The organism is Sphaerisporangium sp. NPDC049457 (assembly GCF_055586705.1).
Genome location: NZ_JBVJHR010000016.1, coordinates 194,707 through 251,054 on the forward strand (window position 1 = coordinate 194,707; position 56,348 = coordinate 251,054).

The window sequence follows — 56,348 nt, forward strand, 5'->3', positions numbered from 1 at the left end:
GGTCTTCGTATCGGACGCGGATCACCGTGCCGCCGCGGCGCGCGAGCAGCTCGAACGCGAGGTTCTGCACCACCCAGTGGAGCGAGGTGCGCCACGGCCGCCACCGGGTCATGCGGGCGCCGTTCTCGGGCCGGTCGACGCGCCTGGCCCAGGAGTGGGCGACCGCGCGAGGGTCGCGGACGACGTGCACCACGCTGAGGTCGACGACCGGGGAGGTGCTCAGGCAGAACGCGAGCGAGGCGTGCTTGCTGGAGTCGACCACGACCGGTCGGGCGGCGATCTGCGCGGCCGCCTCGTAGACGCGGGTGTACGCCCGGGTGTAGCCGCTGAGGCCGACGCGGCCGGCGCGGCGGCGGCTCGCCAGGGCGGGGATGCGCCGGGTGCGGTCGACCCTGCGCCGCAGGGTCAGCACGCGGTCGGCCAGCCCCGGGGACCACCCCCCGAATGCCCGGACGCCGACCCTGCGCCAGAACGGACAGGCGGTGAACGGCTCGCCGCAGCCACAGGGCTCGTGCGAGCAGACCCCGCGTTCCCACAGATGAACAACCTCACCCAGCGGCACGACGCCGGGCATCTCGCCGAGCAGCCGCTCGAGCAGAGTGGTGCCACTGCGCCCCAGCCCACCTATGAAGACCACGCGAACAGCCACTGAGACGGACCCCCGGGGAACGGCCGATACATAACGTGCCGACGCTATCGCTGAGAGTAATCATCAGGTGCCGAAACAGTAAAGGATCTACCTGCCACCGTGCGAGCGCGGCCCTTGACAGGGCCGACCGGGACGAACTGTAATGATCGGCGTGTCGTTCCGGCGCCGGTCGCAAGGCCGGTGGGCGGGCGGCACCCGACCTATAGGGGATGATCTCGTGAGTTCTCACTCAACAGGCCGCGCCTGATCATCGCATCACCCCGCGCGTCGTCCCCTTTCCAGCGGCGACCGACGCCACCTCTTTCGTAAGCCGCCTCCGCCTCTGACCGACCTGTGACAAATCCGTCGGTTAGGCGCCAGGCACTGCGCGCGCGGTGACGTCATACCGCCCCACCTACGTACACGCACCAGCACGTACTGCCACGTATCGGCACGTACTGCCCGTAGCGGCATGTACTGCTTCGTACCGTTACGTCCAGCTACGGCCGGATGCATCCCGTACCGCGCCGGTTCCGCACCGCCGCGCCCCCGACCGCGATCGTTCACGTCCGCCGCGGCGCACCCGCGGACTTCACCAAGCCAGGAGCAGAGCCGACCATGCCCGACGAAAACAACGACAACGACAACTTCGACGACTTCGTCGACTTCAACCAGCAGGTCATCGAGGAGTTCCGCGCCAACCGCGGGGAGGTGGGCGGCCCCTTCCAAGGAGGGCGGCTCCTCCTGCTGACGACCACCGGGGCCAGGAGCGGGACCCGCCGCACCACCCCGGTCGCCTACCTCCCGGACGGCGACCGCAGGCTGATCATCGCCTCCGCCGGCGGGGCCCCGTCCCATCCGGCCTGGTACCACAATCTGCTCGCCCACCCGCGTGTCACCGTGGAGGACGGGATCTTCACCTACGAGGCGGACGCGACCGTCCTTGCGGGCGAGGAACGGGACCGTCTCTTCGCCCGCGCGGCCGAGGCGAATCCCGGCTGGGCGGACTACCAGGCCAGAACGTCGAGGGTGCTCCCGGTCATCGCCCTGTCCGCCCTCGGCCCGCCGCCCGCCACCGGCGCGCCCGGAGACTTCCTCAAGGCGGTCCACGACGCCCTGCGCCGTGAACTCACGCTCGTCCGCAAGGAGGTCGCCGCGTCGGGCCGAAGCCTCGGAGCACAGTTGCGGGTCAACTGCCTGAGCATGTGCCAGAACCTGCATCACCACCACACGCTCGAGGACACGTACATGCTCCCCACTCTGGGCGAACGGCACCCGGAAGTGTCCTCGACACTGACCCGGCTACGCGAGGAACACCGGACGATCAAGCGGCTGCTCGATGAGCTGCAGGAACTCATCGCGGGCGACGCCCCGGCCCAATCGCGCGACGCGGGCGGCCCGGACGCGGCGACCGTGCTCGCCGAGGTGGAACGGCTCACCACCGAGGTCGAGGCCCACCTGGACTACGAGGAGGAGCAGCTGATCCCGATCCTGAACGCCCGCACTCCCTGACCGCCCTTTGCCTTCGCCCTCCGCTCCTCCCTCGTGCCAGCCCCCGTCAAGCGCGGCGGCGGCTCGCCCGGCCAGGTGGACGTTTGTGAGACGCATCGGCCGCTTGTTCGCCTAGTCACCATTGAGCTGGGCGAACAGGCGTCCGGCGTCCGGCTGGACCCATTCGAGGCGGTTGCGGTCGGCAGGGTGCGGGCGCACCGGAACGATCACGAAGCGGACGGAGCCGGCGCCGCTCGACCGGACGCCCTGGAAGACGCCGAGGAAGGTGTCGAAGTCCAGGCCGTCGTCGGCGGTGAGGGACTTGCGCGCGACCTGGAAGAGAAGCAGCAGCTTGTCCGGTTCGTCGACGTGTGCCAGGACCTTGTCCAGCAGAGTGCGCATGAGGGCCTGCTGCCGGCTGATCCGCGCGATGTCGGAGCCGTCCGCCAGCGGGTAGCGGGTCCGCACGTACGCCAAGGCCTGCTCGCCGTCGAGCGTGTGCCGGCCGGCGGGCAGGTCCAGCTTGGACTTGGGATCCTTCACCGCGAAGGGCAGCGTGACCTCCACCCCGCCGAGCGCGTCCACCATGTCCTTGAAACCGGAGAAGCGGATCTCCACCGCGTGGTCCACGTGAACGCCGGTCGTGCTCTCAACGGTCTGCCACGCGCAGCGCAGGCCCCCGGTCCTGAAAGCCGAGTTGATCACGTCGGTGCGAGCGGGGACGGTATCCCCGTCCGGCGACAGGCACGCCGGGATTCGCACTATGGAGTCCCGCGGCAGGCTGATCACCTTGACCTTTTTGCGGTCCGCCGACACGTTCAGCAGGATCATGACGTCGCTCTGCACGCCTGGGGACAGACCCGGGGCCCTCTGCGGCGCCGGCCGCTCGTCGGACCCGACGACGAGCACGTTCAGCGCGCCGCCCTCCTTCGCCGGCCGGTGCCCGGCCGGCGCGATCACAGTGGAGCCGGCGGGCGTCGTACCGCGAAGCAGCACCGCCGGCACGACCAGCAGCGCGGCGGTGGCCGCGGCCGCCGCGACGAGCGCCGCCCATCCGGCCCGGCGCCGCGACCGGCCCGGCCCGGCGGAGCGCCGACGTCCGCCGGAAACCGAGGCGGCGGCGGTCGTCGCGTCGAGAAGGCGGCGGCGCTGGCGGTCCAGCGCCGCCGGAGCCTCGTGCTCCAGCCCGCGCCCGAAGTCGCGAAGCACCGTCAGGTCGTCCATCGCCCCCACTGTCGGTTCGTTCATCGCTCCTCCCGTCAGGTCGTCCATCGCTCCTCCTCCTGGTCGTGCATCGGGTTGGCGTCGCCGAGCGCGGCGCGCACCTTGCGCCTGGCCCGGTTGAGGCGCGAGCGGACGGTGCCGATCGGGATGCCGAGGGCCTGGGCGACCTCCTCGTACGACAGGTCGCCCCAGGCGATCAGGAGAAGGACGTCACGATCGCCCTTGGGCAGGCCGGCGAGCGCGGGGGCGAGCACCGACCGGTACGCCTTCGCGGTGACCTCGCCGGCGACCCGCTCCGCGTGACCCTCCACGACGGTCTCCACCGGGTTGCGCATCAGGGCGCGATAGCGTGCCGCCTCGACGCGATGGTGCCGGGACACCAACTTGGTGACGATGCCGAACAGCCAGGGGCGGGCATCGGCGTAGGCCAGGTCGTACCGGTGGCGGCGTCCGAAGGCGATCAGGAACGTCTCCCCCACCAGGTCCTCCGCGACCTCGGGACCGAGCCGGCGAGAGACGTACCGGTAGAGCATTGCCGCATAGCGGTCGAAAAGCGTCGCGAACGCCTCTGGCCGCTCTCTGGACTCGGCGATCAGGTCCGAGTCCAGAGTGGTTCCGGCGGCAGGGGGTGCGGTCATCGTCGGCACCATGGCATCGAGCCGGCCTTCCCGTGGGGGACTTGTCGCTGATGTCTCGCCACAAGTCCCCGAACGGGTTCACGCCGTCGCGCACCGGCCCGGCCGGAAGCGCACGGAACAGGGCCCCTGGCCCGACGCGAGGGGGATAGGGAGCTAGCCGATGCGGAGTGGGAGGGTGCGGGGTCCGCGGACCTGACCGGTGGACCAGGTGACGGCGTCCGGGTCGTGCAGGCTGAAGTCCGGGACGCGCTCAAGCCACACTTCGAGGGCGACCCGCAGTTCCATGCGCGCGAGGTGGGAGCCCACGCAGCGGTGGACGCCGAGGCCGAACGCGGCGTGCCGGTTGACCTCGCGGTCGATGACGACCTCGTCCGCCCGTTCGAACTGGGCCGGGTCGCGGTTGGCCGCCGGGAAGGACAGCAGGATCCAGTCGTCCGCCTTCATCTCGACGCCGCGCCAGCTCAGGTCCTCCTTCACCAGCCGAGCCATCGTCACCGGCGCGTAGGCCCGCAGGAACTCCTCCATCGCAGTGGGCAGCAGCGCCGGCTCGGCGACCAGGCGCTCGCGGTCGCCCGGGGTCTTCGCCAGATGCCACAGCGACGCGCCGATCGCGCTCCACGTCGTGTCGATGCCGGCGATGAGCAGCAGGGCCATGGTGCCCGCCACGTGCGATGGTTCGAGTTTGCGGCCGTACAACTCGGCGTTGATGAGGTAGGTCGTCAGGTCGTCACGCGGGTCGTCGAGGTGGTCGCGGATCTGCGCGAGCAGGTAGTCGAACAGCCTCCCCATGCCCGCCATGCGCTCCTCGGGCGGCAGGTTGACGCCTTCGAGCGCGCCCTCGATGAACGCGCGGAACCGCGGCGCGTCCTCGGGCGGAAAGCCGAGCATGTCGGCGATGACCCGCATCGGGATGTACTGGGCGTAGTCGTGGGCGGCGTCGACGACCTGCCGCCCCTCGAAGGCGTCGATGAGCGAGTGGCACAACGCCCTGGTCGCCTGCTCCCGCCTGGCGACCGCGCTCTTGGTGAACGCGGGGAGCAGCAGCTTGCGCGCGTCATGGTGGAACGGCGGGTCGGAGGAGATCGGCGGCACCCCGCCCACCGGCGCCACCTCGCGGGGTGGCCGGAAGTTGCTCATGATGATCGACCGCGACGAGAAGTGCTCGGTGTCGTGGGCGATGGCGGCGACGTCCTCGTACCGGGTGGGCAGCCAGCCGCCGCCGAACCGCTCGGTGTGCGCGATCGGGCAGCGCCGCCGCAGGTCGTCCTGGATCGGGTAGGGATCGGCGGCCCACTCGGGCTCCAGGTGGGAGAAGTCGGTCGCCCAGTCGGAGACCGGACCGGTGACGATCTCGTTGCGCGTGCCGAGGGGCTGGTCCGCCCGCGACTCGCGGAAGTCTCGTGCGAAGCGGTCGTCGACGGTCATGTCAGTCCTCCCGCACGATGTCGACGGCTCGTTCTGGACAGTTGGCCACGGCCAGCCGGGCCGCGTGCTCCTCGTCCGGCGGCACGACGCCGTCCCCGACGACGTGCCCGTAACCCTCGTCGTCCTCGGCGAACACCTCAGGGGCGAGGTCGTAGCAACGGCCGTGGCCGTGGCAGCGCGCGGGGTCTATCTGCACTCTCACTGCGGTGCTCCGCTCTGTGCGGTGGTGTCTTCGGGAGGGAGGAGGGCCGCCACGACCCGGGCGAGCAGCGCGTTCCACTCGTCGTCGTCGACCGCGTGCAGGTCGGGGGTGATGAGCGCGCTGCCCATCGCGAGCAGCAGGCAGAAGTGGGCGAGCGCGCCGGGCGCCAGCGCGGCGTCCATCTCACCGCCGGCCTGGGCGAGACGCACGAGGCTCACCAGCCAGTCGGAGCGCTCGCCGACGTAGTCGCGCATCGGCCGGGCGACGTCCTCGTCGCGGCGGGCCGCGACGAGCGCCTCGACGATGAGGTAGCCGCGCGCGTCACGCCGGCGGGGCAGGCTGCGGCCGATGACGACGAGCAGATCGGTGATCGACCGGCCGGGTTCCGCGGCCAGCAGGCCGGCGAGCAGCCTCGGCCCGTGAGCTCGGAGCGCGGCGACGAGCAGTTCGGCCTTGGAGCCGAAGTGCGCGTACAGCGCGCCGTTGCTGACCCCTGCCGCCGTGGCGATGTCGGCCACGCGCGTGCCGTCGTACCCACGCTCGGCGAACACGTCGGCCGCCGCCCCCAGTAGCCGCTCACGGGTCTCCGCAGCGGTGACCCCCGCGATCCGCCCCATGAAGAAAGTAAATGATCGTTCATTTCAAACGTCAAGGCCCCGGGACGAGCGGACGTGACTGTTGTCTGACGCCGCCTCAACTTGAGAGTTCGGCACGGTACTTGATAGTTGACCTGATAGTGAGAGCTCAAAATGACAGTTGGCCTCCCTCGGCGGCGTCTGGCACTGGTGGTTGAGCCGCAGCCGGGTGAATCGTTCGCCTCTTGGGCTGATCGGATGGCGGTACGCAACGGATGTCCGGTGTGGATGATCGCCGAGGCGTTGGGGCTGGATGTACGTGCGTCGAGCGATGTCCGTTCACTGGCGTACGGCGTTGTTGTGACGTCGGAGACCTGCAGGGCGATCGGGGCTGCCACAGGCGTGAGCGCCGAGGTCGTGCGCGGGATGCACCTGGAGGTGTTCAACGGCTCGGCTGTGGATCTGGCAGGTGTCCGCGTGGGGGATCACCCAATGGCTTCTCACGGTCGACGTTCTCGAGCGCTGGGCTGCGACCGGTGACCAGATGGGACATCACGACACGGCCGCTCAAGAACGCGAACTCCGAGAGCTGATCTTCTCGCGGCTTTCGAGCGCACGGCGTTCAGACACGCTGAGGTCGCCGCAACATGCTCACCAACAGGAGGAACCAAGGGATGAAGCAGGTGCCGCACCCCGACCGAGTGGTATTCGTTGACTGGCATGGCGTGCTCTCCTGCGACCCCTTCTGGGCATCCATCCGAGACAACCCCCGGCATCCGCTTCACTCACAACTGACGGAAAGCCTTGCCCTGATCTTCACCGGCGATGGGGCCCACGCCTGGATGAAGGGCCAGTTGTCCTCCACTCAGGTGATCGCAGGCATGGGCATCCAGCTGGACCACCGGTTCCGCGACGACTTCCTCCGGCGCCGGCTACTGGCCGACTGCGCCCGGATGCGGGTCAACGTTCCGTTATTCGAGATGCTCCGCGAGCTCAAGACGAATGCCTCGATCGTCGTGTCCACCGACAACGCGGACTGCTTCGCCGACACGTTCAGGCGGGTACGCAAGACCCAGCGCCCGGCAGGCCACCATCCGGCGGCAACGTTGGCCGACTGGGCCTTCGTCTGCGACGACATGATCTGTTCCAGCGACGTCGCAGTACTCAAGAGCGAAGGCATCGTCGAATTCTTCGGGCCCTGGCTGAGCCGGCACGGCATGTCCTTCCACGACGCGCTGCTCATTGATGACCGAGAGGACAACTGCGCTGCCTTCCGCCAGCAGGGAGGAACCGCACTGCGCTGGAGGATGGGCGCCGACGACATCACCGAGGCCGCAACCGTGCTCCGCCGATGGCTCGACGGGTCTGCCGCATCCGAACTTCCCTACGCTGCCGCTCGCGGTGAGGAGATCAGATAGAGACACCCGTCTGGAGGCTGCGCCAGCAACTTTCGGACAGATACTTCGCAGCCTGGAGCTATAGCCCTCAACCCACGCACGCATGATCTTCGGCTGGGTACTGTCAACTTCGATGACACGAATGCCGGTATTTCTACACCCGTCGAAATCGCAGTGCCCAGGTCAGCCACAGGCCCCACTGTCATGTTCAGTGGCTCCAGACAGTGACGTCGAACCTGCCGGTGGTTTCGCGGCCTTCCTATAGTTCTGATCATGGATGCTCTGTCAGAGCGCTACATCGAGGACGTCGCGTCCGCGATGGCCGCGGTGCTCGGTTCGCGCCTGGTGGGCGTCTACCTCCACGGCTCCGTGGTGCTCGGCGGCTTCGACGCGCGGCGCAGCGACATCGACGTCCTCGTGGTCTGTGAGCGGCCCATGACGGCGGACGAGCAGGCGGCCGCCGCGGAACGGCTGAGCGACGACCGCCTGCCGTGCCCCGCCCACGGGCTGGAACTGAGCGTCGTCACCCTCCCGGTCACCCTGCGCCCCGTGGCACAGCCGCCATTCGAGCTCCATGTCACCACAGCGCCCGCCAAGGTGGTCGATGGTCATGGGCACGGGGGAGACCCCGACCTGGTGTTGCACTTCGCCGTATGCCGCCAGGCCGGTCGCCTGGTCGGGCCCGGCCCTGCCCCGGCCGAGGTCTTCGCTCCGGTCGCCCACGAGTTGGTCACGGCCCAGTTGGCGTCCGAGTTGCACTGGGCCGTCGAGCAGGCGCCTGGTGAATACGCGGTGCTCAACGCATGTCGTGCCTGGCGGTTCGCGATGGACGGCACACTCGTGTCCAAGATCGACGGCGGCCAGTGGGCGCTGCACCGGGTGCCGACGACCGGCCGCGAGTTGGTCCGGTTGGCCCTCGATCGCCAGCGATGCCTACCCGCTGCCGCACCCGACCCGCGCGAGGTCAAGCAATTCGTACACCGGATTCTCGCCGTGATCACGGACGCATCGGCATGACGCGACCTTCGGCTCCGCTGATCTAAGTGACAGGTATCCAGGTCAACCCGTCGCCTCACTGTCATGCTCAGCGACGGCGGACGGTAGGGGGTGCGGTGCTCGTCGTCTGCTGAGCAGTAGCAATGCGCCGACCGCGATCAGCATTCCGACGGCGATGACCGGCACGAGGGCCGGGAGGCCGAACCCGCCGATCACCAGGCCGAACATCGGAGGTCCGAGCAGCGCTCCGAGGCTGCCCGCCTGGGAGATCACGCCGTTGCCGATGTCGGCGTGGTCCAGCCGTTCCAGCACCAGAGGGAGGGCGGCGATGGCGAGGGCGCCCAGGAGCCCGTTCAGCACGGAGATCAGCCCCGCGCCGGCGAGCGCGACCGCCGGCGAACCTGCGCCGCCGTAGATGAGCCAGGCGGCGGGGACGGCGAGGATTCCGGACAACGCCAGGACGCCGACCGGAGCGCCTCGGCGGAGCAGCACTCCCGTGGCCAGCCCGCCGGGCACGCCGAGCAGCGAGATGGCCGAGGTCATGACGCCCGCCGTCGCGGCCGAACGCCCGTACTGCTCGATCAGGAGCGTGGGCAGGAGCACGACCACCGGCATGGTCACCAGCACGAGCAGGCAGAAGGCCCCGGCCAGCGCCGCCGGCCGCTTCAGCGCCCTCGCCCCCGGGACGGACCCGGCCGCCGCCCGCCGTTCCGGCCCGCGCGGCAGGCACAGCCGGACGGCCGGCGCCATCACGAGCGTCAGGCCGGCGATCAGGCCGATCCAGCCGCGCCAGCCCAGCGCGGAGCCGATCGCGCCGCCGGCCAGCGTGCTCACCCCGATGCCCACCGGTACGAACGTCGCCCAGAGGGACAGGGCCACGCCGCGGTCCCGCTCGTGGGCGACACGGAGGATCAGCGCGGGACAGGCGACGGTGACCAGGACGTATCCGACCCCTTCGACGCCCCGGGCGGTCAGCAACCAGGGGAAGCCGCCCGCCGCCGCACTCGCCGCGCCCGCCGCCGCGACCAGTGCCAGGCCGGCGACCAGCGACCTCTCCACGCCGATGCGGCGGATGAGATATCCGACGGGCAGGCCGGCGACGGCCCCCACGCCGACGACCGCCGAGATCACCCAGCCCAGTCGCGGCAGCGACAGTCCCAGCTGAGCCGCCACCTCCGGCCCGACCGAGGCGAACTTGCCGAAGCTCATCGCCGCGACCACCCCGGCGAAGTAGACGACGCCGATCGTCGCCCACTGTGTGCGGTCCTGGTGCTCCTCGCTCCGCCTCGATGTGTCCGCCGTTGGCCAAGGGCTCATGAGTTCTCCTTCGCGTGACACCGCGACACCGCGGCACCGCGACGGCCCGGACGCACGGTGACGGCGACGCGCCGTCGCGCCTTCAGGTCGATCATCACCGCACCGGAGGTGCCGTTCAACCTTGCCCGCCGCCCACCGGCCACGAGGCTCGGGGCCCGCGGTACGGAAGGGTCTGGCCGTAGACGATGTAGGTGGTGGTGCCGCCCAGGCTGGCCGGCTCGTCCGCCCGGCGAAAAGGCTGTAGGCCCGGAGAAATCCCTTCAACTGGCACGATTACCTTGGATAGCCTGACCGAGTGGAAATAGGCGTTAACGTAACCAACTTCGGTCCCGGCACGGACCCCGACATGCTGCGGCAGTGGGCGCTGACGGTGGAGGGGCTCGGCTTCGACCTGCTCACGGTGTCCGATCACGTCGTGGTGACGCCGGACATCGCCGGGGCGTTTCCGGCGCCGTTCTACGAGCCCCTCACCACGCTGGCGTGGCTGGCCGGCATCACCCGCCGGATCAAGCTGGGCACCTCGGTTCTGCTGCTCCCCTATCGCCATCCCCTGCTCACCGCCCGCATGGCCGCGAACCTCGCCCGGCTCAGCGGCGGGCGACTGGTCCTCGGGGTGGGCGTGGGCTGGGCCCGGCAGGAGTTCGCCGCCCTCGGCGTGCCCTACGAACGGCGCGGCGCGCTGACGGACGAGTACCTGCGCACGATCCGCTCCGCCTGGGAGGACGAGCGGGACTACCAGGCGGGGCACGTCCCCATCTGGGTGGGCGGCAACAGCGACGCCGGCATACGCAGGGCCGTACGCCTCGGCGACGCGTGGCACCCGCTGCGCTTCACCATGCCGTGGCTGCGCGGGGCGATCGAGCGCATGCACGAGTTCGCCCGCGAGCAGGGGCGGCCGGTGCCCGGCCTGGCGCCCCGCATCACCCTGCGGCTCACCGACACGCCCGTCACCGGCCACGGACGGCTCGCCGGCGAGGGCACCGTCGAGCAGCTGATGGAGGACCTGCGGGAGCTGCGCGCGCTCGGCGCCGGCACCGTCGTCCTCTCCGCGTTCAACGGCGACCCGGACGAGACGCTGCGCCCCCAGGCCGCCTGGCAGGCCCTGGCGACCGTGGCCGCTCACTGGTCGCGGACCACGGCGCAGCGCCCGATCAGCACCTGACCCCCTGCGGCGCCCCAGCGGTACCGGCCCGAACCGCGCCGGGCCCGACCATCACGAGCACCGTACGAGCACGAGCACCGGCACACGCACCGGTACGAGCACATGCACCGGTACGAGCACCGGATGCGGACCGAAGGAGTAGCGGTGACGCACGAGGATGAGGCGCTGCTGCGCAGGGCCGTCCAACTGGCCGCGATGGCGCGCGAGAGCGGCAACCCGCCGTTCGGATCTCTGCTGGCCGGCCCGGACGGCGCCGTCCTGGCCGAGGAGCGCAACACCTCCATCAGCGACCGGGACATCACCGCCCACCCGGAACTGAAGCTGGCCCGCTGGGCGGCCCGCGAGCTCGACCCCGCCACCGCGGCCACCACCACCATGTACACCAGCTGCCAGCCGTGCGGCATGTGCGCCGGCGCCATCGCCCGTTCGGGCCTGGGCCGGGTCGTCTACGCCCTGTCCAGTGATCAGCTCGACACCCTCAAGCCGCCCGGCAGCGGCTTCACCGACGCCCCCGCCGAAGGCCCCGCCCTCTTCGAAGAGGCCCGCGTACCCGTCGAGGGCTACTACCACTGACCCGGGCCAGGACGGTGTCCGGACGGCCGCGCCCTTGACGGTCACGTGGGCGTGGTGGCGAAGATGCCGTTCATGGGTTCCTCAGAGGGGCATGCGGTGAAGCACCGGCACGATACGGAAGTCCACGGTGCTGTGGTCGATCGTCGCGTGGACCGGCGAGTCGGCCATTTCGGTCATGATTCCGCCGGCGCTCGCCCGGGCGTCTGCGGCGGAGTCCCACGCGACGATGTCGATGATGCCTCCGTCGCCGTCCTCGGCGATGCGCCGCCAGCGGAAGCCCGGCCGGCGCCTCAGGTACTCGTCGATGTCCTCGTTGACGGCGAGGAAGTCGGCGCCGGTGAGCCCGGCGGCGAGCCTGAACGTCGTGATCTCGAGTGCCTCGCTCATGTCGTTTCCTTGCTCTCCGGCAGGTGCCGGGGCCTAGGTGTGCGTCGCGGTGCGGTTCAGTTCATGGCGGTGGGCCGGACGATCAGCTCGTTGACGTCGACCTCGGCCGGTTGGGCGATGGCGTACGCGATGGCGGCGGCGACGGAGGACGCCGGAATGGCGAACCGCAGCGCGGCCGCGTGCACGGCTGCCCGCACCTCCTCGTCGGCGCCGTGCAGGGTGAGCTCCGACTCGGTGTAGCCGGGACTCACCAAGGTCACGCGGATGTCCCTGCTCTCCTGCCGCAGCCCCTCCGACAGCGCGCGGACGGCGTACTTGGTGGCGCAGTAGACGGCGGCCGTGGGGTCGACCCGGTAGGCGGCCGTCGAGCCGATGTTGACGATGTGGCCGGCGCCCCGGGCTCGCATCAGCGGCAGAACGGCCGCGATGCCGTGCAGGGTGCCGCGCAGGTTCACGTCGATCATCTGGTTCCACTCGTCGACGTGCCCTGCCTCCACCAGGGACAGCGGCATCACGCCCGCGTTGTTGACCATCACGTCGATGCGGCCGTGCCGTTCGTGGGCGGTCTCGGCGAAGGCCCGAACGCTCTCCAGGCTCGTCACGTCGAGTTCCCGGTGGTCGGCGGAGCCGCCGGCGGCGTGGATGTCGTCGGTCAGGGTCTTGAGGCGGTCGACGCGCCGCGCGCCGAGCACCACGTGATGACCGTCGGCGGCCAGCCGGCGGGCGGTGGCCTCGCCGATCCCGCTGCTCGCGCCGGTGATGAGAACGATCTTGCTGTCGGAAGCGGGCACGGTCGTGCTGCTCATGAGGACTCCTGGGAGGGGCTGATCTCGGGGCGGACGAGCCGCGACACCAAGACTGGGCCCAGAGCCCGGGATGGAGAAGGACGCGTCTTCCTGGGTGTGCCGCACCTAGGAAGACGCGCCCTTCCGCGCGCGACCACGCGCACACACGATCAGAACAGCGAGATACCCGAAAATTCAGGAAAGGAGGGGTCGTGGCCGAGGAGCACGGCTCACGACGTGGCGTGGACGGACGCCAGGTACGCGATGGCGTCGGCGCTGCGGCTGCCCGGCTCCGGCGTGCCGACGAGCAACTGCTGGCCGGGGGCGTCGCGGACGTCGAAGGTCTGGTAGTTCAGCTCGACTCGGCCGACTTCCGGGTGCACGAAGACCTTGAACATCCGCTTGAGCCCGCTCACCTTCTGGTCCTCCCACAACGCGCGGAACTCGGGCACGGTTTCCACGAACTCGTCCACGAGCGCCCGGATCTCCGGATCGTTCGGGTAGGCGGCCGCGTTGAGGCGGAGGGCGTAGACGACGTTCTCCGTCAAGGTGGGCCAGTCGGCGAACACGATCTTCGCCTGCGGGTGCCGGAACAGCACGCGGACCATGTTCGTCATGCCGTCGAACGGGGCCAGCAGCGCGTCCGCGATGGTGTTGGCGGCGAGGACGTCGAACGACGGGCCCAGCACATACGCCGCTGCCGCGGGGAAGGAGTCGAGCAGGTGCAGCAGCGCCGGGTGGACCAGGTCGCGCGAGCTGCCCGGTGACAGCCTCGGGTTCAGCCCTGCGAGCCGGAAGACGTGGCCGCGCGCGTCCGCGTCGAACCGGAGCGCCTGGCCGATAGCGTCCAGGACCTGCGGCGACGGGTTGCGTTCCCGGCCCTGCTCCAACCTGGCGTAGTAGTCGGCGCTCACTCCCGCCAGCACCGCGACCTCTTCACGCCTCAGCCCGGCCACCCGGCGATCGCCACCGCCGCGCAGCCCCACGTCGGCGGGGTCGATACGGGCGCGCTGCGCGCGGAGGAACTCACCAAGCGGAGTGCCGGATTTGTCGGACACGGCCATTAGCCTACGTCCCTGCCCCACAGCCGCCGACCGGCCGACCTGCTGCCGGTCAACCGACCAGGTGAGCCGTCACCCGCCGACCGACGCACCGGCCTCTTCGGCAACCTCGATCGACATGTAGAGGCGGGTGCCTTCGGGCCGGAAGCCGACGCGTTCGTAGACGCGGCGTGATCCGTCACCGGAGTACTCCAGCCACACCGACCGCGCCCCTCGGCCGAACATCGTCTCGGCCAGCGCGGCGGTGACCGCGGCCGCGATGCCACGGCCGCGGAAGGCGGGGCGGGTCCCCACACCCGCCAGCTCCGCCGTCCCCTCGGCCGGCGCGGAGCACATGGCCGCGCCGGCGCAGCCGCCCTCGGGCGCCGGGACGAACCGCACCGCGCCGCCGCCGTCCTCGGTACGGCGCAGCCGTGCCGCGCCCTCGGGGGACGATGCGAACACCCCGCTGAACGCCTCGGCCAGCGCCGCGTCGATCGCCGCGTAGTCCTCGTCCGTAGCGGGACTCAGCACGCGGAACGATCGCGCGGGTGCGGGCCCGGATGCGCGTTCACCGAGCACCTGAGGCATCGTCAGCGTGGCCGGGGTGCAGACCAGGTACTCGTGGACCTCCTCCACGGTGAAGCCCGCCTCGCGCAGCGCGGACTCCACGGCGGGCGCGGCGTCCGGCGCGAACTCCAGCCGCGGCTTGAGACCGCGCTCGCGGAACACGTCGACCAGGGCGGCGACGTCTCGCGCGGTGGGCCGAGCGCCGGGCAACGGGGTGGCGTAGTTGATGAAAGGACTGGTGGTGTCGGGGTCGACCCCCACGACGAAACCGCCGGTCTCGACGACCACGGGGCGGCGGCGGAGGTTGGCGACGGCGAAGCTCTGGACGTTGGTGTCCACGGTGATGATGACCTCACGTAGATGGCATGGTGAAGCGCGCTCCCGCGATCGAGAGCCGCGCATGCTCCTGTCAGACCCGGCCTCAGGCCGGGACCATCCCCGTACAAGGAGATGGAGCGGTGTCGGACACCGCACGTGGGGCCGCCGCGAAACGGGCGCGGCACCGAGGGTCTCCCCGCAGGGAACCCGATCAGCGCCGGCGGCGGCCACTAAGGCACGCCGAGACCATGGACTTCGTTCCTCACCGTGTACCTGCACAAGCCAACGTGTCCGACCTTCCCACGCCCCCTTGCCGCCGCGCAACCGAGATTCCGCACGCCGAGCACCACGTGACGACCGTTCGCCGTCCAACCGGCGGACGGCCGGCGGCCTCGCTCATTTCGCTGATCCCACCGACGACAAGAACGATCTTGTTATCGGAAGAGGAGTGCGCCGCACCTGGGAGAACGCGCCGGATCGGCGGGACGGTGCACGGCCAAGCCCGCGCCGCCGTACGTCGGGTAGCCGGCCTCCGCGAAAAAATCTGCGAACTGATCGGACGGCGACGTCGAGAACCCGTGACCGGCCCCGTCCCCGGGGTGAACGCGACCACAATGGGTCACATCAGCACCTAGGAGAATCACGATGGCCAAGTACTTGCTGCTGAAGCACTACCGCGGCGCTCCGGCGGCGGTCAACGACGTGCCCATGGACAAGTGGACGCCGGAGGAGATCACAGCGCACATCCAGTACATGCGCGACTTCGCGGCCCGGCTGGAGGAGACGGGCGAGTTCGTCGACGGTCAGGCGCTCTCCCCCGAGGGGACGTTCGTCCGGTACGACGGCGAGGGACGCCCGCCGGTCACCGACGGCCCGTTCGCCGAGACCAAGGACCTCATCGCCGGCTGGATGGTGATCGACGTCGACACCTACGAGCGCGCCATCGAGCTGGCCGGGGAACTGTCGGCCGCCCCCGGGGCGAACGGGCAGCCGATCCACGAGTGGCTCGAAGTGCGCCCGTTCCTGGCCGAGCCGCCCACCATCACGGAGTGACCTCCCAACTGTCGTCCGCCCCGGGGGCGGACGGGAAGCCGATCCACGAGTGACTCAAGGTGCGCCCGGTTCTGGCCGGGCCTCCCAGCGATCACGGAGTGACCTCTCAGATGAACGAGGCCCTGCTCAGAAGCCTCACGCCGAGCGTGCTCGGCATCCTCGTCCGCCGCGGAGCCGACTTCGCGGCGGCCGAGGACGCGGTCCAGGACGCGCTGGTCAAGGCGGTCAGCGTCTGGCCGGCCGACCCGCCGCGTGACCCTAAGGGCTGGCTGGTCACCGTGGCCTGGCACCGGTTCCTCGACGCGACCCGGGCGGACGCCGCCCGCCGCCGGCGTGAGGACCTCCTCGACGAGGAGCCGGCGCCCGGCCCGGCACCTGAGGTGGACGACACACTCCAGCTCTACTTCCTGTGCGCCCACCCGTCGCTGACGCCGTCGTCCGCGGTCGCGCTCACACTGCGCGCCGTCGGCGGGCTCACCACCCGCCAGATCGCCCAGGCCTACCTGGTGCCCGAGGCGACCATGGCGCAGCGCATCAGCCGCGCCAAGCGCACCGTCTCCGGCGTGCGGTTCGACCAGCCGGGCGATGTCGCGACCGTGCTGCGCGTCCTGTATCTGGTCTTCAACGAGGGCTACTCCGGCGATATCGACCTCGCCGCTGAGGCCATCCGGCTCACCCGGCAGCTCGCGGCCGCGATCGACCACCCAGAGGTGGCGGGGCTGCTCGCCCTCATGCTGCTCCACCACGCCAGGCGTACTACCCGGACCGCGCCCGACGGCGGCCTGGTGCCGCTCGCCCAGCAGGACCGCGGCCGGTGGGACACCCAGTCGATCGCCGAGGGCGTCGCGATCCTGCAGGCGGCCCTCGCCCGCGACCGGCTGGGCGAGTTCCAGGCCCAGGCCGCCATCGCGGCGCTCCACGCCGACGCGCCCACCGCCGACGAGACCGACTGGGTGCAGATCGTCGAGTGGTACGACGAGCTCGTGCGCCTGACCGACAGCCCGGTCGTCCGGCTGAACCGCGCGGTCGCCGTCGGGGAGGCGGACGGGCCCCGCGCCGGGCTCGCGGCGCTCGCGGCGGTGAACGACTCAGTGCCCCGCCACGCCGCGGTGGCGGCGTACCTGCACGAGCGCGACGGCGACCTCGCGACGGCGGCACGGCTCTACGCCGAGGCGGCCCACAAGGCCCCCAACCTCGCCGAACGCGACTACCTAACCCGCCAAGCCGCCCGCCTCAACACCCACCCCCACCCCTAACCCACCAACCCACCCACCTCAACACCCCGGCCCTCCTACGACCAAGCCGCGCGCCTCACGCTCACCCACACCTCGGATACACCAAGCCGCCCACCTCAACGCCCCAGTGCCACCACGACCAGGTCGCCTTGTGCAACGCCTGCAGGTGCACTGACGCGTCGCGCTCCAGCCACCCCATCGGCAGAGACGTTCCCACCGGCGCCGGGTCGGCGGGAGGATGTACGGCGAAGCCGGCGCCGCCGTACAACGAGCAACATGGTGAACCCGAGCGGGACGAGCGGGACCAGTTCCCCTCCACCACGCTGAAAACCCCACGCCGACCACCACCGCCATCGACAGTGACGTCTCAACCGGCGCCGGGTCGGCGGGACGGTGTGCGGTGAAGCCGGCGCCGCCGTACGTCGAGCAACGTGGTGGACCCCTGAGGAGTCAGCGTCCCTTCACCAGATCCAGAAAGGCATCCCACTGCTCTGGATCGATGACAATCGCGGCGAGAGTGCGGTCTTTACTGTCACGTACGCCATATCGGCCACTAGAGAGGTGAGCCACCTCGACGCAGTTGCTGCCGTCGTCACCGGAGAACGTGGATTTACGCCACTGCACGTACTCAGACTCCCCGATCACGGCATCCATCTCCGCACCATCTCCTTGATCATATTCAGTGACTCACAACGCGGCAGTGCGTCCACCCGAATAAGGTCATACCTGAGTGCCAGACCCTTCACCTCATCCGACCGGTCACTCACCCGGTCTTCTGTGCTTTGGGACTCGATGTAGGCCGCTGGAGGCGCTCCCTTCGGCATGTCGGCGATGACGAAGCCGCCCATCTACCCAACCACGCTGCACGCCCTGTAAGGAAGAACCTGTAGGGATATGTGAGGGTTCTCGGCTACATGCAGGAGGTGTTGGAACTGCTCCCACATCACCTCGGCACCAGTGACCGAACGATGCAGGACACCCTCGTCCAGGATGACCCAAAGCATTGGAGGCGAGGAGCGCTTGAGAATGCTCTGCCGGTCCATTCTTGCTCGGACTTGCTCCTCCGCCTCCTCGGTCGTGATACCCGGCTTACGGCTCAGGATGGCTGGGGCGTAGTCCTCGGTCTGGAGGAGGCCGGGGACCATCAGCGGTTCCCACATCCGCAGGGCCTCGGCCTCGCGTTCGTAGTCGAGCCAGGGGCGGAACCAGTGGGGTAGCTGGGCGGCGGCTCGGTTGAGACGGTCGAGGAAGCCGGTGAGCGTGGTGCCGAGGCCGAGGACCTCGTCCACCCGCTGCGCCAGGTCCATGGTGGGTGGCCGGTGACCGTTCTCGATCATGCTGAGCTGGCTGATCGACAGGTGTACGGCGTCACAGAGTTGCCGCTGGGTGAACCCCGTAGAAAGTCGGAATTTGCGCAGTTCTGTACCGAATTGAATGCGCGGAGATATGGACGGATCGGGTTCCAGGGGGATCGTCATCTCCGGACTCCTTTCCTGTCGCCGGCCAACGCGTCAAGGCCATCATGCTGGGGGTTCGCAAACCTCGGCCAGGGCGTTCACGCGATTGTGAACACAATGCGAACCGAGAATCGCCATTGAAGCTCCTCGCTATTTGCCACGGTGTGAGGGCGGCGTCAACGTCATGGCGCCGCCTCGGCCGGCCCGGCCGGGTAAAACAGGAATCCAGTCGGGATCGACCGGTGAAAGGCACGCCGATGGCGCTGCGAACACTGAAAGAGCTTCGCCTGCCGAGCACTCCAGAGTCGGCTTCGCGTGCCCGCGCGGCCGTACAGGAGTGCCTGGGGAAAGAGCACCCGGCCTACGAGCCCGTACGGCTGGCCGTCAGCGAACTGATCACCAATGCGGTCCGGCACGGCCGGCACGAGGTCGGGGGAAGCATGCGAGGCGCCGGCGGTCCCGGGGAGTCCCGGCCACCGGAGGGCGCGCTCAGCGATGCCGACTGCGACACCGCCGTCGAGGGAGAGGGGGAACGGACGAAGATCGAGTGCACTGAAGGGCCGCACACCGCGCCGTTGCTCCTTCGGCTGTCGGTGTACGGCGATGACGACCGAGTACGGGTCGAGGTCACGGACAGAGGCCTGACCGCCAGCACGCCCCGCATCCGCCCCGACCTGGCGGGCCTGCTCGCGAAGAGCACTCCAGCCGGCGCGACATCACTGATCGCGGAGACCTTCTCGGCGGCTCCGGCGCCGCTCGCGGACGAGAACCTTCCGGCGGACCCGGCGTTCCTGCTCGCCGAGGGCGGGCGCGGGCTGGCCATCGTCGACATGCTGTCTCAAGGACACTGGGGCTTCCATCGCAATCCGGACGGCCCCGGCCGCACCGTCTGGTGCGAGATCACCTTTGAGCGCGGCGAACAAGAGCACCGCCGGCTCCTTGCGGCAGGAACCGGCCGCAGCGGCGAAGAGGACATCTGAACGAATCCATGAACTGCTCGATTTTGGATCGTCGCCACTTTCCCAAGATTCGTCCCCATCGCACCACGGCCCTGACACTTCCGCCGCAATCGAAACCGGGCGTACGTCTCCCCGATGAGCTTCGTGTCGGTTCCGTGGTCGAGTGGGCGGCCGCTCCTCCCGTTCTGGGGCATTGATGGTCAGGGAGCCAAGCCGGTCAGTTCCGTCAGTTCGGCGGAGGCGGCCAGTTCGATGGTGCACCAGGTGGGCCGGTCGACCCGAGCGCACCAGGGGGACCAGGCAGACCTGGGCTTCATCGCGAGCCGTGCCGGGTTGGGCGCATCCACGGACTGCTCGCCGGCACCAACCATGTCCGAGTGTCGTGCGTCACCGGGGCTACCGAAGCCATTGGACGGTGCCGGGCGCTGAGCCTGATCATCCATGGTCGCCTCCGGTTCCGCGGGCCGTCACCTCTACGACGAGGAGGACCGCGCGAAATCGACAACGTCCGGACATCTTCGAAGACCGGTCTTGCGGATCGCCGGGTCACCGGCTGGGATCTGCGGATGGATCCGATGGGCGGCGACGGTCCGAGGCTCGACACGGTCTTCGTCAGGTGGACGTGGTGCCGGGCCGTCTTGCATCGGGGCTGGTGGATGGTCACCAGCGTCTACCTGGTCGCCGACGCACGGCTGTCGGCGTCCCAGCTGGTGGTTATCGGCGTCGCCCAAGGGGTGGTCGCGTTGCTGTTCGAGGTCCCGGCCGGTGTCGTCGCCGACGCGCTGAGCCGCAAGTGGTCGTTGGTCGTCTCTCACGTGCTCATGGGCGCCGCCATGCTGGCCACCGGCCTGGTCGGCGAGTTCCCTCTGCTCGTCGCCACGCAGATGTTGTGGGGCCTGTCCTGGACGTTCGCCAGCGGCGCGGACGTCGCGTGGATCAGCGACGAGCTCGCTGATCAGGAGCGTGTCTCCGCGGTGCTGCTGCGTTCGGAGCGGGCCCAGCTGACCGGGACCGTGGCCGGTCTGGTCGGCATCGGCGCGTTGGCGTGGCTCACACATCGCGGCACGGCGATGGTTCTCGCGGGAGCCGCCATGTCGGCGCTCGGTCTTTACGTCGTGGCCCGATTCCCCGAGCGGCGGTTCGTACCGGTCGTCGGAAAGCGGTGGCCGGCCTGGTGGACGATCCTCGTGCGCGGATCGGCCCTTGTGCGCGGAAACCGCGTGCTTCTCGCCGTCTTCGCGGCGACGTTCCTGATCAACGGCGTTGTAGACGCCTTCGGACGCCTGTACCCCCTGCGACTGGCCGACCTCGGGCTTCCCGTCGACCCCGTCGCCTGGCTCGGCGCTCTCGGCGTGCTGATGTGCCTCATGGGCGCGGCCGCCTTGCGAATCTTGCAGCCTCACATCGAAGGCGCGCACACCGTGCGACGCGGCTACGTCGTCGTCTGCGCGGTCGCGGCGGTCGGCGTCGTCACCCTGGCCGGCGCGTCTGAGGCGGCCGGCGGGAGCGTGGCCGTCGTGCTCGGCGCGGGCGCGTTGCCGCTGACCCGCAGTTTGAGCACCATCTGGGTCAACCGGCTGTCCCGCGGCGCCGTCAGGGCCACCGTGCACTCGTTGCTGGCCCAAGTGCAGCACCTGGGGAGCATCACCTGCGGGCTCGCCGTCGCGGTGATCGCCCAGTTCTCCGGGATGCCCCTCGCGCTGGTGACCTGCGGCACGCTCCTCGTGATCGCGATCGCCATCGTCCAGCGCTTCGGCGCCGCACGACCGGAAGGAACGCCCTGAGTTCGCCCGAGCGTCGGACGACCACTCGCTCGCGCCCTCGCGGCCACCACCGGGCTCATCACCGGTCCGACGGACGATCTGACGGGCGCCGGCGGCCCTGGGGGCTGATCGGTCTCCGCTGAGCGGCATGCTGGACGGATCGAAGGTCCGCCTGTTGTCCGATCCGGGCATGGCCGTTCGTCATAGGGGTGCGACCACATCGATCCAGGGAGCGTTGCGATGAAGTACATGATGTTCGTCTGCACCGATACCGAGCCTGACACCGACACCGAGAGCCTGCCCGACGTCGACAAGTGGGTGTCGGAGAACGATGCCGGCGGCCGGCGGCTGCGGGGCGCGGTGCTGGCCCCGGTGTCCTCGGCCACCACCGTCCGGGTCCGCAACGGCGAGGCGCTGATCACCGACGGGCCGTTCGCCGAGACCCAAGAGGTGATCGTCGGCTTCGACCTGCTCGAATGCGCGGACCTCGACGAGGCGATCGAGGTCGCCCGCGCTCACCCCATGGCCAGAACGGGACGGCTGGAGCTGCGGCCGTTCGCCGATTTCGAGCAGTGAAGCGGCATGGCGCCATGACGACGGACGCCGGGGCGGCGGACGCCGTCGCGGCGTCCGCCGATGCCTACCCTCGCATCGTCGGCGCCCTGATCCGCGTGACCGGTGACTGGACGCTGGCCGAGGACTGCGCCCAAGAGGCGCTGACGCTCGCCCTGCGGCGGTGGCCGGAGGAGGGCGTACCGGACAATCCGGGCGGCTGGCTGATGACGGTCGCCCGGAACCGCGCGATCGACACCTTGCGGCGCGCGTCGGTGGAGCGCCGCAAGATGCGCGACCTGGCGGTGCTCGCGTTGACCGCCGGGGACGCCGACTCGGAGACGGAGGAGGACATCGTGGACGATCGGCTGCGACTCGTCTTCACGTGCTGCCATCCGGCGCTGACGATGGAGGCGCGCGTCGCCCTGACACTGCGGACGATCTGCGCCGTGCCGACCGCCGACATCGCTCGCGTGTTCCTGGTCAGCGAATCCACCATGACCCGCCGCCTGACCAGGGCCAAAGCGAAGATCGCGGACGCGGGCATCCCGTACCGGGTACCCAGCGGACCGGCGCTCGCCGAGCGGCTGCCCGGTGTCCTGGCCGTGCTCTACTTGCTGTTCACCCGCGGCTACAACGCCGACGGCGAACCCGCCTTCGCCGAGGAGGCGATACGTCTGGCACGGCTGCTCAGAGAGCTCATGCCGCGACAACCCGAGGTGGCCGGACTGCTGGCTTTGTTCCTGTTCCATCACTCCCGGCGCGAAGCCCGCCGCGACGCCGGCGGCGGGCTGCTCACCCTCGACGAGCAGGACCGGTCCCGCTGGGACCACGCCGCGATCGCCGAAGGTCTCGGCATCCTGGCCGAGGTCCGGCAGGGCGGCCCCTACGCGCTCCAGGCGCGCATCGCCGCGTGCCACGCCACCGCGGCGTCCGGGCCGGCGACCGACTGGCTCACGATCGCCCGGTGCTACGACGAGCTCGTCCTGCTGCGGCCCGGGCCCGTGGTCGAGCTGAACCGCGCCGTGGCGCACGGATACGCGTACGGGCCCGCGACCGGGCTGGAACTGCTGGCCCGCGCACGCGCCGGCGGCGCGCTGGACGACTACCCGCTCGCCGTCGCCGCGGAAGCGGACCTGACCGCCCGCCTCGGCGACCACCACCGCGCCGCCGCCCTGTTCCGGCAGGCGGCCGCCGGCGCGCACAGCGAGCCGGAGCGGCGGACCCTGCTCGACCGCGCCACCGAGGAGGACGACGCCCATGACGCGAGCTCGATGGACTGCGCCACCCGCCGAGGTCCAGTGGGTCGTGAAACCGTCATCGCCGACGGCGTCCATCAAACTTGGACGTGACCAACGCGCCGGTCGCGCGCGCTGACCCCGAGCCGGGGGCGGCTCGGGGCGGACGCGTGGGTCAGCGGGCGTCGACGATCATGCCGGCGCCCACGGTGCCGTTGGTGGCCTCGTCGATCAGGATGAAGCCGCCGGTGAGGCGGTTGCGGGAGTAGTCGTCCACGAACAGCGGCTGGGTGACCCGCAGGGACACCCGGCCGATCTCGTTGAGGCCGAGCGAGCCCGCCGACTCGTCGCGGTGCAGGGTGTTCACGTCCAGCCGGTAGTGCAGATCGCGGACCAGCGCGCGGGCCGTGCGGGTGGTGTGCTTGATGATCAGCTTGGAGCGCGGGCCGAGCTTGAGGCCGTCGGACATCCAGCAGACCATCGCGTCGAGCTCCTGGGCGGTCTGCGGCTGGTTGTGCGGGCGGCAGATCAGGTCTCCGCGGGAGATATCGATGTCGTCCTCCAGGCGGAGGGTGACGGACATGGGCGGGAAGGCCTCCTCGACGGGGCCGTCGAAGGTGTCGATGGCCGCCACGCGCGTCGTCAGGCCGGAGGGCAGGTGCATGACCTCGTCGCCCGGCTTGAGGATGCCGCCCGCGACCTGGCCGGCGTAGCCGCGGTAGTCGTGGAACGCCGGGTCGGTGGCCCGCTGGGGACGGATGACGTACTGCACGGGAAACCGCACGTCGACCAGGTTGCGGTCGGAGGCGATGTGCAGGTTCTCCAGGTGGTGCAGCAGCGAGGTGCCCTGGTACCAGGGCATGTTCTCCGACCGGGTGACGACGTTGTCGCCGTGCAGGGCGGAGATCGGGATGAAGGTGAGGTCGGCGACGTTCAGCTTGGCCGCGAAGGCGGTGAACTCCTCGCGGATCTCCTCGAAGCGGTCCTTGCCGTAGTCGACCAGGTCCATCTTGTTGACGGCCAGCACCAGGTGGGGGACCCGGAGCAGCGTGGTGAGGAACGCGTGGCGGCGCGACTGCTCGACCACGCCCTTGCGGGCGTCGATCAGCACGATGGCCAGGTCGGCGGTGGAGGCGCCGGTGACCATGTTGCGGGTGTACTGGATGTGGCCGGGGGTGTCGGCGATGATGAACTTGCGCTTGGGCGTGGCGAAGTAGCGGTAGGCGACGTCGATGGTGATGCCCTGCTCGCGCTCGGCGCGCAGGCCGTCGGTGAGCAGCGACAGGTCGGTGTACTCGGTGCCGCGGTCACGGCTGGTGCGCTCGACGGCCTCCAGCTGGTCCTCGAAGATCGCCTTGGAGTCGAAGAGCAGACGCCCGATGAGCGTGGACTTGCCGTCGTCGACCGAACCCGCAGTGGCGAAACGCAGGATGTCCATCAGAACTGCTCTCCATCGATTGTGCGGCCGGACCGGCGGTGGGACGTGCGCGCGGACCGCGAGAGTGGCGGGCCTGGGACTGCGACAAGACGGGGCATCAGAAGTAGCCCTCCTTCTTGCGGTCCTCCATGGCGGCCTCCGAAGTGCGGTCGTCGGCGCGGGTCGCGCCCCGCTCGGTGATGCGGGTGGCGGCGATCTCGGCGATGATCTCTTCCACCGTGGCGGCGGTGGACTCGACGGCGCCGGTGCAGGTCATGTCGCCGACGGTGCGGTAGCGGACGACGGTGTCGTACGCCGGCTCGTCGTCGCCGCGGTTGACCACGTCGGCGTCGGCGAGCAGCATGCCGTCGCGCTCGAACACCTTGCGGGTGTGCGCGTAGTAGATCGACGGGATCTCGATGCCCTCGCGCCGGATGTAGTCCCAGATGTCCAGCTCGGTCCAGTTGGAGAGCGGGAAGACCCGGATGTGCTCGCCCTTGCGGATGCGGGCGTTGTACAGATTCCACAGCTCGGGGCGCTGGTTCTTCGGATCCCACTGGCCGAAGTCGTCGCGGAAGGAGAACACGCGCTCCTTCGCACGGGCCTTCTCTTCGTCGCGCCGGGCGCCGCCGAACACCGCGTCGAACTCGTGCTCCTCGATGGCGTCGAGCAGCGTGGTGGTCTGCAGCCGGTTGCGGCTGGCCCGCCTGCCGGTCTCCTCGGCAACCCGGCCGGCGTCGATCGACGCCTGGACGGAGGCGACCACCAGGCGGGCGTTCAGCTCGGCGACCCGCCGGTCGCGAAACTCGATCACCTCGGGGAAGTTGTGCCCGGTGTCGACGTGCATCAGCGGGAAGGGGATCGGCGCCGGCCAGAACGCCTTCTCGGCGATGCGTACCATGACGATGGAGTCTTTGCCGCCGGAAAACAGCAGGCACGGACGCTCGAACTCGGCCGCGACCTCGCGCATGATGTGAATGGCCTCGGCTTCGAGGACGTCGAGCTGCGATGTCGTGTAATCGCTCTGGAGCATCTGCTCTTCCTCCGGTGTGGGGCCCTAACGGTGCACGTCACGGATGCCGGCGAGCAACGTTGGCGCCAGATCCGGTAGGGAGACCAGGATATCCGGCAATGAAGGGTTCTCCTGGTTGTAGATCAACGGGGACCCGTCGATGCGGCTCGCGTGGGCTCCCGCGGCCAGCGCCACGGCCACCGGGGCCGCGGAATCCCACTCGTACTGCCCGCCGCCGTGGACGTACGCCTCGACCTCGCCGGTGATCACCGCCGCGATCTTGGCGCCGGCCGAGCCCATCGGCACGAGGTCGGCGCCGACGAGATGGGCGAGTTTCCTGACGAACTCGGGCGGACGGGTGCGGCTGACCGCGATGCGGATGCGGCCCTCGCGCGGGGCGGGAAGCGGGGGCGGGGAAGCGGTGGTCAGCGTGACCCCCTGCGCGGGCAGCGCGACGGCCCCTGCGACCAGCCCTCCAACGCCCGCGACCAACCCGCGCTGCCACAGGGCCACGTGGACGGCCCAGTCGGCGCGGCCCTGTTCGCCGAACTCGCGGGTGCCGTCGAGCGGGTCGATGATCCACACGCGCTCGGCGGTCTGGCGGCGCGGGTCGAGCCGCTCTTCGCGGGTGCCCTCTTCGGACAGGACGCTGTCGCTCGGCCGCAGCCGGGACAGCGACTCGATGAGAAGGTCATGGGACTCGTGGTCGCCCGCGTGGCGCAGCGCCACCGGGTCGTCGAACCCCTCGCGGGATCGCAGGGCCAGCAGCCTCTCGCCGGCCTCAGCCGCGAGGTCTCTGGCGAGCGCGTGGTCGTCGCGTATCGTCACGATGCCCTTCCTGGTGCGCACCCGGGTAATCCCTTACCTCGGGCTAGTAAGCGCCCGAGCCACGTGCCACGGCCGACCAGGTCTTCCACAGGATCTGTAGATCCAGGGTGAGAGACCAGTTTTCGACATAACGCAGGTCCAACCGTACCGATTCCTCCCAGGAAAGATCAGACCTGCCGTTGACTTGCCACAGGCCGGTCATGCCCGGGCGGACCACCAGCCGCCGGCGGACGTCGTCACCGTATGCGGCGACCTCCCGCGGGAGCGGCGGCCTCGGCCCGACAAGGGACATGTCTCCGAGCAGCACATTGAAGAGCTGGGGCAGCTCGTCAAGAGAGTAACGCCGTAACCAGGCCCCGAGCGGGGTGACCCGCGGATCGTCTCTGATCTTGAACAGCACGCCGTCGCCGTCGCTGACGAGGTGGACCTTGCGGCGCTCGGCGTCCGGGCTCATCGTGCGCAGCTTGAGAATGGTGAACTCCACGCCGTCTCTGCCCACCCGCGTCTGCCGGAACAGCGCCGGCCCGGGGCTCGTCGCGCGCACGGCGACGACGAGAGCGGCCAGGACGGGGGCCAGGACGGCGATGGCCAGGCCCGCGACCACCCGGTCGAAAAGATTCTTGAGCAACTGGCGGACCCCTGACAGCTCGGGATGCTCGACGTGCAGCAGCGGCAACCCCGCCACCGGCCTGATCGTGGTGCGCGGCCCGGCGACCTCCATGAGCGCGGGGGCGACGACGAGATCGGTGCGGGTCTTCTCCAGCCGCCAGGCCAGGCGGCGCAGGGCGGTGCCGTCAAGCTCGGGGCAGGCGAGCACGGCGACGGTGTCGGCCGCGACCTGGCCGACGACCAGCGGGACGTCCGAGAAGTCGCCGAGCACCGGGACGCCCTCGACGACGCCCGCGGCCTCCCCCCGCGGCAGGCACACGCCGACGACATGCATGCCGTGATAGGGCTCACGCCGGAACCGGCGCACCAGATCGGCGGTCGCGGCCCGGTGGCCGACGGCCACCACCCTGCGCATGCACAGGCCCCTGGAGCGCATGACGTGCAGGCGCAGCCGTATGGCGTACCTCGCGGAAAGGGTGAGCGCGGTCATGAGGGGCAGGTCGAGAACGACATACCCCCGGGCGAGGTCGGTCTTGGTGACGTACGACGCGATCGCCACCCCGGCGGTCAGGAAGAACCCGCACTGGGTGATGCGCCGGAACTCCTCTGAACCCACGCCCATGAGCCGCGCCTCGTAGGCCCGGTTGAGCGCCACGACGGCCACCCACAACACCGGCAGCACCAGGCTGAGCACCAGGTAAGGCGCGACATACGGGGTGACCTCGCCGAACCGGACCACGATCGCCACCGCGCCCGCGAGCAACCCGCACCCGAGATCGCCCGCCACGGCGCATATGCGGTAACTGCGCACCCAGCGCGGGAGGAAGGCGCCGTGCCCGCCGGCGCGCGGAATGATCGCGTCCGCGCGCGCCCCGGCGCGCGGGGTGATCGCATCGGCGCGCGCCCCGGGGCGTGAGACGGACGCGCCCGGCCTTCCGATGGCCGCCGCCGACCTTTCGCCGTCGCGCACGCATCCTCCTTGTGACCGATCGGACACTTTCCGTGAGGATGCTAGCGGCCACCTGCGACAGTCTTTGGAGAATCCGGAAACTCTCTTTACGCGTCCGGCACGCCCTCGGCGCGCCCACCGCCGCCCGCCACCGTCCGCCGCCCGCCAGCCCTCCCATCCGGGGACGCGGTTTCGGCCACTCCTCGCTTGCGCCGCGATCAGGAAGAAGTGAGCGCTTTTGCCGAACCGGCAACGTTTGTTGTCACATCGGCCATCCAACCCGCACCGTAGGCGCACAGTAGAGCGGAAGGAGACACGCGATGGAGAAGACCTACGACGTGGTGGTGGTCGGCGGCGGCGCGGCCGGGCTCAGCGGGGCCCTGGCGCTGTCGCGGGCGCGGCGGTCGGTGCTGGTGGTGGACGCCGGGGAGCCGCGCAACGCGCCGGCCGGGCACGTGCACAACTACTTGGGCCGGGAGGGCACGCCGCCCGCCGAGCTCCTGGCATCCGGGCGGGACGAGGTGACCGGGTACGGCGGTGAGATCGTCGCGGGGCGCGTCGAGTCCGCCGCGAAGCTGGACGACGGCTTCCAGGTGCGGCTGGACGACGGGCGCGAGGTGCGGGCACGGCGGCTGCTGGTCACGACCGGCCTCGTCGACGAGGTTCCCGACGTGCCGGGGGTGGCCGAGCGGTGGGGCCGCGACGTGCTGCACTGCCCCTACTGCCACGGGTGGGAGGCGCGCGACCTGCGCATCGGCGTCCTCGCGACCGGGCCGCTGTCCTTGGCCCAGGCCGAACTGTGGCGGCAGTGGAGCACCGAGGTGCTGTTCCTGCTGCACCACGCCCCGGCGCCGGACGCCGAGGCGGCCGAGCGGCTCGCGGCCCGCGGGATCACCGTCGTGGACGGCCCGGTCGCCGGGCTGGAGGTGGCGGACGACAGGCTCACCGGCGTGCGGCTGGCCTCGGGCGAGGTCGTCCCGCTCGACGCGGTGGTCGTCGCGACGCGGCTCACCGCCCGCTCGGAGGTGCTGGAATCGCTCGGGCTGAAGCCGGTGGAGGTGGAGATGCACGGCCACGTCATCGGCAGCCAGATCGCCACCGACCCGGCCGGCGCCACGGCCGTGCCGGGCGTGTGGGCGGCGGGCAACGTCGCCGACCCGCGCGCCCAGGTGATGACGGCCGCCGCCGCGGGGCTGACCGCCGGCGCGGCGATCAACGCCGATCTCGTCGCCGAGGACACCCGCGACGCCGTCGACGCCTACCGGCACCTGGTGAGGACGATGTTCGAGGAGGACGCCTGGGAGGAGCGGTACCGCGCCCGCCCCGCTCTCTGGAGCGGACGTCCGAACCCGCAACTCGTCGCCGACGCCGCCGAGCTGACCCCGGGCCGGGCGCTCGACGTCGGCAGCGGCGAGGGCGCCGACGCCGTCTGGCTCGCCGAACGGGGTTGGCGGGTGACGGCGGTCGACATCTCCACCGTCGCGCTGCGGCGGGCCGCCGACCACGCCGCCACCGCCAGCGCGCAGGTGGCCGGCCGCATCGAATGGACGCACGCGGACCTGCGCGACCACGTACCCGCCGAAGGCGCCTACGACCTGGTGTCGTCCCAGTTCATGCACCTTCCGAGCAGGGAGCGGCGGGAACTGTTCGCGCGGCTGGCCGCCGCGGTCGCCCCGGGCGGCACCCTGATGATCGTCGGGCACCACCCGGCCGACCTGCGGACCACGGCTCACCGGATGCACTTCCCGGACCTGATGTTCACCGCGGAGGAGGTCGCGTCCTCTCTCGACCCGGCCGAGTGGGAGGTCCTGGCGGCCGAGGCCCGGCCGCGCGCGGTGGAGGACCAGGAGGGACGCCCCACGACCGTCCACGACGCCGTACTCGTCGCCCGCCGCCGTCCGTGACCGCGCTGGCCGCGCGCGGTGGCGGCCTGAGGGGTACGCGGTCAGCGGGGAGGTTTGACGGGTTTGAGGTCGGAGGCGTGGAAGGTGTTCTGGGTGGCCTCCAGGCCCGATGTGATCAGGGACTCGGTGACGTCGGCGGCGCGGTCGACCAGCAGCGGCAGATCTTTGCGCTCGGCCGTGCCGAAGTCGCGGAGCACGAAGTCGGCGGGGTCCATGCGGCCGGGCGGGCGGCCGACACCGAAGCGCACCCGCAGGTAGTCCTTGGTGGCGAGCGACTTGGTGAGCGAGCGCAGGCCGTTGTGGCCGTTGTCGCCGCCGCCCAGCTTGACGCGCAGCGCCCCGTACGGAATGTCCAGTTCGTCGTGGACGACGATGATGTTCGCCGGGACGACCTTGTAGAAGTCGGCGAGGGCCTTGACCGGGCCGCCCGAAAGGTTCATGTACGAGCGCGGCTTGGCGAGCACGACCGACACGCCGGCGAGCCGACCCTCGATGATCTCGGCACGCGACTTGTGCGCCTTGAAACGGCCGCCGACCCGCGCGGCGAGCTCGTCCAGCACCATGAACCCGGCGTTGTGCCGGTTACCGGCGTACTCGGGACCGGGATTGCCCAGCCCGACGACCAACCAGCGGTCCACGACGACCTCTTCCGTCTTCCGTTCGTCTGACGGCCGGCACGACCGGCGACCGCCTGCCTGATCGGCCGGCGGGACCGGCGCCCGCGGCCCGGTGGGGTTCGGGCCCGCACACCGGACAGGGCAGCCGGGCGGCCGGTGAACGGCTGCCTGGCTGCCCTGCCGACGATACGGGACTGCCGACGATGTGCGGCGTTACTCGGCGGACGCGCTCTCGGCGGACGCGCCGGCGGCGGACTCCTCGGCGCCCTCTTCGGTCTCGGCCGTGGTCGGGACGCCGGTGACCTGGAGGATGACCGTCTCGGGGTCGGCGGCCAGCGTGGTGCCCTGCGGCAGCTTGAGGTCACCGGCGGTGATGACCGCGCCGACCTCGAGACCCTCGATGTCGACCTCGACACCGGTCGGGATGTGGGTGGCCTCGGTCTCGACCGCGATGGAGAGGAGCTGCTGGTCGAACAGGCCGCCGGGGGCGATCTCGCCGGTCGTGGTGACCGGGAGCTCGACGGTGACCTTCTCGCCGCTCTTCACCAGCAGCAGGTCGACGTGCTCGAGGAAGCCCTTGATCGGGTCGCGCTGGACGCCCTTGGGCAGCGCGAGCTCGTTCACGCCGTCACCCTCGAGGCGGATCAGGACGTTCGGCGTGCGCAGGGCGAGCAGCAGCTCGTGACCCGGCAGGATCAGGTGCTTGGTCTCGGTGCCGTGGCCGTACAGGACGACGGGGACCTTGTCGGCGCGGCGGATCTTGCGCGCGGCGCCCTTGCCGAACTCGGAACGCTGTTCGGCGGCGATGCGTACTTCGGACACGGCATGTCTCCTAGGGAAACGGGGAATCGGAAGGCGCTCACCCTCACCCGCCCTAGCGGAAGGCGTTACGAGCGCGGAACCTTTACTGAACCCTCAGAGCTTACCCGACCAGGCGAGTCGCCCGGCGGTCCGGCGACCACGGCCGGACGCGTCCGCGTCCGGGGAGACGGTGACGGCGGCGAAAGAGCGGCCAGGTACGGGATGTCGCCTCTGAGCAGGCGCGACGCCGGCCGTCCCCCCGCGAGGGAGGAACGCCGGCGTCAAACCTGGATCAGGCGTCGCCCTCGAAGAGGCTGGTCACTGAGCCGTCGCTGAAGACCTCGCTGATGGCGCGGGCGATCAGCGGGGCGATCGACAGGACGGTGAGCTTGTCGAACCGCTTCTCCTGCGGGATCGGAAGCGTGTTGGTGACGACGACCTCGGCGATGCGCGAGTTCTTCAGGCGGTCCACGGCGGGGTCGGAGAAGATCGCGTGGGTGGCGGCCACGATGATGTTCGTCGCGCCCTGCTCGTACAGCGCGTCGGCGGCCTTGCAGATCGAGCCGCCGGTGTCAATCATGTCGTCGATCAGCACGCAGGTGCGGCCGCGCACCTGGCCGACGACCTCGTGCACCTTCACCTGGTTGGCCACGTCGAGGTCGCGGCGCTTGTGGATGAACGCGACCGGCGTGCCGAGCTGGTCGGCCCAGCGCTCGGCGAGGCGGACGCGGCCGGTGTCGGGCGAGACGATCGTGGTGATCGCCGGGTCGAGCTTGCCGCTGAGATAGCGGTGGAGCACGGGCAGCGCGAACAGGTGGTCGACGGGGCCGTCGAAGAAGCCCTGGATCTGCGGGGTGTGCAGGTCGACCGACATCAGCCGGTCGGCGCCCGCGGTCTTGAACAGGTCGGCCATCAGGCGGGCGGTGATCGGCTCGCGGCCGCGCCCCTTCTTGTCCTGGCGCGAGTAGCCGAAGAACGGCAGCACCACGGTGATGCGCTTGGCCGACGCCCGCTTGAGGGCGTCCACCATGATGAGCTGCTCCATGATCCACTTGTTGATCGGCTCGGTGTGGCTCTGGATCACGAAGGCGTCGCTGCCGCGCACCGACTCCATGTAGCGGGCGTAGATCTCACCGTTGGCGAAGTCGTGCAGCCTCGTCGGCGTGATCTCGATGCCGAGGTGCTGCGCGACCTCCTCGGCCAGCTCGGGGTAGGCGCGTCCGGAGAAGAACATCAGGTGCTTCTCGCCTGTGGTCTTCTTGCCGGTCACGTAGCCCTCATCGGCCGCCTGCTCGCCGGACGGAGCCGTGAAGGGCTCGTCGCGCTTCTCGGCTGGCTCGCCGCGCTGGTTCATTTCGAAGCTCCCCGCTATTGTTCGCCGGCCGGTTCGGCCCGCTCGCTACCTTCGGCCCGCTGAGATGGTGTACCCAGCTCGCCGTTTCCCGCACGCCCGGACTGTGAGTCCCGGCCGCTCGTCTGGCCGCCGCGCCCGTCAGCCCCGTCAGACCCCTCAGGCCTGGTGTGGGCGTCCTGGCCGTTCGCCCGGCCGTCACGCCCCGCCGTCGCGCGGACGGCGGCCTCGGCGGAGGCGGTGCCCGGGCGCCTGCGCGCCACCCACCCCTCGATATTGCGCTGGTGGGCCCGGCCGACCGCCATCGCCCCCGGCGGAACGTCGGCGGTGATGACCGAACCGGCGGCGGTGTAGGCGCCGTCGTGGATGGTCACCGGGGCGACGAGCATGTTGTCGCCCCCCACCCGGACGTGGTCGCCGACCGTGGTGTGGTGCTTCTGGACGCCGTCGTAGTTGAGGAAGACGGTGGCGGCGCCGATGTTGCTGCCCTCGCCGATGGTGGCGTCGCCCACATAGGAGAGGTGGGGCACCTTGGACCCGGCGCCGACGCGGGCGTTCTTCAGCTCGACGTAGCTGCCGGCCTTGGCCTTGGGGCCGAGCACCGTGCCGGGCCGCAGGTAGGCGAACGGGCCGACCGTGGCGCCCGGGCCGATCTCCGCACCGTCGCAGACGGCGTTGCGCACTACCGCGCCCGCGCCGACGGACGTATCGGTGAGAGTGCTGCCGGGCCCGACCTCGGCGCCGGACGCGACGCTCGTGCCGCCGTGCAACTGGGTGGCGGGGTGGACCACGACGTCCGGCTCGATGGTGACGCCGACGTCGATCCAGGTGCTGGCCGGGTCGACGATCGTGACCCCGGCGCGCATGTGGGCGTGCAGGATGCGGGTGTTCAGCACGCCGCGGGCGGACGAGAGCTGGACGCGGTCGTTGACGCCTTCCACCTCGACGTGGTCGCCGGCGATGTACGCCCCGACGCGGTGGCCGTCCTCGCGCAGGATCGACAGCACGTCGGTGAGATACTCCTCGCCTTGGGCGTTGGCGCTGGAGACGCGTTTGACGGCGTCGGCCAGCAGCAGCCCGTCGAACGCGTAGACCCCGGAGTTCATCTCCTTGATCGCCCGCTGCTCCGGCGAGGCGTCCTTGTCTTCGACGATCGCCAGGACGGCGCCCCCGGCGTCGCGGACGATGCGGCCGTACCCGGCGGGGTCGGGCACCTCGGCCGTGAGCACCGTGACGGCGTTGCCCTCGGCCGCGTGGGTGGAGAGCAGCTCGGCGAGGGTCTCGGTGCGCAGCAGCGGCGTGTCGCCGTAGGTCACCAGGACCGTGCCATTGATGGTGCCGACCGCCTCAAGGACGGTGCGCACGGCGTGGCCGGTGCCGTTCTGCTCGGCCTGGACGACCGCGTGCGCGTCGGGGCCCGTGGCGGCCAGGTGCGCCTCGACCTGCTCGCGGGCGTGGCCGATCACGACGATCAAACGTTCGGGCGAAAGGCCCCTGGCGGCCTCCAGCATGTGATCGACCAGCGCGCGGCCGCACAGCTCATGGAGGACTTTGGGCTTGGCGGACTTCATCCGGGTGCCCTCGCCGGCTGCGAGGACGATGACGGCTGCCGGGCGCGGCACACTCACGGACTGAGGCTCCCTCGGCGTCGCGGCTGAGACATTGGCGAAGCGGGCTGGCGCGCGGCCACCGTTCAGGCACCGCCCGGCCACCCACCCGACACCGTGAGAATACCTGTCGTCTCCCCGGTGGGATCCAGCCCCCTCGCGGAAGAGTCACACAGCGGTCAGGACGCCGGTGAGAAGCGACACGGGACACGTGAGGGGAAAGTTCCGGCGCCTGGACTCGAACCAGGACAACCCTGCTCCAAAGGCAGGTGGGCTGCCAATTACCCTACGCCGGACCGATGCGAGAACTTCCCCAACCGCGGTGACAAGGATACCCACGAGGGACGCCATCCGCTCAACGCCTTATGCGTCTATGGCTGTGTCTATGGCTGTGTCTATGGCGCTCCCTCCGGTCGCGCGGTGCCCGGGCGCCTTTGAGCCGGCGTCCTTCCTCGTCGTTCACGAGCGCTCGTTCCTCGCACTCGCTCCCTCCTCGTCAGGACACCGGCGCGCCCGAGCACGATTCGGGGCCGGGCACGTTTTGGGTGGGGGTGTCGGGACAGGGGTGATGTAGGGAGCGGTCCGGGCCTTGGGAGGTCGGGCTGATCTTCTTGGAGGGCGGGCGCATCCCCCCTAGCAGATTGGGGCATGTATGCGCAAGGCGTGGACCCGCCACGGGTTCAATGCCGAAGCGTCACCTTCCCCACATTACGGCTTAGTGGTTCCTAACTTACGATGGCGTAAGTTACGGTTACGTAGCTAAGCCACACTTCGCTCGAACCACGTGAGGTAGCCCATGACCGTCGTCGAAGACCGCACGACCCCGCCGCCGCCGCGGCCGGATCTAGAGCCGGAACCCAAGAGCAACTTCGAGCGCGTTCTCCTGGTCGTCTTCGTGTCCGTCCCGTTCCTGGCGCTGGTGGCCGCCGTGCCCATGGCCTGGGGCAGCTTCCTCGGCTGGAGCGACGTCGCGATCACCACGTTCTTCTACGTGTTCACCGGGCTCGGCGTCACGGTGGGCCTTCACCGGTACTTCACGCACGGCTCCTTTAAGGCGAACCGCCCGCTGAAGATCGTCCTCGCCATCGCCGGCAGCATGTCGCTGGAGATGGGGGTCATCGACTGGGTGGCCACCCACCGCCGCCACCACAAGTACTCCGACAAGGAGGGCGACCCGCACTCGCCGTGGCGCTTCGGCAACGACTGGAAGGCGCTGACCAAGGGCCTGCTGTTCGCCCACGTGGGCTGGATGTTCTCCTCCGAGCGCACCAACCGCGAGCGCTTCGCCAAGGACCTGATCGCCGACAAGGACGTCTACCGCATCCACCAGCTGTTCCCGTGGCTGGTCTTCGCCTCGCTGGCGCTTCCCGCCGTCATCGGCGGCCTGGTGACCTGGTCGATCTCCGGCGCGCTGACCGCCTTCTTCTGGGGCAGCCTGGTCCGCATCTGCCTGCTCCACCACGTCACCTGGTCGATCAACTCGGTCTGCCACGTCTTCGGCGACGAGACCTTCGAGGTCCGCGACAAGTCCCGCAACGTGTGGTGGCTGGCCATCCCGTCCTTCGGCGAGTCCTGGCACAACCTGCACCACTCCGACCCGACGGCCGCCCGCCACGGCGCGCTCAAGGGGCAGGTCGACCCGAGCGCCCGCGTGATCCGCTGGTTCGAGCAGGCCGGCTGGGCGACGGACGTCCGGTGGCCCACCCCCGAGCGTCTGGCGGCGAAGCGGCTTGGCTGATCAAGCCCCCCTGTCGGGCCGCCCGGTGGCGGCCCGATCTCTCATTCCCACCCCTTCAACCCCGCGCGTCGCGCCGCTCGCCACCCCCCAGAAAAGCGTCGCGGCTCGTCGAAATGGTGCTTCGGCGGTTGCCCGGTCCGCCGCGCCAGCCATTATGGAAACCATGACCGAACCCCGCTCACGTGTTCGCATGACCGGCAAGGAGCGCCGGGAGCAACTCATCCGCGTCAGCCGAACCCTGTTCGCGGAGAAGGGGTTCGACGGCACGTCCATCGAAGAGATCGCCGCGAGCGCCAGGGTCTCCAAGCCGGTCGTCTATGAGCACTTCGGCGGCAAGGAAGGCATCTACGCCGTCGTCGTCGACCGCGAGATGCAGCGGCTGCTCAGCCTGGTCGCCGTCGCGCTCAACGCCGGCCACCCGCGGGTCCGCCTCGAACGCGCCGCGCTGGCGCTGCTGCAGTACGTCGAGGAGTCCAGCGAGGGCTTCCGCATCCTGGTGCGCGACTCGCACGCCGCCTCCGGCACCGGAACGTTCGCGAGCCTCATCAGCGACATCGCCAGCCAGGTCGAGGACGTCCTCGCCGACCAGTTCGCCGACCGCGGGTACGCCCCGACGCTCGCCCCGATGTACGCGCAGATGCTCGTCGGCATGGTCGCCCTGACCGGCCAGTGGTGGCTGGACGCGCGCAAGCCCGACCGTGAGGAGGTCGCCGCCCACCTGGTCAATCTCGCCTGGAACGGCCTCACCGGCCTGGAGCCGAACCCCGGCCTCACCGCCGTCTCCGCTCGCGGCCTGCCCGCGATGTCGGTTGTGTCGGCTGTGTCCCCTGTGGTGGAGCTGCGCGGCATCGCACGTCCCTCGGACAAAGAGCGCAAAGACCTGGAGAAGATCAGGGAGAGAGAGCTCAAGGAGCAGGAGAAGGCCCGCGCCCGCGAGCTGCGCGAGCAAGAGAGGTTCCTGCGCGAGCAGGAGAAGGCGCGGTCACGCGACCTGCGCGAGCAGGAGAGGCTGCGCCGCGAAGAGGAGAAGCTGCTGGCCCGCGAGCAGCGCGAGCGCGAGAAGCTGCGCGCCCAGGAGGCCAAGCTCGCCGAGCAGCAGGCCAAGCAGGCCGAGCGGGAGGCCGCCAGACGGGCCAAGCTCGCCGCCGAGCGGGCCGAACGCGCCCAGCGCGGCGAACAGGTCGAGCGGGTCGAACGCATCGAGGTCGAGCGGGTGCCGCTGGTGGGGCACGTCGCGCCGGCCGAGTTGCCGCAGGGGCGGGACACCAAGAGCACCGAGCCTCCGACCAGCGCGGACGCCGAGCATGGGGCGAAGTAAAACCGTCGTTGCCGAAAAGTTAACGTCGCGTTCAATCAAGTAGGGCATTTTGGACATATGTCCGCCGAGATCGTGCAGCCGACCCCTGAAGGACACGACGAGCCGCCGCCCGCCCATGAACGCTTCCTCAACCGCGAAGAGAGCTGGCTCCACTTCAACCAGCGCGTGCTGGAGCTGGCGGAGGACCCATCGGTGCCCCTGCTCGAACGGGTGCGCTTCCTGGCCATCTTCGCCAGCAACCTGGACGAGTTCTTCCGGGTACGCGTCGCCGGCCTGAAACGGCGGATGGCGACCGGCCTGCTGCTGCGCACCAAGAGCGGACTCAAGCCGCGCGAGGAGCTCACCCGCATCGCGGCGATCGCGGACGACCTCGCCCAGCGGCACGCCGCGGCCTACCACAAGCAGGTCTGCCCCCAGCTCGCCGACGTGGGCATCGACGTGGTGCGCTGGGACGATCTCGACCGGGACGAGCGCACGGTGCTGCGCAAGCTGTTCCGTGAGCGGATCCGCCCTGTGCTGACCCCGCTCGCCGTGGACCCCGCACACCCCTTCCCCTACATTTCCGGCCTCTCGCTCAACCTCGCCGTCACGGTGCGCAACCCCGGCAACGGGCAGACGGTGTTCGCCCGGGTCAAGGTCCCCTCCCAGCTCCCGCGCTTCGTGGCCGCGTCGCCGAACCGCTTCGTCCCGCTGGAAGACGTCATCGCCGCCCACCTCGGCCAGCTGTTCAAGGGCATGGAGATCCTGGAGCACCACGTCTTCCGGGTGACCCGCAACGAGGACCTCGACGTGGACGAGGACGTCACCGAGAACCTCATGCAGGCCCTGGAGAAGGAACTGCTGATGAGGCGCTTCGGGCCGCCCGTGCGGCTGGAGGTGGAGGACACCATCAGCCCGGCCGTGCTGGACCTGCTGGTGGACGAGCTGGACGTCGCCGACCACGAGATCTACCGGCTGCCCGGCCCGCTCGACCTGACCGGGCTGCACGCGATCGCCGACCTCGACCGCGGCGAGCTGAGCTTCCCGCCGTTCGTCCCCTCCGAGGCCGTGCACGCCGAGGACGACATCTTCTCGGTGCTGCGCGAGCGCGACATCCTGGTGCACCACCCGTACGACTCGTTCTCCACCAGCGTGCAGCGGTTCATCGAGCAGGCGGCGGCCGACCCGAACGTGCTGGCCATCAAGCAGACGCTCTACCGCACCAGCGGCGACTCCCCCATCGTGGACGCGCTGATCGACGCCGCCGAGGCCGGCAAGCAGGTCGTCGTCGTGGTCGAGATCAAGGCCAGGTTCGACGAGCACGCCAACATCAGCTGGGCGCGCAAGCTGGAGAAGGCCGGCTGCCACGTCGTCTACGGCGTGCTCGGCCTGAAGACCCACGCCAAGCTGGCGCTGGTCGTCCGGCAGGAGCCGTCGGGCGAGCTGCGCCAGTACTGCCACATCGGCACCGGCAACTACAACCCCAAGACCGCCCGGCAGTACGAGGACTTCGGCCTGCTCACGGCCGACCCGATGGTCGGCGAGGACCTCACCGACCTGTTCATCCACCTGACCGGCTACTCCTACCACTCGGCGTACCGGCGGCTGCTGGTGGCCCCGCACTCCCTGCGCTCCGGCCTGCTGGCCCGCATCGAACGCGAGATCGCCCACCACGCCGCCGGCCGCCCGGCGCGCATCCGGATCAAGACCAACTCGCTGGTGGACGAGCCGGTGATCGACGCGCTGTACGCGGCGTCCAAGGCCGGCGTGCCGGTCGACCTGGTCGTACGCGGCGTCTGCACCCTGCGTCCGGGCATTCCCGGCCTGTCGGAGAACATCCGGGTCAGGAGCATCCTGGGCCGTTTCCTGGAGCACTCGCGGATCTACGAGTTCGGCGCCGGGCGGCGGCCGGAGATCTGGATCGGCAGCGCCGACCTGATGCGCCGCAACATCGAGCGCCGCGTGGAGACGCTGGTGAAGGTCAACAGCGCCCAGCACCGGGCGTACCTGTCGGAGCTGCTCGACCTGTCCATGGCCGACACCACCAGCACCTGGTGGCTCACCGGCGACGGCACCTGGGTGCGGCACCACCTCGGGCAGAACGGCGAACCGCTGCTGGACGTGCAGTCGCACCTGGTCGGCACCCGGCGATGGAGGACCATCGATGACTGAGGGCCGCCAGCACGGCGACGGCATGATCAGAGCCGGCGGCGCCGTCGTCTGGCGGGGCGACCCCGGCGACCCCGAGGTGGCCCTGGTCCACCGGCCCAAGTACGACGACTGGTCCTTCCCCAAGGGCAAGCTGAGGCCCGGTGAGCACGTCGTCACCGGCGCCCTGCGGGAGGTCGCCGAGGAGACCGGGGTGACCGCCGTGCTCGGCCGCCGCCTGCCCGCCGTCCACTACATGAAGGGCGGACGGCTCAAGCGCGTGGACTACTGGACGGCCCGGGCGGTCGCCGAGATCGCGCACGATCCCACCGACGAGGTGGACCGGCTGGAGTGGCTTCCCGTACGGCGGGCCCGCGAACTGCTCAGCTACGACTGGGACGCCGGGCTGCTCAGGGCCCTCACCTCGGCGCCGCTGGACACCACGCCGCTGGTGCTGGTCAGGCACGCCTACGCGGGCTCCCGGCAGGCGTGGGACGGCGAGGACGACCTGCGTCCGCTCGACGAGGAGGGCGAACAGCAGGCCATCGTCATCTGCGACATCCTCTACGGCTACCGGCCGGCGTCGCTGGTCAGCTCGCCGAGCAGGCGGTGCGTGCAGACGCTGCTGCCGTACGCCGCGCGGCAGGCGGTGCCGATCCGGCCCGAGCGCGTGCTGAGCGAGACCGGGTTCGACCGCGCAGAGTCGCTGAAGGCGGCCCTGTCGCTGCTGGACGAGGGCGCCTCCTCGGCGCTGTGCAGCCACGGCAAGGTGCTGCCCGAGCTGATCACGGCGCTGTGCGAGCGCCGTTCCGACGGACGGCCTGAGGACTTCCACCTGCGCAAGGGCGCCATCGCCGTGCTGCACCACGCCCGAGGCCGCATCACCGCCATCGACCGTTATCTCACCTGAGCCGTCTCGCCTATCTCACTTGAGCCATCTCACCCGGGCCATCTCACCTGAGCCCCGGACGGCCGGCGGGTCAGCGCGCGGCCGAGACGACCTCGTCCCAGAGCTCGGGGAAGGCGGCGCGGGAGCGCTCGGCGGAGGCGCGCTCAAGGCCGAGGAGCACGCCGTAGGTGAAGGTGTCCTCGCCCGCCTCGCGGGCACGCGCGGCCTCCTCCAGCAGCAGGCCCTGGGCCACGATGCCGTCGAGGTAGAGCCCGAGCGCCTCCTGCACGGTCTTCGCCCGCTCGGCCAGGCCGGACGCCTGGTCGCCGAGCAGGGGCCTGAGCGCGTCGGCGGTGTACCTGGCCCGCTTGGCGGCCTTGCGGACGTCGTGCATGGCCGTCTCGCGCTGTGCGGCGTCCTCGATGGCCTGGGCCTTGTCGTACCTCCGCAGCACGCGGCGCCAGGACTTGCCGGCGACCTTGGCGAGCGTCGTCCCGGCCTTCTTGGCGGCGAGCGGGGTGAGCGGCGGCTTGGCGACCATCGTGTCCAGCCGGTCCAGCAGGGCGAAGTAGCGCTCGCCCTTCATCGCCTCGGTGGCCCGGGCGAGCGCCTCGCCCTCGCGGCGGTCCAGGTCCTCCCCGAGGCGGGCGCGGATCGGCCCGGCGACCAGGCCGGGGTCCAGCTCCTCCAGCGTCCGGGCGAACCGGTCGCGGATGACCTCCAGGTCGCGGGCCTCGCCGAGCACGCCGGCGATCCACCGCAGCTCGTCCTGTACGCCCGTGGTCTCGCCGATCACCGTGGCGAAGGACTGGAGCGCGCTGCGCAGGCGGCGGCAGGCCACCCGCATCTGGTGGACGGCGTCCTCCTCCGCCTGCCGCACCCGGGGGTCCTGGGCGATCAGCGCGGTGACCTGCGATCTCAGGTAGTCCACCACGACCGCGCCGGCCGTCCCGTCCTGCGGCTCGGTGAGGACCGGGAGGGAGATGCGGTCGCCCAGCAGGCGGGCCAGCTTGCTCTGCGTGCCCGCCGGGGTGGCGCCGGCCTTGCGCAACGCCTTGCCCACCCGCTTGAGCAAGGCCTCGTCGCCGCCGGTCAGCTCGGCCTCGGCCTCGCGCCAGCGCTCGACGTGCCTGTCCTCGCCGGACGCCGTCGCGAGCACCGTGCCCTTGACGTTGTCGTCGGCGACCTCCAGCAGCTGACGCCCGTCGGCGTCCCGGACGCTGGTGACCTTGCGCAACGTCTCCAGCTCGGCGACCGGGACGAGCGGCTCGCCCCGGGTCAGGGCGAGGACGAGGTCCGACAGCCGCGGGGGCACGACCTTCGCGCTGCGCGTCAGCGGGTGGGTGACCTCGTTGCGCACGCCTTTGGCCTTGGGCAGCTTCAGGTGCCATCCGGCGTCGTGGCCGCCGCGCCGCCGGCGCAGCGTGATGCCGCGCGCGGCGAGGCGGAGGTCGGCGGTGTCGAAGTACACCGCGACCAGCTTCTCAGGCACCAGTTCGACGGCCTCGGCGCTGCCGCGCACCGTGGTGAGGTCCGGCATCGCGAAGTCGTGCGGCACATCGAACTTGTCCTCGATTTCGAGCGCCATGCTCACCTCGCAGTCAGCCGAACTCGGCCATGCTTCCTATTTCACCTTAACGGCGGGGTTGCGAGGTCCGGGCGACGACGAAGACCCGGCGGAACGGGAAGGCCGTGCCGTACGGCCTGCGCGGGTAGGCCTCAGAGAGCAGGCTCGCGCACTCGGCGAGGAACGCCTCGCGTCTGATCTGGTCGGGCCCGATGCGGTCGAGGATCGGGCGCAGGGCCGTGCCCATGATCCAGTTGAGCACGGCGTTCTCGCCCTGCAGCAGGTGGACGTAGGTCGTCTCCCAGGTGTCGACCTCGCACCCCAGCCCGGCGAGCAGCTCCAGATACTCCTCGGGGTCTCCGACCGGCGCGTACCGCGCCAGGTCGCCGAGCAGGTCGCGCCAGGCCTGGCTGCCGCACAGCCGCCTGACCGCGGCGTGGCTGGGGGCGTCGAAGTTGCCTGGCATCTGGAAGGCGAGCCAGCCCCCTGGACGCAGGGACTCCACGAACCGGGGCAGCAGCTCGCGGTGCTCGGGCACCCACTGCAACAGCGCGTTGGAGACGATCACGTCCACCGGGCGCTCGGGACGCCAGCTGCGGACGTCGCCCACGCTGAACGCCGGCCCCGCGGGGGCCTTGGCGATCATCGCGGGCGAGCTGTCGACACCGTGGACCATGGCGCCCGGCCAGCGCTCGTTCAGCGCGGCGGTCAGCTCGCCGGTGCCGCAGCCGAGGTCGACCACGTATTCGGGACTCTCGGCGCGGACGCGGGAGATCAGCTCGAAGAAGGGCCGCGCACGCTCGTCGGCGTACCGGCCGTAGACGGCGGGATCCCACATATCTCTTGACATCAAGATATTCATACTCGGCGAGATCTCTCGATGTCAAGAGAGATAGACTCTGCCCATGACGACGCGCCGCGGCGATGGCACCGCCGAAGAGTCCGTGCGGGACGAGGTGGACCAGCTCGTCATGTCCTGGCGCCAGGAGCGTCCCGACCTCGACGTCTCGCCGCTGGAGGTGCTGAGCCGGGTGTCCCGGCTGGCCCGCCACCTCGACCGCGCCCGCCGGGCGTCGTTCGCCGAGCACGGCCTGGAGCCGTGGGAGTTCGACGTCCTCACCACCCTGCGCCGGTCCGGCCCGCCGTACGAGCTGAGCCCCGGGGCCCTGCTGCGCGCCACCCTGGTCACCTCGGGCACCATGACCAACCGCATCGACCGGCTGGCCGCCGCCCGCCTGGTCCGCAGGCGGCCCGACCCCGAAGACCGGCGCGGCGTGCTGGTGTCGCTCACCGATCAGGGGCGGGCCCGCGTCGACGAGGCGTTCGCCGACCTGCTCCGGCGCGAGCGAGAGCTGCTCGCGGGCCTCGCCCCCGCCGACCGCGACACCCTCGCCGCCCTCCTGCGGACGATCCTCGCCCCCTTCGACTCCGCCCAGAACGGCGCCTGACACGGGGTAGGGACAGGACGACCACTACGAGCGGGTCATTCGCCGAGCCGCTCGGCGAGCTCCATCCACTCCAGTTCGACGGTCTCCTTCTGCGCCCGGAGCTCCTTCAGCTCGGCGTCCAGGGAGGCCAGCCTGCCGTAGTCGGAGGCGGCGTCGGCCATGGCGGCGTGTATCACCGTCTCGCGCCCACTGATCTTGTCGAGCTGGCGTTCCAGCCTGGACAGCTCTTTCTGCAGCTCGCGCAGCTCCTTGGCCGACAGACCCGGCGCCTGCGCGCCGTCCGCCTGCCCGCCGCCCGCCTGCGCTCCGCCGGTCTGCGCGGCGGAGGCGTCCGCGCCGCCCTGCGCGCGCGAACCCGACGGGGCCGAACCCGCCCGGGCGGTCAGGGCCGTGCCGGAGGAACGCCGCTGGAGGTACTCGTCGACGCCTCCGGGCAGCAGCGACAGCCGGCCGTCGCCCAGCAGGGCCACGCAGCGGTCGGTCACCCGCTCAAGGAAGTAGCGGTCGTGGCTGACCAGCACCAGCGTGCCCGGCCAGGCGTCGAGGAGGTCCTCAAGCTCGTTCAGCGTCTCGATGTCGAGGTCGTTGGTCGGCTCGTCCAGCAGCAGCACGTTGGGGTCGTCCATGAGCAGCCGCAGCAGTTGCAGCCGCCGCCGCTCGCCGCCGGACAGGTCGCCGACCACCTTCCACTGGGCCTCGCCCCGGAAGCCCAGGCGCTCCAGCAGCTGCGAGGCGGTCCACTCTCGCTTGCCTACCTGGATGAACTTGCGGATCTCTTCGACGGTTTCGAGCACGCGCCGGCTCGGGTCGAGCTCGGCCAGCTCCTGCGACAGGTGCGCCAGCCGCACCGTCTTGCCGCGGACGACCGTGCCGGAGTCGGGGTCGACCCCGCCGGCGAGCAGCCGCAGCACCGACGACTTGCCCGAGCCGTTCACCCCGATCAGCCCGACGCGGTCACCGGGGCCGAACTGCCAGGTGCACCGGTCGAGCACCAGCGGGCCCTCCCCCGGACCGCCCGCGTGCAAGGTGACCTGATCGAGGTCGTAGACCGTCCTGCCGAGCCGCGCCGCGGCGAACTTCACCAGCTCCACGGTGTCACGCGCCGGAGGCTCGTTCGCGATGAGCGCCTGCGCGGCCTCGATGCGGAACTTCGGCTTGGACGTGCGCGCGGGCGGGCCCCGGCGCAGCCAGGCGATCTCTTTGCGCATGAGGTTCTGCCGGCGCTCCTCGGCCGCCTGCGCGATGCGCGCCCGCTCGGCCTTGGCCAGGACGTAGGCGGCGTACCCGCCCTCGTACCGCTGGACCGTGCCGTCCACGACCTCCCACGTGCGCGTGGACACCGCGTCCAGGAACCACCGGTCGTGCGTCACGACGAGCAGGGCGGAACGGCGCTGCGAGAGGTGGCCGGCCAGCCAGGCGATGGCCTCGATGTCGAGGTGGTTCGTCGGCTCGTCGAGGATGACGAGATCGTGCTCGTCGATGAGCAGCCGGGCGAGCGCGGTGCGCCGCCGCTCGCCGCCGGACAGCTCGCCCACCAGGGCCGACAGCTCGATGTCGCCGATCAGGTTGGCCAGGATCTCCCTGACCGCCTGGTCGCCCGCCCATTCGTGCTCGGCGCGCTCGCCCAGCACGACCTGCCGCACGGTGAGCGCGGGGTCGAGGTCGTCGCGCTGGGACAGGAAGCCGATGCGCAGCCCACGCGTGTGGGTGACCCGGCCGGCGTGGGGCTTGAGCGTGCCGGCGATCACGGAGATCAGCGTGGTCTTGCCGTCGCCGTTGCGCCCCACGACGCCGACGCGGTCGCCCGCCTCGACGCCGAGCGACACCTCGCCGAGCAGGGGCTTGGGACCATAGGCATGGGAGACCGATTCGAGGTTAACCAGATTCATCGCACTCAAAGCCTATCCGCGCCCACCCCCCACCGCACCGCCCCGCCCCTGCCCGCCCCCGAACGGTCGGCAACACGTCAGGCGTTCAGGACTCGGCCCTTTCCGGGCTCACGTGGATGGTGATCATCAGGTGGGGATGATCGTGGCTCCGGGGACGGGGCCGTGGGCGGTGACGGTCGTACGGCAGACGCCCGCCGCCCGCAGGGCCACTGCCAGGTTGACCGCGGCGGCCTCGGAACCGGCCAGGAAGGCGCAGGTGGGGCCGGAGCCGGAGACCAGGGCGCCGAGCGCGCCGTTCTCCCGTCCCGCGGCCAGGGTGCGCACCAAGGGGTGGCAGAGCATCAGCGCGGCGGGTTGCAGGTCGTTCACCAGCGCCTCGCCGAGCGCGTTCGCGTCGCCGGCGGCGAGCGCCGCCATGAGGGCCTCATCGGCCCGCGGCCAGGCGACCTGCTCCCCGGTGGCCTCGCGCATCCGGTCGCACTCGCCGTACACCTTGGCCGTGGACAGGCCGCCTTCGGCGAGCGCGAACACCCAGTGGAATCGGCCGCCGACCTGGACGGCCTCAAGCTTCTCGCCGCGGCCGGTGCCGACGGCCGTACCGCCGAACAGGGCGAAGGGGACGTCGCTGCCGAGGCCGGCGCCGATGTCGATGAGTTCCTCGTGATCCAGGCCGAGACCCCACAGCTCGTTGCACGCGACCAGCGCGGCGGCCGCGTCGGCGCTGCCGCCGGCCATGCCGCCCGCGACGGGGATGGCCTTGCGAATGGTCAGATGGACCCGCACCGCCCGCGCGGCGCGCGCTGCCAGGGCGAGGGCGGCCTTGACCGCCAGGTTCTCCCCGTCGAGCGGAACCAAGCCGGCGGAGTCCCCTTCGACGCGCACCGTGACCTCGCAGGCGGCGGGCTCCGGGGACGCCATGGCCTCGGACGGCACGGGCTCCCCCGCCGCCGTCGTCGTGTCGGTCGCCGTGAGTTCGTCGAACAGGGAGACGGCGTGGAAGACGTTCACCAGGTCGTGGTAGCCGTCGTCGCGCCGGGGGCCGACGGAGAGCTGCAGGTTCACCTTGGCGGGCACTCGGACGGTCACGGAGGTCACGGGATCCGATCGTAACGCCCCGTAGCACCGCCCCTCGGCGGTCACCCCTCCCGGCCGCACACTTGAGCACCGCCCACAATGCCGGATATGTAACTAAACAGACGGACAAAGCCCGTCCCAGCTCTGTACGGTGACCGTTCGGGGACCACGGGGTGAACGGTGAAGGAGAGAGCCATCGACGGCCAGAACGTCTCCTCCCCGCTACGAGAGAGCGATCCCGCCACGATCGGGTCGTACACGCTGACCGGACGGCTCGGCGAAGGCGGCATGGGCACGGTCTACCTGGGCACCTCCCCGACCGGCCGGCCGGTGGCGATCAAGGTCGTCAAGCGGCAGTTCACCGAGGACGCCGGGTTCGCCGCGCGCTTCCGCTCCGAAGTCGCCAACGCCCGCAAGGTGGCCTCGTTCTGCACGGCCAGAGTGCTGGACGACGGCATCGCCGAGGACGGGCGGCCGTACATGGTCACCGACTTCATCTCCGGCACCCCGCTGTCCTCCCAGATCGCGACCTACGGCCCGCTCGAAGAGTCGCCGCTGGTCGGGATGGCCTTCGGGATCTGCGCCGCGCTGGCCGCCATCCACGCGGCAGGGCTGGTCCACCGCGACCTCAAGCCGGGCAACGTCATCCTGTCGATGACCGGGCCGAGGGTCATCGACTTCGGCATCGCCCGCGCGCTCGGCAACCTCACCGGGCCGACCTTGACCGGCGAGGTCGTCGGCACCCCCGGCTGGTGGTCCCCCGAGCAGATCGACGGGAGGCCGGTGACCCCGGCGGCGGACGTCTACGCCTGGGGATGCCTGGTCGCCTACGCCAGCAGCGGGAGGCATCCGTTCGGCGAGGGCGACCCGATGACGATCGCCTACCGCATCCTGCATGAAGAGCCACGGCTCAGTGGACTGCCAGAACCGCTGGACCGCCTGGTCCGCCGCACGCTCCAACGCGACCCCGCCGCCCGTCCCACGGCCAGGGACCTGCTGCTCGCCCTCATCGGCGGCGACGACACCGGCGACGGCCCTTCCACGCGCGTGCTCGAAGCGCTCTGGGAGCCGCCGAAGAACCTGCAGGACCCGGTCACGGACACGGCGGCCGGCGATCGCCGGCACCCCGCCGGACGAGGCGGGGAGCCGGGCCGAGGACCGCACTCGCAGGGAGACTCGTACCGGCGACCGGGGCGGCGATGGGGGCCGTTCGGGGGCTCGCGTCCCGGGCCGGAAGCGTCGCCGGAGCGGAGGCGACGACGGAGGCGGATGGTGATCGCCGTCGTCGCGACGCTCGCGGTGTGCGCCGCCGCCGTCCTCGTGGCCCGTTGGGGAGCCCTGACCGCAGGCACGACGACCGGACGGGGCGGCTCCGCGCAGACCGGCGACATCGGACGGCGCATCTCCGTCGGCGGCCAGGGCCTCCAGCTCCTCGTCAGCGCCCCGCCCGTCTGCGGCGCCCCGGTCCTGGTGGACGGCGAGCGCGTGCCCGGACGGCAGCGATGCCGCGCCTACTGGTTCCTGCTCAACATGGGCGGGGCGCCGATCAGGCTGACCGGGCAGCTCGACCTGGTCGATGACGCCGCGCAGCGGCACAAGATGGTCGGAGTCATCAAGACCAGCCTTCAGACCGCCCTGGGAGAGCCCGATCCCGGTCCGCCGAGCCGGCCCGTCGACCTTCAGCCGGGAGAGGTGCGGACGTTCGGCGGGATGTACGAGCTGGCCGCCGACCGTGCCGCCGTCGCCCTCGCCGGCCGGGTCGTCAGCGACGAAGCCCCGATCGAGATCCGCCTGTGAGGGCGGGGCGCACGGTCAGGCGAGGAGGTGCGAAGATGACCGGTCGAGCTTTCTGGCTGAGAGGTCTGTCGTTCGCGCTGCCGATTGTGGTCCTGCTTCCTCTCGGCGCCACGCCCTCGTACGGCTCGCCCGATGTGCCCTCCGCATCCGGTGCGCCATCGGCGTCCGGCCCTCCGTCCGCGTCCACCGCACCTACCGCGTCCACCACACCCTCCGTGTCCGTGACCGCGGGAACGCCGGGGTCCGCAGCGCCCGCGGGCTCTCCTACCGGAGCACCGCCGACGGCATCCGCGTCCGGAGCGCCGCCGGTGTCCGGGGTGGCCCCGGACGAGTGCGCGAAGGCGGGAACGGCGGACTTCGACGGGGACGGCCTCAACGACGTCGTCGTCGGCGACCCCTTCGGCGAACCCGCCGACCAGTGGTCCGGCGCGGGACGGCTCTTCTTCCTGCGCGGCACCGGCAAGGGGTTCCCCGAGGTGGTGGGCGAGCCGTTCGACCGGAGCGGCGGCCTGAGCGGCTGGACGGCCCGCGCCGGGCACATCGACGGCGACGCCTGTCTTGACCTGGTCGTCGCCGGCCCGCACCGGATCGATTACGTGACCGAGAAGTCCAGCGGCCGCGTCACGCCAGTGCCGGCGGCCGGCATCGTCACCATCTACTGGGGCGGCAGCCGCTTCGGCCGTCCCGGCGCCGGCGACCGGCTCGACCTGCGCCCGCCCGCGCCGCGCAACGGTGCGCACTTCGGCTGGTCCCTGGCCGTCGCCTCCGGCGCCGTCGCCGTCGGGGCGCCACACGAGGACGCCGACGGGATCCCCGACTCCGGCGCGGTCTACCTGTACCGCTTCGGCGGCGCGAACGGCCGCGTCCCGGGCGAGCCGCGCCGCATCACCCAGGAGTCGCCCGGAGTGCCCGGGGAGGGCGAGGCGGGCGACCTGTTCGGCTGGTCGCTCGCCCTCGGCCGGCTCGCCGGAGGGCCGGGCGCGGACCTGGCCATCGGCGCCCCATACGAGGACACCCCCGGCAAGAGCGGGCCCGTTCGGGACGCGGGGGCCGTGACGGTCCTGTACGACCCGCTGGAGAGCGCCGGAACCTGGTATCGCGGCCGAGGCTGGGACCTGTCCGAGGTGATCGACTCGCTGCCGGTCAGCGTCGGCGCGGGAGACCTGTTCGGATACTCCCTCGCCTACGGCGCCGCCGGCGGCTCCGGCCGTCTCGCCGCGGGTGCCCCGTACGCCGACCCGATGTCGGTCAAGGACGCCGGGCTCGTCCAACTGTTCTCCGGCGGCCGGTCCGTCCGCGATCCCCGCCCGGCCGGAACGATCTGGCAGGGGCAGATGGAGGCCGGCGAGCCGAACGACGCCTTCGGCTTCTCGCTGGCGTTCTCGGGGGACCATCACCTGGTGGTCGGCGCGCCGAACGACGGGGACGGCCGGCATCCCGAGACGGGGGCGGTGCACGTGCTGACGCTGGGCGCGACCGACCCGGCGAGCGGCGAGCCGCTCGACCCCGGCCGGCCGCCGACGCAGGGGAGCCACCTGATCCGGGCGCGGAGCCCGCAGAACTTCGAGCACTTCGGCTGGGCGGTGAGCGGCGCGGGCGACGGCTGGGTGGTCATCGGCGCCCCCGACCGGGATGGGACCGGAGCCGTCAGCCTGGTCCCGCTGGGCGGCACGGACGCCGCGCCGTCGCGTCCCGGCGACGGAAGGATCGAGGTGTCCGACGAGAGCCGGCGTGTCCCGTACCAGGGCATGGACTTCGGCGCCGCCGTCGCCGGTTGACCCACCACACGAACGTTCCCCAGGCCAGGCACCGCAAAGCGGCGCCGCCATCGCCGTACCGGCGGGTGGGCGGGGTCAGGGGTGGTGTTCGGCGATGCGGGCGAAGTCTTCGACGCGGAGTTGCTCGCCGCGCTGGGAGGGGTCCACGCCCGCCGCGCGCAGCGCCGTCTCGGCGGCGGCGGCCGTGCCCGCCCAGGAGGCCAGCGCGGCGCGCAGCGTCTTGCGCCGCTGGGCGAAGGCCGCGTCGATGACCGCGAACACCTCCTGGCGGGACGCGGTGGTCTTCGGGGGCTCGCGGCGGGTCATCGCCACCAGCCCGGAGTCGACGTTGGGCGCCGGCCAGAAGACCGTGCGGCCGACCGCCCCCGCGCGGCGCACGTCCGCGTACCAGGCCGCCTTGACCGAGGGCACCCCGTACACCTTGGACCCCGGCCCCGCGGCCATGCGCTCGGCGACCTCGCTCTGGACCATCACCAGCCCCTTGTCCAGGGACGGCAGCACCTCCAGGAGATGGAGGACGACGGGCACCGCCACGTTGTACGGCAGGTTGGCCACCAGGGCGGTGGGCCGCCCGCCGAGCTCCTCGGGGCGGACGCGCATCGCGTCGGCCTGGACGACGGTGAGGCGGCCGGCCAGGTCGGGCGCCCGTTCGGCGACGGTCAGCGGGAGCTGGGTCGCGAGGACCGGGTCGATCTCGACCGCGATCACCCGGGCGGCCTCGGGGAGCAGGGCCAGCGTGAGCGACCCGAGGCCGGGCCCCACCTCGATCACGACGTCGTCCGCTGTGACCTCGGCCACTCTGACGATGCGCCGGACCGTTCCCCCGTCGATGACGAAGTTCTGTCCGAGCCGTTTTGTGGGACGAAGGTCGAGCTTGTGCGCCAAAGTACGTATTTCGGCCGGGCCTAGCAAACCCACAATTGAACTCCCCATCCATTCAGTGTCTCGCACCGAACACTCCCTAGAGTCGGCGGACGAACCGCCTCCAATCGCCTGCGAGCCGTAACCGATCTTCAAGCGGAAGGAAAGTGGGCATGAGTAGTGTGGCCACGCCAGGGAGTGAGGAGGCGTCGTCAATGGACCGTACCGGTGCGGACCCGCTGCTCCCTGCCGATCCCCCGTCCATTGGGCCCTACAGGCTCCTCGGCCGGCTCGGCCAGGGCGGCATGGGCACCGTCTACCTCGCCGAGGCGCCCACGGGGCGTCTCGTCGCCGTGAAGGTGGTCAAGGCGGAGTTCACGGTGGACGAGGGCTTCGCGGTCCGGTTCCACGCCGAGGTCACCAACGCACGGCGGGTCGCGTCCTTCTGCACCGCCGAGGTGCTCGACAACGGCAACGCCGACGACGGCCGGCCGTACATGGTCACCGAGTACATCGCCGGAACGCCGCTGAACAGGCAGATCTCCCGCTACGGCGCGCTGGAGGCCGGCACGCTGCACGGTGTCGCCCTGGGCGTGGCCGCGGCGCTCGCCGCCATCCACGTGGCCGGGCTGGTCCACCGCGACCTCAAGCCGGCCAACGTGATCCTCTCGATGTCCGGCCCGCGCGTCATCGACTTCGGCATCGCCCGCGCCCTCGACGCCACCCAGGGGGTCACCCGGTCGGGCGAGCTGCTCGGCAGCCCCGGCTGGTGGGCGCCGGAGCAGGTGCGCGGCGAGGAGATCACCCCGGCCGCCGACGTGTTCGCATGGGGATGCCTGGTCGCCTACGCCGGCAACGGGCGGCACCCGTACGGGCGCGGCGACCTGATGACGCTGGCCTCCCGCGTGCTGGCCGGCCGGCCGGACCTCGGGACGCTCCCCGCGCCGCTGGACCGGCTCGTGCGGCAGGCCACCGACCCCGACCCGCGGCGCAGGCCCTCCGCGCAGGAGTTGCTGATCGCGCTGGTCGGCGGCGACCCGACCGGCGCCACGCCGCCGCCGTCGGCGGTCTCCGCGCGAGCCGTGCCGGTGGACCCGCCGACGCTCGTGGCCAGCGAGATGCTGAACGAGTCGTGGGAGCCCCCCGCGAACGTCGCCGCCGCCACCCCCGCCGAAGACTCCGCCCCCCAGCCCCTGCCCCTCAACCCTTCCACCGGCCCCTCCGGTATCGGCCCCTCCACCGCCGCCCCTTCCGCTACCGGCCCCGGCGGCGAGGGCATCGGGGACGACGACGAGACCAACCCCGGCCTGTCGCTGCCCGGTCTGGCCCTGCCCCCGCGTTCTTCGCGGCTCACCGGGCCCGGCACAGGCGCGCCCGCCGTTCCGGCGACGACCGCCGCCTCCGGCACTCCCCGCACCCCGACCGCCGCGGCGTCCACCGGCGGGCCAGGCCTCGCCGGGCCCACCGCGTCCGCCATGTCCACTGGGCACGCCGCATCCACCACGTCTGCCGCGTCCGTCGGGGACGCCGCGTCCACTGGGCCCTCCGTGTCGGCCGTGTCCGCCGTGTCCGCCTCTCCGGCGCCCGCCGGGGCCGGTGGGGCCACTGGGCCGGGGGCCTCTGCTCCTGCTACTGAGACGTTGACCGCGCCCGGGGCCTCCGGAGCGTCCGATCTCTCAACCTTGCCCGCCACCTCCATGGGGGCGCGGCGCGAAAACACCCGGCCCTCGGCGGAGGGGTACGGGGCCACGGTGCCCTCCCTGCTGCCCGAGGCCGCGACCGGGTCCCCGCGAAGGTCTCTCGGACGCAAGTGGCTGGTGCCGCTGCTGACGGTGCTGGGCGGGCTCGTCGTCACGGCGGTCGTGCTGGTGATGGTGCTGCCCGATCGCACCCCGGTCCGCGCGACCGGCGTGGCGGCCGTCACCGCCCCGAGCCCCACCCGACAGACGGACGTGGGCCGGCGCTACACGACGGGCGCCACGCCCGACGGCGCGCAGTTCGTCATCCCGTCCCGGCCCCAATGCGGCCTGACCTCCTACCAGGGCGCCACGCCCGACGAGGGCAGGTTCTGCGTGATCAGGTGGACCCTGATCAACCCCGGCGGTGTTCCGGCGCCGGTCGCGGCCACGCCGCCGGTGCTGGTGGACGACCGCGGCGGCGAGCACGAGCCGCTCGCGGCCACCGACCCGGCGCCCGGCACCCTCGCCCCCGGCGGCAGGCTCGACGGCGTGCTGGTCTACGACCTGCCGCCGGCTCGGGGCCCGGCCACCCTGAAGGTGCCGATCTCCGACACGACGACCATCGAGGTGCGGCTGTGATCCTGCGCTCCTTATCGCCCGGCCTGCTCACGGCCGGTCTGCTCACGGCCGGCCTGCTCGCCGCCTCCCTGGCCGCGCCGGCCGCCCAGCGCGCCGAGGCCGCGGCCGTGGCCGACTGCTCGAAAGCCGGCGCCGCCGATTTCGACGGTGACGGCCGCGACGACGTGGTCGCGGGCGACCCGCTGGCCGGCGCCGCGGGCGTCCGCGGCGCCGGAGCGGTGCACGTCCTGCCGATCGGCGGCGACGGCCAGGACAGAGGCCTGGTGATCACCGCGCCGGACCCGCAGGAAGGTGACGCGTTCGGCTGGACCGTCCGCACGACGCACTACGACCGCGACCGCTGCCTGGACGTCATCGTGGGAGCCCCCTACGCGGACGCCGACGGCGCCGCCGACGCCGGAGCGGTGTACGTCATCCGCGGCGGCGCCTACGACGGACGGGTCCCGGCGAGCGCGATCACCAGGATCACCGCCTCCGCGCCCGAGCGCGACGCCCATTTCGGCTGGTCGCTGGCCGCCGCCCGCTCCTCCGACCGTCCCGGGGGCGTGATCGCGGTCGGCGCGCCGTACGAGGACGCCGACCGCGTCGGCGACTCCGGCGCGATCTATCTGTACTGCGCCAAGCCCGAGGGCGGGATCGAGCCCGCGATACGGGTCACCCAGCAGTCCGAGGGCGTCATCGGCAACAGCGAGATGGGCGACATGTACGGCTGGTCGCTGGTCTTCGGCCGCTTCGGCGGGCGCGCCGACTCGGTGGACCTCGTCGTCGGCACCCCGTACGAGAACGACGACGGGATCGGCGCGCAGGCCGGCCAGGCGGGCAAGGCCGACACCGGAGCGGTCGTGATCATTTTCGACGCCGCGGAGGCCGGCAAGACGTACAACACCATGAAGTGGGGCCTTCCAGACTCGGTGCGGGGTGTCACCGAGCAGGCCGGCGACCGGTACGGGTACTCCGTCGCCTACGCCGAGTCCGGCGGCAAGCCGTACCTGGCGGTCAGCGCGCCGCTCGCCGACGTGGGAGGGGTCAAGGACGCCGGGCTGGTGCAGACGTTCACCCTCGGCAAGGACGGCAGGCCCGCCCCCGCCAAGACGATCAGGCTCGGCGGCGAGGGCCTGGCGGACCAGCCCGCCAAGGCCGGGAGCGGGCTCGGCTGGTCGCTCGCCATGGTCGGGTCGGCCACGGCGCTGCGGCTGGCCATCGGCGGCCCGTTCGACTCCGCCGGCGCGGCCCAGGCGGGCGTGATCAGGCTGGTGCCGCTCAGCGGAGGGGCGACCGGCGCGGTGGCGCAGGCGAGTCCGGCACGTCCGTACGACCACTTCGGCTGGTCGATCGCCGCCTTCGGCGCCGCGGACTCCTTCGGTCCGGGCGCGGGGCTGCTGGCCGGGGTGCCCGATCGGCAGGACGCCCCCGGTGGGGCGGTCGCGGTGCTGCGCGACGGCGCGGCGGCCCGGCTGCTCGTCCCGGGACGCGACGGGGTGCCCGCCGTCCCCGGCGGCGCGTCCGCCGACTTCGGCGCCGCCGTCAGCGGCTGACGGCCCGTGCCGCGTGGTCAGTGGGTGAACAGGCGGGAGCCGCAGCCGGGCCACTGGGCGCGCCAGCGGCCGGCGACTCTCTGGAACAGGAGCTGGGCGCGGTAGGTCTGCTCGGCGGCCGGCCAGTCGAGCGGCGTCCTGGCGCCTCCGACCGCCTGCCACATGGGCAGGCTGATCTGGTACATCCCGTAGTAGGGCCCCGCGGGGTTGAACGCCCGCACGTTGGCGAGGGTCTGGCACCGCGCCAGGGCGGCCCAGTTGAGCGCGGCCACGGCGGGGCTGACCGCCGCCGTGTGCGCCGGAGCGGCGGGCGCCGCCGGGATGATGCGGATCACCTCGCTGTCCTCGGGGAAGGCGTCCATCGGGGGACGCACCCGGTCTCCCCTGGCCAGGGTGATCTTCTGCTGGGCCAGCACGGCGCGCACCGTGCGCCCGGTCGTCACCGCGTCCAGCCTCACCCCGCCCCGCACGACCGTCACCCGGCGTTGCGTGCGGACGTCCAGCGCGAACCCCGAGATCGGGATCTGCCGCATCCGCGAGGCCGACAGGGTCGCCCGGCGATCGTTCAGGTTGAGCTGCTGGAGCACCTCGCCCACGTTGAGCGCGGTCACCGTGTGCATGCTCCGCCTGCCGTCCACGGTCAGGGCGAGCGGCCTGGCGTGGCGCACGACGATGGACGCGCCGTCGGCGACCGGGGCGGCCGGGGACGGGTACACCTCGTCGTCCGGGCCGACCTCGACGTCCACGGCGGCGAGCACGTCCCGCACTGTGCCGCCGAAGCTGCGGACCGTCGTCACGCCGCCGTCCACGGCGAGCCGCACCTCCTTGGCCAGCACGTGGCCGGTCAGCAGGCCGAGCGAGACGCCCGCCACGGCCGCGCACACCGTCCCCGCCCACACCCGGGCGACCGGCGGGCACCCGCGGGACGGAACAGGACGGGACGGGCGCCGGCGGCGAGAGCCGCCCGACCCGGCACGGCGCACGCCCCGTTTCGGGGCCGGAGATGGATCCACAGCGCGTCCTTCAGGTAGACCGAAGACGGTAGGGACCGGTGGGCCGCGCGGTCAGGCCCCACCGAAGAACCGAAGACCGGCTGCCGACGCTAGCGCCGGGATCGGCCGCCCTCAACCAGAACGCCGAAACCAATCCGTGACATTGACCGGGCTTGAGCTTGCCGAATGCGCCAGACGGGTGCACGGCCCCCGCTAGTCCCGCAAATGGACCATGGGGAGGTAGGCGCCTGCGTGCCCGTGCCTCCGGGTCACCAGGAGCCGAAGACGCGTTCGCCGTTGGCGGAGATGGTGCGGGCGAGATCGTCCACGTTCGCGGACCTGACCTCGGCCAGGCAGCGCAGGGTCAGCGGGATGAGGTAGGGGGCGTTGGGCTTGCCGCGGTGCGGCGTGGGCGGCAGGTAGGGCGCGTCGGTCTCCACCAGGATGAGCTCAGGCGGCGCCACCCGGGCCGCCTCGCGGAGGTTCGCGGCGTTCTTGTAGGTGACGGGGCCGGAGAACGACATGACGTACCCGGCCTCGGCGCAGCGCCGGGCCATGGCGGCGTCGCCGGAGAAGCTGTGGAACACCACGACGTCGGGCGCGCCCTCGTCGGCGAGGACGCGCAGGACGTCGTCGTGGGCGTCGCGGTCGTGGATCACCAGGGCCTTGCCGGTGCGCTTGGCGATCTCGATGTGCGCGCGGAAGGACGCCTGCTGGTCGTCGTGCGAGGCCCAGTCGCGGAAGTAGTCGAGGCCGGTCTCGCCCACCGCGCGCACGTGCGGCTCGCCGGCGAGCTTCTCGATCTCGGCGAGGACCTCTGGCGTGGCGGCGTGCGCCTCGTTGGGGTGGATCGCCACGCCCGCGTAGACCCCCTCGTGCCGGCGGGCGGTCTCGGCGTTCCACCGCGAGGAGCGCAGGTCGTAGCCGATCGTCACCA

At 71.3% G+C, this 56,348-nt stretch carries 50 protein-coding genes and 1 tRNA gene (2 of these 51 only partly in view); 22 read left to right on the top strand and 29 right to left on the bottom strand.

From position 1 onward, the window contains the following. A protein-coding gene (locus tag ACZ6QO_RS25210) for a sulfotransferase (RefSeq protein ID WP_465854057.1) crosses the window boundary here: on the bottom strand, positions 1 to 637 show its 5' portion. Its footprint begins 332 nt before the window's first position; only the first 637 of its 969 coding nucleotides appear in the window; its start codon is at positions 635 to 637; its stop codon lies beyond the left edge, outside the window. A 609-nt stretch (positions 638 to 1,246) separates the two neighbouring features. Between ACZ6QO_RS25210 and ACZ6QO_RS25215 the strand changes: the two genes are divergently transcribed. After that, positions 1,247 to 2,140 carry a nitroreductase/quinone reductase family protein gene (locus ACZ6QO_RS25215; protein WP_465854058.1) on the top strand — a complete coding sequence of 298 codons (894 nt, stop codon included), beginning with the start codon at positions 1,247 to 1,249 and terminating at the stop codon, positions 2,138 to 2,140. Positions 2,141 to 2,251: 111 nt separating this feature from the next. On the opposite strand, the gene ACZ6QO_RS25220 is transcribed toward ACZ6QO_RS25215, so the two are convergent. The 5 genes from ACZ6QO_RS25220 to ACZ6QO_RS25240 form a co-directional block, all read right to left on the bottom strand. Next, a complete protein-coding gene (locus ACZ6QO_RS25220; protein WP_465854059.1) occupies positions 2,252 to 3,367 on the bottom strand; it encodes an LCP family protein in 1,116 nt (371 codons plus the stop codon). 11 nt (positions 3,368 to 3,378) lie between these two features. After that, positions 3,379 to 3,981: an RNA polymerase sigma factor gene (locus ACZ6QO_RS25225; RefSeq protein WP_465854060.1), complete on the bottom strand. Its 603-nt coding sequence runs from the start codon at positions 3,979 to 3,981 to the stop codon at positions 3,379 to 3,381. A 153-nt stretch (positions 3,982 to 4,134) separates the two neighbouring features. Beyond that, entirely contained in the window at positions 4,135 to 5,406 is a 1,272-nt protein-coding gene (locus ACZ6QO_RS25230) for a cytochrome P450 (protein ID WP_465854061.1), read from the bottom strand. Between the two features lies 1 nt (position 5,407). Next, positions 5,408 to 5,608: a ferredoxin gene (locus ACZ6QO_RS25235; protein ID WP_465854062.1), complete on the bottom strand. Its 201-nt coding sequence runs from the start codon at positions 5,606 to 5,608 to the stop codon at positions 5,408 to 5,410. After that, positions 5,605 to 6,225: a TetR family transcriptional regulator gene (locus tag ACZ6QO_RS25240; RefSeq protein ID WP_465854063.1), complete on the bottom strand. Its 621-nt coding sequence runs from the start codon at positions 6,223 to 6,225 to the stop codon at positions 5,605 to 5,607. The genes ACZ6QO_RS25235 and ACZ6QO_RS25240 overlap by 4 nt, the downstream gene beginning before the upstream one ends. 132 nt (positions 6,226 to 6,357) lie before the next feature. On the opposite strand from ACZ6QO_RS25240, the gene ACZ6QO_RS25245 reads away from it, so the two are divergent. The 3 genes from ACZ6QO_RS25245 (at position 6,358) to ACZ6QO_RS25255 (ending at position 8,597) form a co-directional block, all read left to right on the top strand. Then, positions 6,358 to 6,723: a TniQ family protein gene (locus ACZ6QO_RS25245; RefSeq protein WP_465854064.1), complete on the top strand. Its 366-nt coding sequence runs from the start codon at positions 6,358 to 6,360 to the stop codon at positions 6,721 to 6,723. Between the two features lie 134 nt (positions 6,724 to 6,857). Continuing rightward, positions 6,858 to 7,601, top strand: a complete 744-nt coding sequence (locus ACZ6QO_RS25250; RefSeq protein WP_465854065.1) for a hypothetical protein — start codon at positions 6,858 to 6,860, stop codon at positions 7,599 to 7,601. 252 nt (positions 7,602 to 7,853) lie between these two features. Then, positions 7,854 to 8,597, top strand: a complete 744-nt coding sequence (locus ACZ6QO_RS25255; RefSeq protein ID WP_465854066.1) for an aminoglycoside adenylyltransferase domain-containing protein — start codon at positions 7,854 to 7,856, stop codon at positions 8,595 to 8,597. 42 nt (positions 8,598 to 8,639) lie between these two features. Here ACZ6QO_RS25255 and ACZ6QO_RS25260 read toward each other — a convergent pair whose 3' ends face one another. Beyond that, positions 8,640 to 9,893 (bottom strand): MFS transporter, encoded by a 1,254-nt coding sequence (locus ACZ6QO_RS25260; RefSeq protein ID WP_465854067.1) that lies wholly within the window; start codon positions 9,891 to 9,893, stop codon positions 8,640 to 8,642. 295 nt (positions 9,894 to 10,188) lie between these two features. Between ACZ6QO_RS25260 and ACZ6QO_RS25265 the strand changes: the two genes are divergently transcribed. Next, on the top strand, positions 10,189 to 11,055 hold the full coding sequence (locus ACZ6QO_RS25265) for an LLM class flavin-dependent oxidoreductase (protein ID WP_465854068.1): 867 nt from the start codon (positions 10,189 to 10,191) through the stop codon (positions 11,053 to 11,055). A gap of 144 nt (positions 11,056 to 11,199) precedes the next feature. Then, positions 11,200 to 11,628, top strand: a complete 429-nt coding sequence (locus ACZ6QO_RS25270) for a nucleoside deaminase (RefSeq protein WP_465854069.1) — start codon at positions 11,200 to 11,202, stop codon at positions 11,626 to 11,628. An 81-nt stretch (positions 11,629 to 11,709) separates the two neighbouring features. Here ACZ6QO_RS25270 and ACZ6QO_RS25275 read toward each other — a convergent pair whose 3' ends face one another. The 4 genes from ACZ6QO_RS25275 to ACZ6QO_RS25290 form a co-directional block, all read right to left on the bottom strand. Further along, positions 11,710 to 12,015 (bottom strand): hypothetical protein, encoded by a 306-nt coding sequence (locus ACZ6QO_RS25275; protein WP_465854070.1) that lies wholly within the window; start codon positions 12,013 to 12,015, stop codon positions 11,710 to 11,712. A gap of 56 nt (positions 12,016 to 12,071) precedes the next feature. Next, positions 12,072 to 12,821, bottom strand: coding sequence for an SDR family oxidoreductase (locus ACZ6QO_RS25280; RefSeq protein ID WP_465854071.1), 750 nt, complete (start codon positions 12,819 to 12,821; stop codon positions 12,072 to 12,074). Positions 12,822 to 13,030: 209 nt separating this feature from the next. After that, positions 13,031 to 13,858 (bottom strand): helix-turn-helix transcriptional regulator, encoded by an 828-nt coding sequence (locus tag ACZ6QO_RS25285; protein WP_465854072.1) that lies wholly within the window; start codon positions 13,856 to 13,858, stop codon positions 13,031 to 13,033. A 75-nt stretch (positions 13,859 to 13,933) separates the two neighbouring features. After that, a complete protein-coding gene (locus ACZ6QO_RS25290) occupies positions 13,934 to 14,749 on the bottom strand; it encodes a GNAT family N-acetyltransferase (RefSeq protein ID WP_465854073.1) in 816 nt (271 codons plus the stop codon). Positions 14,750 to 15,373: 624 nt separating this feature from the next. Here ACZ6QO_RS25290 and ACZ6QO_RS25295 point away from each other — a divergent pair. After that, positions 15,374 to 15,781 carry a YciI family protein gene (locus ACZ6QO_RS25295; protein WP_465854074.1) on the top strand — a complete coding sequence of 136 codons (408 nt, stop codon included), beginning with the start codon at positions 15,374 to 15,376 and terminating at the stop codon, positions 15,779 to 15,781. A 110-nt stretch (positions 15,782 to 15,891) separates the two neighbouring features. Further along, positions 15,892 to 17,037 (top strand): RNA polymerase sigma factor, encoded by a 1,146-nt coding sequence (locus tag ACZ6QO_RS25300; RefSeq protein ID WP_465854075.1) that lies wholly within the window; start codon positions 15,892 to 15,894, stop codon positions 17,035 to 17,037. A gap of 429 nt (positions 17,038 to 17,466) precedes the next feature. Here ACZ6QO_RS25300 and ACZ6QO_RS25305 read toward each other — a convergent pair whose 3' ends face one another. Both ACZ6QO_RS25305 and ACZ6QO_RS25310 read right to left on the bottom strand, forming a co-directional pair. Then, on the bottom strand, positions 17,467 to 17,670 hold the full coding sequence (locus ACZ6QO_RS25305; RefSeq protein ID WP_465854076.1) for a DUF397 domain-containing protein: 204 nt from the start codon (positions 17,668 to 17,670) through the stop codon (positions 17,467 to 17,469). Between the two features lie 194 nt (positions 17,671 to 17,864). Further along, a complete protein-coding gene (locus tag ACZ6QO_RS25310; RefSeq protein WP_465854077.1) occupies positions 17,865 to 18,494 on the bottom strand; it encodes a helix-turn-helix domain-containing protein in 630 nt (209 codons plus the stop codon). Between the two features lie 236 nt (positions 18,495 to 18,730). Here ACZ6QO_RS25310 and ACZ6QO_RS25315 point away from each other — a divergent pair, with 236 nt between their 5' ends. The 4 genes from ACZ6QO_RS25315 (at position 18,731) to ACZ6QO_RS25330 (ending at position 23,099) form a co-directional block, all read left to right on the top strand. Continuing rightward, entirely contained in the window at positions 18,731 to 19,453 is a 723-nt protein-coding gene (locus tag ACZ6QO_RS25315) for an ATP-binding protein (RefSeq protein WP_465854078.1), read from the top strand. Between the two features lie 545 nt (positions 19,454 to 19,998). Continuing rightward, the gene (locus ACZ6QO_RS25320; protein WP_465854079.1) at positions 19,999 to 21,216 is read left to right on the top strand and encodes an MFS transporter; all 1,218 of its coding nucleotides are present in this window, start codon (positions 19,999 to 20,001) and stop codon (positions 21,214 to 21,216) included. A 219-nt stretch (positions 21,217 to 21,435) separates the two neighbouring features. Next, entirely contained in the window at positions 21,436 to 21,771 is a 336-nt protein-coding gene (locus ACZ6QO_RS25325; RefSeq protein ID WP_465854080.1) for a YciI family protein, read from the top strand. Between the two features lie 14 nt (positions 21,772 to 21,785). After that, on the top strand, positions 21,786 to 23,099 hold the full coding sequence (locus tag ACZ6QO_RS25330) for an RNA polymerase sigma factor (protein ID WP_465854081.1): 1,314 nt from the start codon (positions 21,786 to 21,788) through the stop codon (positions 23,097 to 23,099). 61 nt (positions 23,100 to 23,160) lie between these two features. Here the strand turns inward: ACZ6QO_RS25330 and cysN are convergent, their stop codons facing one another. From cysN to ACZ6QO_RS25350, 4 genes are all read right to left on the bottom strand, one after another. Next, positions 23,161 to 24,423 carry a sulfate adenylyltransferase subunit CysN gene (gene cysN, locus ACZ6QO_RS25335; RefSeq protein ID WP_465854082.1) on the bottom strand — a complete coding sequence of 421 codons (1,263 nt, stop codon included), beginning with the start codon at positions 24,421 to 24,423 and terminating at the stop codon, positions 23,161 to 23,163. A 97-nt stretch (positions 24,424 to 24,520) separates the two neighbouring features. Next, positions 24,521 to 25,435, bottom strand: a complete 915-nt coding sequence (gene cysD, locus ACZ6QO_RS25340; protein ID WP_465854083.1) for a sulfate adenylyltransferase subunit CysD — start codon at positions 25,433 to 25,435, stop codon at positions 24,521 to 24,523. A gap of 24 nt (positions 25,436 to 25,459) precedes the next feature. Beyond that, positions 25,460 to 26,242, bottom strand: coding sequence for a 3'(2'),5'-bisphosphate nucleotidase CysQ (locus ACZ6QO_RS25345; protein ID WP_465854114.1), 783 nt, complete (start codon positions 26,240 to 26,242; stop codon positions 25,460 to 25,462). A gap of 43 nt (positions 26,243 to 26,285) precedes the next feature. Further along, positions 26,286 to 27,707 (bottom strand): sugar transferase, encoded by a 1,422-nt coding sequence (locus tag ACZ6QO_RS25350; RefSeq protein ID WP_465854115.1) that lies wholly within the window; start codon positions 27,705 to 27,707, stop codon positions 26,286 to 26,288. 413 nt (positions 27,708 to 28,120) lie between these two features. On the opposite strand from ACZ6QO_RS25350, the gene ACZ6QO_RS25355 reads away from it, so the two are divergent. Beyond that, a complete protein-coding gene (locus tag ACZ6QO_RS25355) occupies positions 28,121 to 29,704 on the top strand; it encodes an FAD-dependent oxidoreductase (protein WP_465854084.1) in 1,584 nt (527 codons plus the stop codon). A 41-nt stretch (positions 29,705 to 29,745) separates the two neighbouring features. Here the strand turns inward: ACZ6QO_RS25355 and pth are convergent, their stop codons facing one another. The 5 genes from pth to ACZ6QO_RS25380 form a co-directional block, all read right to left on the bottom strand. Continuing rightward, on the bottom strand, positions 29,746 to 30,342 hold the full coding sequence (gene pth / locus ACZ6QO_RS25360) for an aminoacyl-tRNA hydrolase (protein ID WP_465854085.1): 597 nt from the start codon (positions 30,340 to 30,342) through the stop codon (positions 29,746 to 29,748). 192 nt (positions 30,343 to 30,534) lie between these two features. After that, positions 30,535 to 31,143, bottom strand: a complete 609-nt coding sequence (locus ACZ6QO_RS25365; protein WP_465854086.1) for a 50S ribosomal protein L25/general stress protein Ctc — start codon at positions 31,141 to 31,143, stop codon at positions 30,535 to 30,537. A 271-nt stretch (positions 31,144 to 31,414) separates the two neighbouring features. After that, entirely contained in the window at positions 31,415 to 32,392 is a 978-nt protein-coding gene (locus ACZ6QO_RS25370) for a ribose-phosphate diphosphokinase (RefSeq protein ID WP_465854116.1), read from the bottom strand. Between the two features lie 98 nt (positions 32,393 to 32,490). Next, positions 32,491 to 34,101, bottom strand: coding sequence for a bifunctional UDP-N-acetylglucosamine diphosphorylase/glucosamine-1-phosphate N-acetyltransferase GlmU (gene glmU, locus ACZ6QO_RS25375; RefSeq protein ID WP_465854087.1), 1,611 nt, complete (start codon positions 34,099 to 34,101; stop codon positions 32,491 to 32,493). 202 nt (positions 34,102 to 34,303) lie between these two features. Further along, positions 34,304 to 34,376: transfer RNA gene (locus ACZ6QO_RS25380), tRNA-Gln, on the bottom strand. 500 nt (positions 34,377 to 34,876) lie between these two features. Here ACZ6QO_RS25380 and ACZ6QO_RS25385 point away from each other — a divergent pair. The 4 genes from ACZ6QO_RS25385 to ACZ6QO_RS25400 all read left to right on the top strand — a co-directional run bounded on the left by ACZ6QO_RS25385 (position 34,877) and on the right by ACZ6QO_RS25400 (position 40,173). Next, complete coding sequence (locus tag ACZ6QO_RS25385) at positions 34,877 to 35,818, top strand: acyl-CoA desaturase (protein WP_465854088.1); 942 nt, start codon at positions 34,877 to 34,879, stop codon at positions 35,816 to 35,818. Positions 35,819 to 35,981: 163 nt separating this feature from the next. Then, the gene (locus ACZ6QO_RS25390; protein ID WP_465854089.1) at positions 35,982 to 37,136 is read left to right on the top strand and encodes a TetR/AcrR family transcriptional regulator; all 1,155 of its coding nucleotides are present in this window, start codon (positions 35,982 to 35,984) and stop codon (positions 37,134 to 37,136) included. 57 nt (positions 37,137 to 37,193) lie between these two features. After that, a complete protein-coding gene (locus ACZ6QO_RS25395; protein WP_465854090.1) occupies positions 37,194 to 39,287 on the top strand; it encodes an RNA degradosome polyphosphate kinase in 2,094 nt (697 codons plus the stop codon). Further along, positions 39,280 to 40,173, top strand: coding sequence for an NUDIX hydrolase (locus ACZ6QO_RS25400; RefSeq protein WP_465854091.1), 894 nt, complete (start codon positions 39,280 to 39,282; stop codon positions 40,171 to 40,173). Before ACZ6QO_RS25395 ends, ACZ6QO_RS25400 begins: the two co-directional genes overlap by 8 nt. A gap of 70 nt (positions 40,174 to 40,243) precedes the next feature. Here the strand turns inward: ACZ6QO_RS25400 and ACZ6QO_RS25405 are convergent, their stop codons facing one another. Both ACZ6QO_RS25405 and ACZ6QO_RS25410 read right to left on the bottom strand, forming a co-directional pair. Further along, positions 40,244 to 41,740, bottom strand: coding sequence for a CYTH and CHAD domain-containing protein (locus ACZ6QO_RS25405; RefSeq protein WP_465854092.1), 1,497 nt, complete (start codon positions 41,738 to 41,740; stop codon positions 40,244 to 40,246). Positions 41,741 to 41,786: 46 nt separating this feature from the next. Further along, complete coding sequence (locus tag ACZ6QO_RS25410; protein ID WP_465854093.1) at positions 41,787 to 42,569, bottom strand: trans-aconitate 2-methyltransferase; 783 nt, start codon at positions 42,567 to 42,569, stop codon at positions 41,787 to 41,789. Positions 42,570 to 42,663: 94 nt separating this feature from the next. Here ACZ6QO_RS25410 and ACZ6QO_RS25415 point away from each other — a divergent pair, with 94 nt between their 5' ends. Next, positions 42,664 to 43,167: a MarR family winged helix-turn-helix transcriptional regulator gene (locus ACZ6QO_RS25415; RefSeq protein ID WP_465854117.1), complete on the top strand. Its 504-nt coding sequence runs from the start codon at positions 42,664 to 42,666 to the stop codon at positions 43,165 to 43,167. Between the two features lie 35 nt (positions 43,168 to 43,202). Here ACZ6QO_RS25415 and ACZ6QO_RS25420 read toward each other — a convergent pair whose 3' ends face one another. After that, positions 43,203 to 45,056, bottom strand: a complete 1,854-nt coding sequence (locus ACZ6QO_RS25420) for an ABC-F family ATP-binding cassette domain-containing protein (RefSeq protein WP_465854094.1) — start codon at positions 45,054 to 45,056, stop codon at positions 43,203 to 43,205. Positions 45,057 to 45,182: 126 nt separating this feature from the next. Continuing rightward, a complete protein-coding gene (locus ACZ6QO_RS25425; protein WP_465854095.1) occupies positions 45,183 to 46,151 on the bottom strand; it encodes a 4-(cytidine 5'-diphospho)-2-C-methyl-D-erythritol kinase in 969 nt (322 codons plus the stop codon). A 159-nt stretch (positions 46,152 to 46,310) separates the two neighbouring features. Here ACZ6QO_RS25425 and ACZ6QO_RS25430 point away from each other — a divergent pair, with 159 nt between their 5' ends. Both ACZ6QO_RS25430 and ACZ6QO_RS25435 read left to right on the top strand, forming a co-directional pair. Beyond that, positions 46,311 to 47,927: a serine/threonine-protein kinase gene (locus tag ACZ6QO_RS25430; protein WP_465854096.1), complete on the top strand. Its 1,617-nt coding sequence runs from the start codon at positions 46,311 to 46,313 to the stop codon at positions 47,925 to 47,927. A 308-nt stretch (positions 47,928 to 48,235) separates the two neighbouring features. Further along, positions 48,236 to 49,705: a hypothetical protein gene (locus tag ACZ6QO_RS25435; protein ID WP_465854097.1), complete on the top strand. Its 1,470-nt coding sequence runs from the start codon at positions 48,236 to 48,238 to the stop codon at positions 49,703 to 49,705. A gap of 75 nt (positions 49,706 to 49,780) precedes the next feature. Here ACZ6QO_RS25435 and rsmA read toward each other — a convergent pair whose 3' ends face one another. Then, positions 49,781 to 50,638 carry a 16S rRNA (adenine(1518)-N(6)/adenine(1519)-N(6))-dimethyltransferase RsmA gene (rsmA, locus tag ACZ6QO_RS25440; protein WP_465854098.1) on the bottom strand — a complete coding sequence of 286 codons (858 nt, stop codon included), beginning with the start codon at positions 50,636 to 50,638 and terminating at the stop codon, positions 49,781 to 49,783. 143 nt (positions 50,639 to 50,781) lie between these two features. On the opposite strand from rsmA, the gene ACZ6QO_RS25445 reads away from it, so the two are divergent. Both ACZ6QO_RS25445 and ACZ6QO_RS25450 read left to right on the top strand, forming a co-directional pair. Beyond that, complete coding sequence (locus tag ACZ6QO_RS25445; RefSeq protein ID WP_465854099.1) at positions 50,782 to 52,884, top strand: serine/threonine-protein kinase; 2,103 nt, start codon at positions 50,782 to 50,784, stop codon at positions 52,882 to 52,884. Further along, positions 52,881 to 54,419 carry a hypothetical protein gene (locus tag ACZ6QO_RS25450; protein WP_465854100.1) on the top strand — a complete coding sequence of 513 codons (1,539 nt, stop codon included), beginning with the start codon at positions 52,881 to 52,883 and terminating at the stop codon, positions 54,417 to 54,419. The genes ACZ6QO_RS25445 and ACZ6QO_RS25450 overlap by 4 nt, the downstream gene beginning before the upstream one ends. A gap of 17 nt (positions 54,420 to 54,436) precedes the next feature. Here ACZ6QO_RS25450 and ACZ6QO_RS25455 read toward each other — a convergent pair whose 3' ends face one another. Beyond that, on the bottom strand, positions 54,437 to 55,291 hold the full coding sequence (locus tag ACZ6QO_RS25455) for a resuscitation-promoting factor (protein ID WP_465854101.1): 855 nt from the start codon (positions 55,289 to 55,291) through the stop codon (positions 54,437 to 54,439). A gap of 389 nt (positions 55,292 to 55,680) precedes the next feature. After that, a protein-coding gene (locus tag ACZ6QO_RS25460) for a TatD family hydrolase (RefSeq protein WP_465854102.1) crosses the window boundary here: on the bottom strand, positions 55,681 to 56,348 show its 3' portion. 187 nt of this gene lie beyond the right edge of the window; 668 of the gene's 855 nt are visible here — the last part of the coding sequence; its start codon lies beyond the right edge, outside the window; its stop codon occupies positions 55,681 to 55,683.

What these genes read in the sequence shown, in the direction of transcription:
- ACZ6QO_RS25220 (WP_465854059.1), bottom strand. Translation starts at nt 3,367, where the DNA reads ATGAACGAACCGACAGTGGGGGCGATGGACGACCTGACGGTGCTTCGC.
- ACZ6QO_RS25305 (WP_465854076.1), bottom strand. Translation starts at nt 17,670, where the DNA reads ATGGATGCCGTGATCGGGGAGTCTGAGTACGTGCAGTGGCGTAAATCC.
- ACZ6QO_RS25405 (WP_465854092.1), bottom strand. Translation starts at nt 41,740, where the DNA reads ATGGCGCTCGAAATCGAGGACAAGTTCGATGTGCCGCACGACTTCGCG.
- ACZ6QO_RS25330 (WP_465854081.1), top strand. Translation starts at nt 21,786, where the DNA reads ATGACGACGGACGCCGGGGCGGCGGACGCCGTCGCGGCGTCCGCCGAT.
- ACZ6QO_RS25325 (WP_465854080.1), top strand. Translation starts at nt 21,436, where the DNA reads ATGAAGTACATGATGTTCGTCTGCACCGATACCGAGCCTGACACCGAC.
- ACZ6QO_RS25260 (WP_465854067.1), bottom strand. Translation starts at nt 9,893, where the DNA reads ATGAGCCCTTGGCCAACGGCGGACACATCGAGGCGGAGCGAGGAGCAC.
- ACZ6QO_RS25245 (WP_465854064.1), top strand. Translation starts at nt 6,358, where the DNA reads ATGACAGTTGGCCTCCCTCGGCGGCGTCTGGCACTGGTGGTTGAGCCG.
- cysD (WP_465854083.1), bottom strand. Translation starts at nt 25,435, where the DNA reads ATGCTCCAGAGCGATTACACGACATCGCAGCTCGACGTCCTCGAAGCC.
- ACZ6QO_RS25295 (WP_465854074.1), top strand. Translation starts at nt 15,374, where the DNA reads ATGGCCAAGTACTTGCTGCTGAAGCACTACCGCGGCGCTCCGGCGGCG.
- ACZ6QO_RS25320 (WP_465854079.1), top strand. Translation starts at nt 19,999, where the DNA reads ATGGATCCGATGGGCGGCGACGGTCCGAGGCTCGACACGGTCTTCGTC.
- ACZ6QO_RS25400 (WP_465854091.1), top strand. Translation starts at nt 39,280, where the DNA reads ATGACTGAGGGCCGCCAGCACGGCGACGGCATGATCAGAGCCGGCGGC.
- ACZ6QO_RS25385 (WP_465854088.1), top strand. Translation starts at nt 34,877, where the DNA reads ATGACCGTCGTCGAAGACCGCACGACCCCGCCGCCGCCGCGGCCGGAT.
- ACZ6QO_RS25255 (WP_465854066.1), top strand. Translation starts at nt 7,854, where the DNA reads ATGGATGCTCTGTCAGAGCGCTACATCGAGGACGTCGCGTCCGCGATG.
- ACZ6QO_RS25300 (WP_465854075.1), top strand. Translation starts at nt 15,892, where the DNA reads ATGAACGAGGCCCTGCTCAGAAGCCTCACGCCGAGCGTGCTCGGCATC.
- ACZ6QO_RS25215 (WP_465854058.1), top strand. Translation starts at nt 1,247, where the DNA reads ATGCCCGACGAAAACAACGACAACGACAACTTCGACGACTTCGTCGAC.
- ACZ6QO_RS25225 (WP_465854060.1), bottom strand. Translation starts at nt 3,981, where the DNA reads ATGACCGCACCCCCTGCCGCCGGAACCACTCTGGACTCGGACCTGATC.
- ACZ6QO_RS25355 (WP_465854084.1), top strand. Translation starts at nt 28,121, where the DNA reads ATGGAGAAGACCTACGACGTGGTGGTGGTCGGCGGCGGCGCGGCCGGG.
- ACZ6QO_RS25240 (WP_465854063.1), bottom strand. Translation starts at nt 6,225, where the DNA reads ATGGGGCGGATCGCGGGGGTCACCGCTGCGGAGACCCGTGAGCGGCTA.
- ACZ6QO_RS25445 (WP_465854099.1), top strand. Translation starts at nt 50,782, where the DNA reads ATGGACCGTACCGGTGCGGACCCGCTGCTCCCTGCCGATCCCCCGTCC.
- rsmA (WP_465854098.1), bottom strand. Translation starts at nt 50,638, where the DNA reads ATGGGGAGTTCAATTGTGGGTTTGCTAGGCCCGGCCGAAATACGTACT.
- ACZ6QO_RS25395 (WP_465854090.1), top strand. Translation starts at nt 37,194, where the DNA reads ATGTCCGCCGAGATCGTGCAGCCGACCCCTGAAGGACACGACGAGCCG.
- ACZ6QO_RS25230 (WP_465854061.1), bottom strand. Translation starts at nt 5,406, where the DNA reads ATGACCGTCGACGACCGCTTCGCACGAGACTTCCGCGAGTCGCGGGCG.
- ACZ6QO_RS25410 (WP_465854093.1), bottom strand. Translation starts at nt 42,569, where the DNA reads ATGTCAAGAGATATGTGGGATCCCGCCGTCTACGGCCGGTACGCCGAC.
- ACZ6QO_RS25275 (WP_465854070.1), bottom strand. Translation starts at nt 12,015, where the DNA reads ATGAGCGAGGCACTCGAGATCACGACGTTCAGGCTCGCCGCCGGGCTC.
- ACZ6QO_RS25310 (WP_465854077.1), bottom strand. Translation starts at nt 18,494, where the DNA reads ATGACGATCCCCCTGGAACCCGATCCGTCCATATCTCCGCGCATTCAA.
- ACZ6QO_RS25280 (WP_465854071.1), bottom strand. Translation starts at nt 12,821, where the DNA reads ATGAGCAGCACGACCGTGCCCGCTTCCGACAGCAAGATCGTTCTCATC.
- ACZ6QO_RS25315 (WP_465854078.1), top strand. Translation starts at nt 18,731, where the DNA reads ATGGCGCTGCGAACACTGAAAGAGCTTCGCCTGCCGAGCACTCCAGAG.
- cysN (WP_465854082.1), bottom strand. Translation starts at nt 24,423, where the DNA reads ATGGACATCCTGCGTTTCGCCACTGCGGGTTCGGTCGACGACGGCAAG.
- ACZ6QO_RS25250 (WP_465854065.1), top strand. Translation starts at nt 6,858, where the DNA reads ATGAAGCAGGTGCCGCACCCCGACCGAGTGGTATTCGTTGACTGGCAT.
- ACZ6QO_RS25390 (WP_465854089.1), top strand. Translation starts at nt 35,982, where the DNA reads ATGACCGAACCCCGCTCACGTGTTCGCATGACCGGCAAGGAGCGCCGG.
- ACZ6QO_RS25420 (WP_465854094.1), bottom strand. Translation starts at nt 45,056, where the DNA reads ATGAATCTGGTTAACCTCGAATCGGTCTCCCATGCCTATGGTCCCAAG.